We start from the raw sequence: 56,643 nt of genomic DNA, 5'->3' as shown, positions 1-56,643 counted from the left end.
GTCAGCGCGAGCGCTGCCCGGCCGCGTGCCGCCAGAAGAAATCCACCAGCGGCGGCAGCCTGCCGGCCAGGCCCAGCAGCGGACCGCGCAGCAGGGTCAGGTGCATTTCGTCGTTCGAGAACAGCCGGTTGATGCCGTCGAAGGCATAGGCGGCGGTCGCGTTCTCGCTGCGACGCTGGCGTGCCCAGCGTTCGAGGCGGTGGGGGGCGGCCCAGTCGACACGCTTGTTCTCGGCGGCACGGATGCCGTCGCGCAGCGCGTCGACATCGCGCAGGCCGAGATTGACGCCCTGTCCCGCCAGCGGATGCACGACATGCGCGGCATCGCCGGCGACGACGATGCGGCCGGCGACGTAGTCGTTGGCCAGTTGCCGCCTCAACGGAAAGGCGGTGCGGGGCGAAACGGCTTCCACCTGGCCGAGCTGGCCGCCCATCGCCAGCGTCAGCTCCCGGTCGAACGCGGCATCGTCCAGCGCCAGCACGCGCTGCGCCTCGCCATCGGGCAACGTCCACACGATGGAGCTGAGTCCGTCCGCGAAAGGCAGGAACGCCAGTGGGCCGGTCGGCAGGAAGCGCTGCCACGCGGTGTCTTCGTGCGGCGTGCCCGTGCGCACGAACGCCACCACGCCACGCTGCGCGTAGTCGTGCGCGGCGACGTCGAGACCGGCCAGGCGGCGCAAGGTGGAATCGGCGCCGTCGGCCGCAACCGCCAGTCGCGCATCGACGCGCGTGCCATCGTCCAGCCGCAGCGTCGCGCCGGACGCGTCCTGCTCCATCGCCTCGACGCGCGCCGGGCAGCGCACCTGCACGCCCGCATGTGGCAGCGCGGCCCAGAGCCGGTCGACCAGCAGTGCGTTCTCGACGATCCAGCCCAGTTGCGTACGACCGAGCGCATCGGCATCGAACCGCAGTTCGTCGCCCCCGCCGGCGTCCCAGACCCGCATGCGCCGATACGGATGCGCGCGCGCGCCGCGCACCGCATTCCATGCGCCTGCCTCGTCGAGCAGCGCCGCGTTGTCGGGTGCGAACGCATAGACGCGCAGGTCCGGCTGCGCCGACGACCAGCGCGGCGGTTCACGGGCTTCGACCAGCACCACCTCCAGCCCTTCGCGCGCCAGCACCAGCGCGCAGGCAGCCCCCACCACGCCACCACCGACGACGGCGACATCGATCTGTCCACGTCGCTTCATGCGGCCTCTCCGCGGCACAGTGCCGGCACGTCGCCCCGGAACCCCATCGCGCCGCCCACCAGGAACGACTGCAGCGAGGGCTGTGCGTCCACCGCCACCATGCCCAGGCTGCGGAGCGGCTTCAGCAACGGCGACGGATTGGCGGTCAACCGCGCCAGGCCGTCGGAGAACGCCAGCGTCCGGTCGCGGTCTTCCTGCCGGCGCTTGGCATACGCGGCCACGCTGTCCGCATCGCCCGGATCGTCGCGACGCGCGATCTCCTCGGCCAGCGTCAGCGCATCGCGCAGGCCGAGATTGAATCCCTGCGCGCCGATCGGATGGATCGTCTGCGCGGCATTGCCGAGCACGACCGCGCGGTCGGCGACCAGCCGCTGGGCGACCACGCGGACAACCGGATAGGCACTGCGCTCACCGCTGCCGGTCAGTCGACCGATCCGCCAGCCGATCACGTCCTGCACGCGCGCCAGCCAGGCCGCCTCGTCCAGCGCCGCGACCGCATCGGCGGCTTCACGCGCGACGCCATGCACGACACCCCAGTGCCGGTCGCCGCGCGGCAGCAGCGCGGTCGGGCCGTTGTCGCACAGGCGTTCGTAAGCCGTGCCATCCGGGGCCTGCGTGGCGCGCACCCGGGCGACGAAGAGCGTCTGGCCATAGTCGTGTTCGTCCACGCCGATGCCGAGCGCTTCGCGCACCGCGCTGCGGGTGCCGTCGGCCGCCACCACCAGCCGGGCCTCCAGCGTGCGCTCGCCTTCGGCATCGGCGATCCGCAGCGCGCGATGTCCTGCGTCGTCCTGCGCGAACCCGACGAAGCGCGCCGGCCGATAACGCGTCAACCTGGACAGACCGTCCAGCCTCGCCTCCAGCGCCTCGCCGAAATCACGCGCCACCACGACCTGCCCGAAGGCGTCGCGGCCGTAATCGGCGGCATCGAGTTTCACGCGCCCGAAATCGCCTTGGCGGCTGATGTGGATGCGCCGGATCGGCCCGGTGGGCGCACGCAGCTGCTGCATCACGCCCAGCGCGGTCAGTGCATTGACCGTCGCCGCGGCAAAGCTGAGGTTGCGCTGGTCGAATACCGCAGGCATCTGTCCCGATGGGCTGGCTTCCACCAGCCCCACGTCCATCCCCTGCCGGTCCAGGGCAATGGCCAGGCTGGCACCGACCAGTCCCCCGCCCACGATCACCACGTCATGCCGTTCTTTCATGCGGCCATGATAGCGCCCCGTCTCCCGCGGCCCCTGCGTGGGCATGCGGCGCGCGGGCTCCGGTAGAATGCGGGGCTGAGTCTCCGGAACCGTGCCGATGAACACCACTTTCCAACGCGTCCTCGTGCTGGCGCTGATCGCCGCCCTGCTGGTCCTGACCCGCCTGCACCTGCCCACCACGTTCGGCCACATCGGTCCGTTGCCCGATGCCAGCTGGGCCGCCTTCTTCATCGGTGGCTACTACCTGCGCAGCTGGTCCCGCTGGGCATTCCCGCTGTTCATGGCGGCGGCCGTGGTGGTGGACTACCTCGTGATCAGCGGCCAGGGCATCAACTTCTGGACGCACTACTGCGTGTCGCCGGCGTACTGGTTCCTGCTGCCGGCCTACGGCGCGATGTGGGCGGGCGGTGCGCTGCTGCGCCGCTACCAGACAGCGAACCACGGCCGCACGCTGGCGCTGCTGGTCGGCAGCCTGCTGGCCTCGGTCACGGTCTGCCACCTGCTGAGCCAGGGCAGCTTCTACTGGCTGAGCCCGGTGGTCAGCGAGCCCACCCTCGCCGGCTGGTGGAAGAACTTCAGCGACTGGTACGCGCCCTACCTGCGCGTGGCCGCGATCTACGTGGGCCTGGCCGTCATCGTGCACGTGATGGTCGAACAGGTCGTGCGCCTGGCCAAGCCGCACGGCCGCACCGCGGACTGACGGACCAGCACGCCGACGATGGGCAACCGCCTTTCGAAGATCTACACCCGCACCGGCGACGACGGCAGCACCGGGCTGGGCGATGGCACGCGCGTGGGCAAGGACTCCGCGCGCGTCACCGCCTACGGCACGGTGGACGAAGCCAATTCGGCGATCGGCGTGCTGCTGGCGGTGCCCAGCGTGCAGGACGACATCCGCGCTCTGCTGACGACCGTGCAGCACCAGCTGTTCGATCTGGGCGGCGAGCTGTGCATCCCCGGCCATGCGGCGATCACCGGCGATGACGTCGATGCGCTGGAACGGCAGCTGGACCATTACAACGACGACCTGCCGCCGCTGAAGGATTTCATCCTGCCGGCCGGTGGCGAGGCGGCGTCGCGCTGCCACCTGGCCCGCACCATCGTGCGTCGCGCCGAGCGCGAGACCGTCACCCTGGCCCGCCACGATGCCGTGCGGCCGGAAGCGATCCGCTACCTCAACCGCCTGTCCGACCTGCTGTTCGTGCTGGCCCGCGTGCTCGCCCGCGCCGACGGCCAGGGCGAAGTGCTGTGGAAGCACGAACGGCGCCATTCCTGAGCCGTTGGGCGCCCCAGGCGCTCCTACAGATCCCCATGGTCGCTGCAGGAGCGGGCCACGCCCGCGATGCCCTGCGCGACCGCCCGCCCCCGAAGGTCGAATGCCGACCGTACCGGGCCCGCGCATAGAATGGACCTGACACCCACCGGGAGAAGCGGTTCCCGCTCCCTTCGAAGGCCATGCCGGCACCGTGATCATCTACACCCACCCCGCCTGCCTGCTGCACGACCCCGGTCCCGAGCACCCGGAGCGCCCGGCGCGGCTGGAAGTCGTGCTCGAGGCCTTGCGCCGGCACCACGCGGATGCCGACTGGCGTGAGGCCCCCATCGTGAAGCTCGGGGACCTGCGCCGCGTCCACGACGAGGCGCTGGTCCACGACGTGCTGGAAGCCGAGGTGTCCGGCTACCGCATGCTCGACCCGGACACGGTGATGTCCCCGGCCTCGCGTGCCGCCGCGCTGCGCGCCGCCGGCGCCGGCGTGGCGGCGGTGGATGCGGTGATGAACGGCGAGGACCGGACCGTGTTCTGCGCCGTGCGCCCGCCGGGCCACCACGCGACCGGCACCACGGCGATGGGGTTCTGCCTGTTCAACAACGTCGCCGTGGCGGCGGCCTATGCCTGCGAAAAGCACGGGCTGGAGCGCGTGGCGGTGATCGATTTCGACGTCCACCACGGCAACGGCACGCAAGCCATCTTCTACAACGATCCGCGCGTGGCCTACTTCAGCACCCACGAATCCGGCATCTACCCGCACAGCGGTGCGCCTTACGAGCGTGGCGTGGGCAACGTGTTCAACGCCCTGCTGCCCCCCGGCAGCGGTGGCTTCCGCTTCCAGAACACCTGGGCCGACGAACTGCTGCCGGCGCTGGAGGACTTCAAACCGCAGCTGTTGCTGGTATCGGCGGGGTTCGACGCGCACATGCGCGACCCGCTCGCCGATCTGATGCTGGAGACCGAGGACTTCGGCTGGCTGACCCGCCAGCTGCGCCGGGTGGCCGACCGGCATGCCGGCGGGCGGCTGGTCTCGATGCTCGAGGGCGGGTACGACCTGGAGGCCCTGCGCGACTGCGCCAAGGTCCACGTGGACGCGCTTCGCTGACGCCGACGGACCGACGGCCCGCCGCTGCTGAACCCCGCCCGACATCGGCCGGAAGCCTTCATTGCCCGCATGCATGGGATGCGGCAAGCTAACGGCCGTTTTTCGTCCGACAGCGAGCCCAGCACCGCGTGCGCACCGCCCTTCGCCTGCTCCCGTTGCCCTTCAGCATCGCCCTGTGCCTGCCCGCGCTGGCCGACGATGAGAAGCCCGACAGCTGGGCCCTGTGCCCGATCCAGGACGTCATCCCGGCCTTCGGTGGCGCACCCGAACCCTCGGCGTCCGGCAACCCCCAGGCCACGCGTGACCAGCGCGCCGACCAGCCCACGTCGATCGAGGGCGACAGCCTCGGCGGCACGGAAACCAATCTGGAATACCAAGGCAACGTGTCGCTGAGCCGCGGCGACCAGTTCCTCGGTGCCGACAACCTGAAGTACGACCAGGAAAAGGACACCTACGTCGCCGACGGCCACATCCGTTACCAGGACACCGGCATCCGCCTGGTGGCCGATACGGCCCGCGGCGACCAGAACGCCGATACGCACCAGATCGACAACGTGCGGTACCAGCTGGTATCGCGCCGGGGCAACGGCGGCGCAGACCGCATCGACATGAAGGGCCCCGAAGGCAGCCTGCTGCACTCGACCTACTCCACCTGCGATCCCCAGGACCGCCGCTGGGAACTGCGTTCCCGCCGCATCGACATCAACACCGACGATGGCTGGGGCGTGGCGCGCGGCGCGACGATCCGCCTGGGCAAGGTGCCGGTGCTGTACGTGCCCTACCTGAAGTTCCCGATCGACGACCAGCGCCACACCGGCTTGCTGTATCCCGCGATCGGCCTGTCGGGCCGCAACGGCTTCGACTGGAAGCAGCCGATCTACCTCAATCTGGCGCCGAATTACGACGCCACCCTCGAACCGCGTTACATGAGCGAGCGCGGCTTCCAGATGGGCGCCGAGTTCCGCTACCTGTACGAAAAGGGCCGCGGCGAGATCCAGGGCACCTGGATGACCAAGGACGACCTGGTCCGCGACCGCATGAACGAGGCGGACTACGATCCGCTCAATCCGAACAATCCCGACCCGGACGACGGGCGCGGTTTCCTCTCGTTCGAGGGCTCGCATCAGTTCAGCCGCAACTGGCAGGCGCGCGCCAACCTCATCTGGCTGAGCGATGCGCGCTACCAGGAAGACTTCGGCAATTCGTTGTATGGTCAGGCCTACTCTTCGGTCACCAGCACTGCGGGCGTGTACGGCGCCGGCGAGTACTGGAGCGCCGGCGCGATGGCCGACCACTGGCAGCTGTCGGACTACCTGAGCCGCGAGGAAACGCTTCCCTACAACCGCCTGCCGCGCACCTACCTCAACTGGAACCAGCCACTGAGCCGCTGGATCAACGTGGGTGGCCACGCCGAGGCGGTGCGTTTCCAGCATGACGAGAAGCCGGGCGGCAGCCGCCTCGACATCAAGCCGACGATCTCCTTCCCCATCCAGGGGGCGGCCTGGTACATCACGCCGACGCTGGCTTACCGGCATACCGAATACCGGCTCGAAGGGGATCTCGCGCAGCAGATCGCCACCGATCGCGCAGTGACCGAGTTTGGCGTTCCCGCCGATCAGCTGACACCGGCGATGATCGCGCAGTTCTACGACCGCTCGCCCAGCCGCAGCCTGCCGATCGGCTCGCTGGACGCCGGCGTGTACTTCGACCGGGAGACCGAGATCAAGGGCGACCGCTTCCTGCAGACGCTGGAACCGCGGCTGTTCTACCTCAACGCGCCGTACCGCGAACAGGATGGCCTGCCGATCTTCGACACCCGTCCGTTCAACTTCAGCTACGGGCAGCTGTTCCGCGACAACCGCTATACCGGCGCCGACCGCCAGGCCGATGCCAACCAGCTGACGCTGGCGCTGACCACGCGGCTGCTGCGGCAGAAAGACGGCTTCGAACGGCTGTCGGCCAGCATCGGCCAGATCCGTTATTTCGACGACAGCCTGGTCACGTACTCATCGGCGGAAGTGCCGCTGGAACGCGGCAAGTCCGCCTGGGTGGTCGATGCGAACTACGCGCCTACCGATCGCTGGACGATAGGTGCGTCGTACCAGTGGGATCCCAAGTTCCGCCGCGAAGACCTGGCCAGCGTACGGGCGCGGTACCTGCTGCCCGACGATGGCGTGGTCAACATCACCTACCGTCGCCGTCGCGACCTGCTGGAGCAGGCCGACTTCTCGTTCCTGTATCCGGTGACCCCGGCGTGGAGCGTGGTCGGCCGCTACTACCACTCCTTCTACCGCGACGCGGCCACCAACCAGGAGCCCGGCCTGCTGGAAGGCGTCGCCGGCGTGCAGTGGGACAGCTGCTGCCTCGCGGTCCGCGCGCTGGTGCGCCGTTACGTGCGCAACCGCGAGGGTGAAATGAACACGGGCTTCCAGCTCGAGTTCGTCCTGAAGGGCCTGGGCTCGGCCGGCCAGGACACGGACCGCACCCTTCGCCGTGCTATTCTCGGTTACTACCGAGACGACCTCTATCTCGTCCCGCCGAGCAATATCGCGCAGCGACCGGACGATACCTCTTACGCTCCGGATCCGATGCCATGACCAAGCCGTTTTCCCGCCTCCTGATCGCCAGCCTGCTGGCCCTGTCGACCGCCGGCGCGCCCGTGCTCGCGCAGACGTTGCAGCCGCTGGACCGCATCGCCGCCGTCGTCAACGAGGACGTCGTGCTGCAGAGCGAGCTGGATCGCGCCGTGCAGAACGTGCTCGCCCAGTACGCCAACCAGCCCGGCCAGCTGCCGCCGCGCGCGGTGCTCGAGCGCCAGGTCCTTGAGCGCCTGGTGCTGGTCAAGCTGCAGGTCGCGCGCGCCGCCGAGACCGGCGTGCGCGTCAACGACGCCGATCTCAACAACGCGGTCAACGCGGTGGCCCAGCAGAACGGCACCACCCCGGACGGCCTGCGCCAGCGGCTGGAAGCCGATGGCATGTCGTTCGCCGAGTTCCGCAACTCGCTGCGCGACGAAATCACCATCCAGCGCCTGAAGCAGGGGTTCGCGCAGAGCCGCATCAACGTCAGCGAGGGCGAAGTCGATGCCGCGCTCGCCGCGCAGGCCGCCAGCGGCACGCAGTACCGCTTGGCGCACATCCTGGTCGCGCTGCCCGATGGCGCCAGCGCCGAGCAGATCAGCACCGGCCAGAGCAAGATCGATGGCGTCAAGGCGCTGGTCGACAAGGGCGAGCTGGATTTCTCCGCTGCGGCCGTACGCTATTCCGACAGCCCCAATGCACTGGAAGGCGGCGATCTGGGCTGGCGCAGCGTCGATGAGATCCCGACCGCCTTCGTCGAGATGCTCAAGGGCATGTCGCCCGGCCAGGTGGTCGGTCCCCTGCGTGGACCCAGCGGCTTCCAACTGCTGAAACTGGTGGAGGTGCGCGACGCCGCGCAGGCCGAGAAGCGCTCCGTCGAGGAATACAACGCGCGCCACATCCTGGTGCGCATCACCGAGACCCAGGACGCGGCCGCCGCGAAGGCCAAGATCGATACGCTGCGCGCGCGCATCGCCGGCGGTGCCGACTTCGTCGCCGTGGCGAAGGAATCCACCGAAGACGCGAACAGCCGCGAGGACGGCGGCGACCTGGGCTGGTTCCCCGCCGATGCGTTCGGCCCGGCGTTCGGCAAGGAGGTCACCGGCCTGCAGGACGGCCAGGTCAGCGCGCCGTTCCGCACCGATGCCGGCTGGCATATCGTGCAGCGCGTTGGCAGCCGCCAGACCGACGTGACCGACCAGAACCGCCGCGCGCAGGCACGCGACACCATCGGCCGCCGCAAGGCGGAAGAAGAGTACAACCGCTACCTGCAGGAACTGCGTGGCGAAGCCTACGTGAGCTTCCGCACCGGCGACCGCGCCGAGACCACGCCGGGCGGCTGACGTGACGCCCCGGCTGGCGCTGGTCCCGGGCGAGCCTGGCGGCATCGGACCGGAGCTCTGCGTGCGGTTGGCGCAGCAGCTTCGCCAGGACTGCACCCTGCTCGCCTTCGGCGACGCCGCCACGCTCGCCGCCGCCGCCGAAGCGCTGGACCTTCCCCTCCGGTTGCTCGCGGAGCACGAGATCGCCAGCCGCCCCGGCGATCTCCGCCTGCGCTCCGTGCCCAACACGGTACCCACGACGTTCGGCGCGACGGATCCACGCAACGCACGCGCGGTCGTCGACGCGCTGACGCTCGCGGCCGACGCCTGCCTGCGCGGCGAACTCGATGGACTGGTGACCGGCCCGGTGCACAAGGCCGCGATCAACGCCGGCGGCATCGCTTACAGCGGCACCACCGAACTGCTGGCAGAACGGGCGCGCCGCCCCGTGGTGATGATGCTCGCCAACGACATCGTGCGGGTCGCGCTGGCGACCACGCATCTGCCCCTGCGCGAGGTCCCGGATGCGATCACCCGGGACGCGCTGACGCAGATCCTGCGCATCACGCATGCCGCGCTGCGCCGCGACTTCGGCGTCGCCGAACCGGTCATCGCCGTGCTCGGCCTCAACCCGCACGCAGGCGAAGCCGGGCACCTCGGTCGCGAGGAGATCGAAGTCATCGAACCGCTGTTGCACACGCTGCGCGCCGATGGGATGCGCCTGGAGGGTCCGCTGCCCGCCGATACCGCCTTCCTGCCGCAAAAGCTGAAGGGCTTCGATGCCGTCGTCGCCATGTACCACGATCAGGGCCTGCCAGTGCTCAAGTACAGCGGTTTCGAGCAGGCGGTGAACCTGACGCTGGGACTGCCGTACCCCCGTGTGGCGGTCGATCACGGGACCGCGCTCGATCTCGCAGGCAAGGGCGTTGCCGATCCGTCCAGCCTGTTCGCTGCGGTGGCCATGTGCGCGCGCATGGCGGTGAAGCGGGGAGCGAGCGTGGAGAAGAGGCGTTAGCAGGACATCGCAACCTCTGCCCTCCCGCCCGCGCCCAGCTTCGTACTCACCCCTCACCTCTCCACGCTCACTCCTCGCCCTATGTCCTTCAAGGCTCCCCCCAAGAAGTCCCTCGGTCAGCACTTCCTGACGGACCGCAGCTACATCGACAAGATCGTCATGGCGGTGAACCCGCAGCCCGGCGACCGGCTGGTGGAGATCGGACCCGGCCAGGGCGCGATCACTTTCCCGCTGCTGCGCAGGCATGGCGAACTGACCGCCGTCGAATTCGACCGCGACCTGATCACGCCGCTGATGGAAGCGTCCGAAGGCGTCGGCCGGCTGACGATCATCCACAAGAACGTGCTGGACGTGGACTTCGGCAAGCTCGCCGGGGACGGGAAGATCCGTCTGGTCGGCAACCTGCCCTACAACCTGTCGTCGCCGATCCTGTTCCATGCGATCGAGCACGCGGCATCGATCCACGACATGGTCTTCATGCTGCAGAAGGAAGTCGTGGACCGCATGGCCGCCGAACCCGGCAGCAAGGTCTACGGCCGGCTGAGCGTGATGCTGCAGGCGTATTGCCGCGTGGACTCGCTGTTCGTGGTGCCGCCGGGCGCGTTCCGCCCGCCGCCGAAGGTGGATTCGGCGGTCGCACGGCTGGTGCCGCGCGAGGCATCGGACATCGGCATCGCCGACCATCGGCGCTTCGAAGAGGTCGTACGTGCCGCGTTCGGCCAGCGTCGCAAGACACTGCGCAACGCACTGGGCGGCACGTGCTCGACCGGGCAGATCGAAGCCGCCGGCCTGCGCCCCGATGCACGCGCGGAACAGATCGAGGTCGAGGACTTCGTCCGTCTCGCCAACCTGCCTGCGGAAGGCTGATCCCGCGCACCGCCGGGCGTTGTTTCCGCTTTTACGCGCCTTTGCATACACTTCCCGCATGGATTCCCCCGATTACGCCATCGACGTCGATGTCGCCACGCGCTTCCTGGACGAACAGTCCACGCCGGAGGACGGGCGCTATGTGTTCGCGTACACCATCCGCATCCACAACCGTGGCCGCGTGCCGGCGCAACTGCTGCGCCGCCACTGGGTCATCACGGATGCGAACGGCAAGGTGGAAACCGTGGAAGGCGACGGCGTGGTCGGCGAACAGCCCTGGCTGAGGCCGGGCGAGGATTTCCGCTACACGTCCGGCGCCATCCTTGAGACCTCGCTGGGCACCATGCAGGGACGCTACGACATGCTCGCCGACGACGGCACCCGCTTCGACGCTCCCATCGCTCCGTTCACCCTGTCCGTCCCGCGGACGCTGCACTGAGGCCCCGGCGCGATGAGTGTCTGGGCCATCGGCGACCTCCAGGGCTGCTACGACGCCACGCAGCGGCTGCTCGAGAAGATCCGCTTCGACCCTGCGCGGGACCGCCTGTGGTTCTGCGGCGACCTGGTCAACCGTGGCGGGCAGTCGCTCGAGACGCTGCGGCTGGTGCATTCGCTGCGCGACCACAGCACGACCGTGCTCGGCAACCACGACCTGTCGCTGCTCGCCATCGGCGAGCGTTCCCCGGACGAGCAGCGCAAGGTCAATCCCGACCTGCAACGCGTGGTGCTCGCAGACGACGCGCGTGTGCTGCTCGACTGGCTGCGCATGCAGAAGCTGGTGCACGTGGACCGTGAGCTGGGCTGGATGATGGTGCATGCCGGCCTGGCGCCGAAGTGGACCACCGCGCTGGCCGAGAAGCATGCGCGCGAAGTCGAACAGCAACTGCACGGCAACGCGTATCGCAAGCTGTTCCGCAACATGTACGGCGACAAGCCGAACTGGGCACCGCACCTGTCGGGTTACGACCGCGCGCGCGCCATCATCAACGTGCTCACGCGCATGCGCTACTGCACCCCGCGCGGGCGCATGGCGATCGAGGAGAAGGGTGCGCCGGGCCGGCAGGCCCAGGGCCTGTATCCATGGTACGAAGTGCCCGGCCGCGCCGAGCGCGACCTCAGGATCGTCTGCGGCCACTGGTCCACGCTGGGCCTGATGATCGGCCACGGCGTGCACGCGATCGATACCGGCGCGGTGTGGGGCGGCAAGCTGACTGCGCTTCGACTGGACACCGATGGCATCGAACTGGTGCAGGTGCCCGGCCGCGATGTCCCTCCGCCGCCGAAGGGCGAGCTGCCGAAGGATTGAGCATGCAGCGTGCGCAGCGGTCGATGCTGTGCCTGTTGCTCGCCCTGTTGGCCGCGTGTCGCGAGGATGCTCCTCCCGCAGCTGTGCAGGACGCGTCGTCGTCGCATGCGGATGTTGCGTCCGTGCCGGCCTCGCCTCCGCTGGTCGCTGCCGCACGCGCCCAGATAGGCGTGGTGCGCGCCTACGATCCGACCTACTTCAGCCTGTCGTATCCCGACGGCGACGTACCCGCCGACCGCGGTGTCTGCACGGACGTGGTGATCCGCGCATTGCGCACGCAGGGACTGGACTTGCAGCGGGCGATCCACGAGGACATGCGCGCGAACTTCGGCATGTATCCGAACGTATGGGGACTGTCCCGCCCTGACCGCAACATCGATCACCGGCGCGTACCCAACCAGATGCGCTGGTTCGAACGCGAGGGTTGGCAGCGGACCATCGGCGCCTCGGCGGACGATTTCGCTCCCGGCGACATCGTGGCGTGGAAGCTCACCGGCAGCGGTCTTCTGCATATCGGCATCGTGTCGGACCGGCGCAGCCACGACGGTACGCCACTGATCCTGCACAACATCAGCGCCGGCACGCAGGAAGACGACCTGCTGTTCCGTCACGCGATCATCGGCCACTACCGCCCGCCGGCGGCGCTTTCCCGCGGCTAGCGCGCGCGGTGGTATTCCACGAAATCGAACGCCAGTGCGTGCTTCGCATCGACGCCATGGGGTTCACGAGCGACCTCGCGCCAGTCCGCGGGATCGAACACGGGGAAGAACGCGTGGGCACCGTCGACGATCGTGTCGACCTCAGTCACATGCAACACATCGGCGCGGTCCAGCGTCAGCGCATAGACCTCGCCGCCGCCGATCACGCATAGCTCTTCTGCATGCTGCGCTTCGGCGATCGCGACCGCTTCGTCGACGGATGCAACGGCCTGCATGCCCTCGAACGGCACACGACCGCTTCGGGTCAGCGCCAGATTGAGTCGGCCCGGCAATGCACGCCCCAGGGATTCGGCCGTCTTGCGCCCCATCAGCACCGGCTTGCCCAGCGTCAGCGCCTTGAATCGCTTCAGGTCGTCAGGTAATCGCCATGGCAGGTCGTTGTCGCGCCCGATGGCGCGGTGACGGTCCAGCGCGACGACCAGCGAGATCCGCATCTCGACTCAGACCGCCACCGGCGCCTTGATCGCCGGATGCGGGTCGTAAACGTGGATCTCGATGTCGTCGAAGGTGAAGCCGAACAGGTCGGTGACCTCGGGATTGAGGTGCAGCGTCGGCAGCGCGCGCGGCGTGCGCGACAACTGCTCGCGCGCCTGCTCGTAATGGTTCGAATAGAGATGGGCGTCGCCCAGCGTGTGCACGAAATCGCCCACGCCCAGTCCCGTCGCCTGCGCCACCATGTGCGTCAGCAGCGCGTAGCTGGCGATGTTGAATGGCACGCCCAGGAAGATGTCGCCGCTGCGCTGGTAGAGCTGGCAGCTGAGCTTGCCGTCCACCACGTAGAACTGGAACAGCGAGTGGCACGGCATCAGCGCCATCTTCGGCAGCTCGGCCACGTTCCACGCGCTGATCACCAGGCGCCGCGAATCCGGATTGCGCTTGATCTCGTCCACCAGCCACTGCATCTGGTCGATGGTCTTGCCGTCCGCGCCTTCCCAGCTGCGCCACTGCTTGCCGTACACCGGCCCCAGTTCGCCGTGCTCGTCGGCCCATTCGTCCCAGATGCTGACCTTGTTGTCCTTGAGGTAGGCGATGTTGGTTTCGCCCTTCAGGAACCAGAGCAACTCGTGGATGATCGAGCGCAGGTGCAGTTTCTTGGTGGTGACCAGCGGGAAGCCTTCGTTGAGGTCGAAGCGCATCTGCCAGCCGAACACGCTGCGCGTGCCGGTGCCGGTGCGGTCGGACTTCTCGGCGCCGTGCTCGAGTACATGCTGCAGCAGGTCGAGGTATGGCTTCATGCGCGCTTCTCCTTGCCGGCATCGGATGCAGGCACGACGGGTTGCAGCGTCGGCGCACGACGCGACAGCCACAGCAGGTAAAGGCCCAGCAGCACCAGCGGCACGCTGAGGATCTGGCCCTTGGTCAGCCAGCCGAAGGCGACGTACACGCCCTCGTCCGGCACGCGCACGAACTCCACCAGGAAGCGGAACACGCCGTACATCAGCGCGAACAGGCCGGAGACCAGGTAACGCGGCCGCGGCGTGCGCGACACCAGCCACAGCACGGTGAACATCACCAGCCCTTCGAGGAAGGCCTGGTAGAGCTGCGACGGGTGGCGTGCGAACTGATCCAGCGCGCCGGCGGCGTACTGCGCCTGCAGCTGCACGGCATCGAGGCCACGCAATGCCGGATCGGTCGGGAAGATCACGCCCCAGTCGCTGTGCGTCGGCTTCCCCCACAGCTCGGCGCCGATGAAGTTGCCGAGCCGGCCGAAACCGAGGCCGGGCGCCGCCAGCGGCGCCACGAAATCCATCGTGTCGAAGAAATGCAGGCGATGCTTGCGCGACCACCACAGCGCCGCAGCCATCACGCCGAGCAGGCCGCCATGGAAGCTCATGCCGCCTTCCCACACCTTGAAGATCGACAGCGGATTGTCGAGGAAGGTGCCGAAACCGTAGAACAGTACATAGCCGATACGCCCTCCCAGCACCACGCCGAGCATGGCGTAGAACATCAGGTCGGAGAACGCGTCCGCGTTGACGCCCGGCAATCGACCCTGCGAGGCGCGCAGGCGGCCCAGCCACCAGGCGACGACGAACGCCAGCAGGTACATCAGGCCGTACCAGTGCAGCTTGACCGGACCCAGCGAAAAGATGATCGGATCGATCTGGTGGAGGTAGATCATGCGCCTCGGCGTGGCCGGTGGGGATGGGCTATTTTGCCCCAGCCGGTCGGTGCGTGGATGACTGGCGCGCCGCAGAGCCGAGCCTGCTCGGCCGGGCAGGCATCCGGAGCCAAGCGCAGCGGAGCAAGCTCCGCTCTACGGCGTCGGTTTCAGTCCAGCAGGTACGGCCGGTTGGGCAGCTCGTCCTCATCCGGCTGCGCACCGGACTGCGGCCAGTGCGTCGCCAGCAGGTCCGACACGGCCCCGATCCCGTCGATGACGGCCTGTTCCGGATGTCCGGCGCGCATCTCCTGTTCTATCAACCGGCAGACCGCAGCCCATTCCGCATCGCTCACGCGCCCCGTCAGCCCACGGTCGGCCACGATCTCGATGCGGTGGTCGGCGAGCAGCAGGTAGACCAGCACGCCGTTGTTGGCCTCGGTGTCCCACGTGCGCAGGCGGACAAAGACCTCGTGCGCGCGCTCCCGCGCCTGCGTGCCCGCCAGCAAGGCGCCCACCGGCAGGTTGGACTCCACCGCGAACATCACCTCGCCGCGATGCAGCCGCTCACCGGTCGCGATGGCATCGGTGATGCGCTGCAGGCTGTCCTCGGGAAACAGCCGCCGCGATGAACGGGCGAACAGATGGCGCAGCAGCCGCATCACCAGCTCCCCGAGGCGCCACCGCCTCCCGACATGCCACCGCCACCGCCCCAGCCGCCTCCGCCGAAGCCCCCTCCACCGCCTCCAAACCCGCCACCGCCCCAACCGCCACCGCCGCCTCCCCAACCACCCCAATCGCGATGGCGCGCGTAGCCACCACGCGTGGAGACCGAAGCGAGCCCGTAGAGCAACCCGAACACGCCGGCGATCCCCGCCGGGATCAGCGACGACAGCAACAGCGCGACCCCCGCCGCCGCTCCGCCGGTAAACAGGCCGCGCAGCCCGGCGGGTGCGCGACCGAACACGCCGCGCACGACCGTCGCCACGATGAAGGCGGCGAACAGCGCGAAGAGCCAGTCGCCGCCGCGACCACCACCGGGCTCGCGATGCGTACTCACCGGTTCGGGCAGCGCTTCGCCATCGATCAGCTTCACCAGCGTCGCGGTGGCGTCGACGATGCCGCCGCCGAAATCCCCGGCGCGGAACTTCGGCGCGAGGTATTCCTGGATCACACGGTTGGCGATCGCATCGGGGATGGCGCCCTCCAGTCCGTATCCGGGCTGGATGCGCACGCGGCGATCGTCCTTGGCCACCAGCAGCAGCACGCCGTCGTCCACACCCTGCCGACCGAGCTTCCACTGGTCGAAGACGCGCTGCGTGTACTGCTCGATGGTTTCCGGTTGCGTGCTGGACACCATCAGCACCTGCAACTGGCTGCCCTTGCGCTGCTGCAATGCCAGCGACTGCGCCTCGAGCTGCTGCTTCTGCGTGGCATCCAGCGTGCCGGTGGTATCGACCACCGGCGAATCGAGCGCGGGAATGGCCGCCAGCGACTGCGCCCAGGCGGGCGCAGCGATCAACAGCAGGCAGAACGCCAGCGCGCGAAGCATGGGAGGGGCGCGTCGCCGCTCAGTTGTCCGGCGACGGCGCAGGCGGCGGTGTCGGCGCCTGCGGGGTGGCCGGTGCCGGCGGAGGCGTGCCGAAATCCACCGCTGGCGCTTCCGAGATCGTGGCTTCGTTCTCGACGGTGAAGTTGGGCTTCTCCTTCGCGCCGGTGATCTTGGCGGTAATCACCTGCGGGAACTGGCGGATGTAGGTGTTGTAGTCCTGCACGGTCTGGATGTACCGGCCGCGCGCGACGGTGATGCGGTTCTCCGTGCCTTCCAGCTGCGCCTGCAGGTCCCGGAAGGACTGGTCGGACTTGAGATTCGGGTAGTTCTCGGTGACCACCAGCAGCCGCGACAGCGCGCTGGACAACTCACCCTGCGCCTGCTGGAACTGCTGCAGCGAGGCGGCATCGTCGGCATTGACCTGGATCTGGCCGACGCGCGCGCGCGCATTGGTCACGTCGGTCAGCACCTGCCGCTCCTGCTGCGCGTAGCCCTGCACGGTCTTGACCAGGTTGGGAATGAGGTCGGCGCGACGCTTGTACTGGTTGAGCACCTCGGACCAGCCCGCCTTCACCGCTTCGTCCTTCTGCTGGATGGCGTTGTAGCCGCAGCCGGACAGCAACGCGACGAGCAGGACGAGCAACCACAGACGCGACACCTGGCGCATGACACGGCACTCCGTTGAAGGACGCGCCGATTGCAGCACCTCGCCCGTGACGGCGCAAGCGCAACGCGGCGCCCGGACGACGGCCCTCGCACTTGTTACCTGTCCGTGAAAAAGGAAGGGCTCCCGAGGGAGCCCTTCGCGACCGGAAGCCGGTGTGCGCTTACTCGCGCAACATGCGTTGGCTCGCGCGCTTCTTCGCCCACAGGTTGAGGCACTCGACCACCGCCGAGAAGCCCATCGCGCCGTACAGATAGCCCTTCGGGATGTGCATCTCGAAGCCGTCCAGCAACAGGTAGGCGCCGACGGCCACGATGAAGGCCAGCGCCAGCATCTTGATGGTCGGGTTGTTGTCGATGAACTGGCCCAGCGGCTTGGCCGCCAGCAGCATCACCGCCACTGCCAGCAGGATCGCCGCCACCATCACCGGGGTGTGGTTGGCCATACCGACGGCGGCGATCACCGAATCGAGCGAGAACACGATGTCGATCACCGCGATCTGCGCGATGACGCCGGCGAACGACACGGCCGGACGCGTATGCACGTCTTCCGAATCCGGCTCGCCCTTCACCAGTTCGAGGATTTCCTTGGTGCCCTTCACCAGCAGGAACAGGCCGCCGATGATCAGCACCAGGTCGCGCACCGAGATGCCCTGGCCGAACAGCGTGAACAGGTCGGTGGTCAGGCCTGCCAGCCAGGCCAGCGTCAGCAGCAGCATGATGCGGGTGATGCACGCCACCGCGATGCCGAACTTGCGCGCGACTTCGCGCTGGTGCGCCGGCAGCTTGCTGACCGCGATGGAGATGAAGACCAGGTTGTCGATGCCCAGCACGATCTCGATCGCGCTCAACGTGATCAGCGTGATCCACACCTGCGGATCGGTAAGCAGTTCCATCATGGGGGAGTACCTTGGTTCGTATCAGGATTCAGAGATAGCGGGGCGCCAGGATCAGCGCCCAGCACAGCAGGACGTTCATCATCAGCACGAAGACGGCGGCGGAACCCATGTCCTTCGCACGGCCGGCGAGTTCGTGATGTTCGGGGCCGTAGCGCTCGATCACCGCCTCGATGGCGGAGTTCAGCAGTTCGGCCGCCAGCACCAGCAGGCAGCTGCCGATCATCAGCGCGCGTTCCAGCCCGCTGTCGCCCAGCCACAGCGCGAGCGGCGCCAGCACGACCAGCAGGTAGACCTCCAGGCGGAACGAGGACTCGTGCCTCCATGCCGCCCGCAAGCCCTGCATGGACCACACGGTGGCCTTGAGGATGCGGCCGGGGCCGCGGGGAAGATGTCCGGTTTCGTCAGCCATGGCAGGTCGATGCGAAGGAGGCCCCGCATCGTCCCCGGCCGATCAGGCGGGGCCTGGGACGGCGGGAGGTCGGATCGGGTGGAACCGGCGCGGGTACCGCGCCAAGGCGGCGATTTTGCCACAAGGCGTCGCCGGGCCGGTTTGCATCGCCCGCTTGCGGCTGGTCCACTAGGTCCCGACCGCCCCCGAGGAGCCCCGCCCCCGTGACGTTTCCGAACCGCCTCCGCCTGCCCCTGTCCGCCCTTGCCCTGGCCGCCCTGCTGGGTGCCTGTGCGGGCGGCCCGCCTGCGACCGCCGATGCGCCCACGGCCGTGGCCACGGCAGCGAAAGCCGCGCCCCGCATTCCGGAGCAGGTCTCCAACGCGGAGTGGGAAACCGACATGCAGCGCTTCGCGGCCGAGGACGCCCGGTCGCCGCCACCGCGCGGGGGCGTGGTGTTCACCGGCAGCTCGTCGATCCGCCTATGGGAAACGCTGGCGCAGGATTTCCCCGACGTGCCGGTGATCAACCGCGGTTTCGGCGGCTCCGAACTGCGCGACAGCACCTGGTACGCGGATCGCACCATCGTTCCCTATGCGCCGCGCCAGATCGTGATCTATGCCGGCGACAACGACCTCCACTCGGGACGCACGCCGCAGCAGCTGCGCGCGGACTTCATCGCCTTCGTCGAGCGCGTGCGCCGCGACCTGCCGAAGGCGAAGATCGCCTACATCAGCACCAAGCCCAGCCCCTCGCGCGCGCAGCTGCTGCCCGTGCAGCGCGAGGCCAATGCGCTGGTGCAGGCGGAAGCCAGGCGCCTGGGCGTGGACTACATCGATATCTTCACGCCCATGCTCGACGCCGCCGGCCAGCCCGACGAGGCCCTGTTCGTCGAGGACCGGCTGCACATGAATGCCGCCGGCTACGCCATCTGGCAGCGCGTGATCAGCCCTTACGTGAAGTGACCGAGCCGCCACGCTGGGCCCTCAGCGCCGGCGCGTCGCCCCTTCGTTCTGGTGCAGGCTCAGCACGTTGCCGTCCGGATCGAGGAAATCCAGCGACAGCCCGCCGTCGGGCGATTCGCTGACCGGCACGACGATCTCCACGCCCTTGGCGGCCAGCGCTTCGGCATGGTCGTCGATGCCGCCATCGAGGCTGAAGACGACCACCGGCGATTCGCCCGCGCGCGCCGGGCGTGGAATGAACACCAGCGCGAGTTCGCCGACTTCACCCATCGCGAACGGGCCGTCGTGGCCGTCCATGGCGTCGATGGGCAGGCCCAGGGTGTCGCGGTAGAACGCCACCGACCGGGCCAGGTCGGAGACGAAGAACACGATGGCGCCTACCTTGCAGTGCGTGAGCATAGGATGTCCTCCTGTGTGATTCCCTTCTTTCCGTTGCCGCGCGAAGGCGATGTGTGAGCACCGGCATCGATCAGGATCAGATGCCCGTCCGGATCGTGCGTGCCCAGCCCCTCGCCCGCCAGCATGGCGGCCTTCAGGGCGCGGCGGGCGAGGCCGAAGGCGAGGTCGACGCTGCGTGCGGGGTCCCGCAGGTGCGCCAGTGCGATGCTTTCCGCGCGCGCCGTCGGGGATTGCGCGGCGAGCGCCTGGCGGATGCGGGTCAGGCGCTGGCGGAACGCGGTCGGTTCGATGCGCAGGATCCAGCGGATCTCGTCCGCGGACAGGCCATGCAGCGCGAGCACCGCCAGCCTTCGTGCCGAGGGCGGGAGCGTCGCCAGCCAGGGAAGGCGGGTCGCGGCAGGTGCGGATTCCTGCGGCGGTGCCATCGCGACGGTATCGTCCGCATGGAGTCCGGCCTGCGCTTCGCGCCGGCGCCGTCGGACCGCCGCGCGCGCGGCCATCGCCGCCTGGCGGCGCAGGACGCCGGACAGCCAGGGCAGGTCATGGCGGCCGGCGACCAACCCGGCGAGCAACGTCTCCTGCACCAGATCGTCTGCTTCGTCCGCGCGCCGGCACAGCCGCAGGGCCTGGGCACGGAGCGTGCGATGGACGGCCAGCGTCAGCGCGTCTCCGCCGCTCCCCGACGATGCCGTCACTCAGGCGTCCTGGTAGATGGCGGTGCCGCGCGTGCCGTCCGGCCGCACCCAGCCGCGGTACATGCCGCGTGTATTGAGGATCAGCGCCAGGTTGCCATCGCGGTCCACGGCGATCGCGCCACCGTCGCCACCATGCTGCGGCACTTCGCCGAGGATGACGTCCTCCACCGCATCGCGCAGGCGGTCGCCGCGGTACGCGACACGCGCGGCGATGTCGTGGGCCGCCGCATTGCGGATGTAGAACTCGCCCCAGCCGCTGCACGACACCGCACAGCGCGCATCGGCCCAGGTGCCGGCACCGATCACCGGCGAGTCGCCGACACGCCCCCACCGCTTGTTGGTCATGCCGCCGGTGGACGTCGCCGCCGCCAGGTGCCCGCGGCCGTCCAGCGCCACCGCACCGACCGTGCCGAAATACTTGCCGCGCAGATCGTCGCTGCCGTGCCAGGCCTGCTGCTCGCGTTGCTGCGCGTCGCGCAGCTGCACGCGCCGCGCCTCGGTCGAGAACCAGCCGTTCGGCACGCGCTCGATGGCCGGCTGCGTGTCGGCGAACTGCTCCGCGCCGTCGCCGATCAGGAACACGTGCGGCGAATCCTCCAGCACGCGCCGCGCCAGTCGCACGGGGTGGCGCACCGTCATCAGGCCGGCGACCGAACCGGCACGGCGATGGCGTCCGTCCATGATCGACGCATCCAGCTCATGTCGCCCTTCGGCGGTGAACACCGACCCGCGCCCGGCATTGAAATGCGGTGCATCCTCGAGCACCGTCACGGCGGCTTCCACCGCATCCAGTGCGGTGCCGCCGGTGGCGAGGATGGCGTGGCCGACATCGAGAGCACGGGCGAGTTCGGCGTGGATCGCCGCTTCCATGTCGGCACCCAGGCTGCCCGGCTCGATCACACCGGCACCTCCATGGATGGCCAAGGCGAGCGGCCGACGTGAGGAATGCGGGCTCATGCGCGGGACCGGTGGGCGCGACGGGCGTTCAGCATACTCCCGCCGCCGCGCCATGCCAGTCCCGATGCGCTACTGCGAGCGCAGCGCCTCGATGGGATCGAGCTGCGAGGCCTTGCGTGCCGGGTAATATCCGAAGAACAGGCCGGTGGCGATCGAGAAGCCCGCTGCCAGGCCGATGACCTGTCCGTTCAACGCGACCGGCAGCTCGCTGAACTGGCCGACAAGCAGGGCGCCGGCCACGCCGATGACGATGCCCAGCACGCCGCCGCCGAGCGACAGCAGCATGGCCTCGGCGAGGAACTGCCGACGCACGTCGCCCGGCCCCGCGCCCACCGCCATGCGCAGGCCGATTTCGCGGATTCGCTCGGTCACCGACACCAGCATGATGTTCATGATGCCGATGCCGCCGACGATCAGCGAAATGGTCGCGACCGCGCCCAGCAGCAGCGACATCAGCTTGGTGGTGGCCGTGCGCGTGGCGACGATCTCGGAGATGTTGCGGACGTTGAAGTCGTCGTCCTCGCCCGGATTGATCCTGTGCCGCTGGCGCAGCAGCGCTTCGACTTCGCCCTGCACGTAGCTGAGGTCCTTCGCATCGGCCACGGTCAGCGCTACCTGCATCACCGCGCCCGGCGGCAGTCCCATCGAACCCAGCAGGCGACGTCGCGCGGTTTCCAGCGGCACCATCATCACGTCGTCCTGATCCTGGCCGAAGCCGCCCTGCCCTTTGGGCGCCAGCGTCCCGACCACGGTGAACGGTACGCGTCCCAGGCGCACCGTCTGGCCGACGCCGCTGTCCTCGCCGAACAGCGTGCGCCGCACGGTCTCGCCCAGGATCACCACCTTGGCGGCGCTGGAGTAGTCCTGCGCATCGAAGCCCTCGCCATTGGCGATGACCCAGCTGTTGATGTCGAAGAAGTCGGCCTGCACGCCCTGCCAGCTGGTCGATGCGTTGTTCTCGGCGAACACGATCTGCGTGTTGCCGCGCAACGCACCGGCCACGTACTGCACTTCCGGTATCTCGTTGCGGATCGCCTCGACATCGCTTTCCTTCAGGGTGAAGAAGCTGCTGGAACTCATCCTCACGCCACCGCCGCCACGGCCCGCACCCGGGCTGATGTCCAGCCGCTGCGAACCCAGGCCGGACACCAGCTTGTCGATTTCGGCCTGCGTGCCCTGGCCCACCGACACCATGACGATGACGGCGGCGATGCCGATGATCACGCCCAGCGAGGTCAGTGCGCTGCGCATCCAGTTGCCGCGCAGCGCGTGCAGCGCGGTGCGCAGGATGTCGGAGAACTTCATGGCCGGCCTCCCGCGTGGTCCAGGTCTTCGTGCAGTTCGCCGTCGCGCATCACCAGGATGCGGTCGGCGTGCGCGGCGACTTCCGCGTCGTGGGTAATCAGGATGACGGTATGGCCGTCGTCGCGCAGGCGCTTGAACAGCGCCAGGATTTCTTCGCCGGTCTTGCTGTCGAGCGCGCCGGTGGGTTCGTCGGCCAGCAGGATCGGCGGCTGGTTGATCAGCGCGCGCGCGATCGCCACGCGCTGTTGCTGGCCGCCCGAGAGTTCATTGGGACGATGGCCCGCGCGCTCGGCCAGGCCGACCGCCGCCAACGCCTGCCGTGCACGCTCGGCGCGCTCGCCGGGGGGCACCTGCGCGTAGCCCAGCGGCATCGCGACGTTCTCCAGCGCGGTCATGCGCGGCAGCAGGTGGAACCCCTGGAAAACGAAGCCGATCTTCTCGCGGCGCAGGATCGCCAGCTGTTCGGCGTCCAGCGTGGCCACATCGATGCCGTCGCACAGGTAACGGCCGTCGCTGGGCGTATCCAGGCAGCCGATAAGATTCATCAGCGTGGACTTGCCCGAGCCGGACGGCCCCATGATCGCGACGAAATCGCCACGGTCCACCCGCATGTCCACACCGCGCAGGGCGACCACTTCCGCCTCGGTACCCGCCGAGTAGACCTTGCCCAGCGCGTGCGTCTGGATGACCGGGACGCGATCGCCGATGTTCGCGGACGGCGTGCTCATTCCTTCGCGCGCTCGCCCACGACCACCATGTCGCCTTCCTTCACCGCGCCGGACACCTCGGTGCTGGTGCCGTCGCTGGCGCCCACGCGCACTTGCACCATCTCCGGCTTGCCGTTGACCAGCTTGTAGACGGGCGCGCGCTTGGCGCCGAGCAGCGTGCGCAGTTCGCCGTCCCAGCGCTGCTTCTGCCGATCGTCGAGGGTGGCGCGGAACGGCGCGAAGTCCTGCTGCATGCGTTCGGCCATGCGCTGGCGCATCTGCGCCTGCATCGCGCCCCCGCCACCGCCGCTGTTGCCGCCCGGACGCGGGCCGCCGCCAGGGCCACCGAACATGCTGGCGCCGCCGCGCTGCTGCGCCTGTGCCATGCGTGCGGCCTGGCGTTCGCGCAGCGCGGCGAGCGCGGCATCGAAGGCGGCCTGCTGTTCCGGTTTCAGTTGCAGGCTGCCGGCCACGCGCACGAGATCGTCGCTGACCCCGCCGCCGCGGTTCTGGCCTCCCTGCGGGGCCTGCGCGGCAGTGGCGTTGGCATCCTCGCCGGTCGGCTTGTAGCGCAGCGCCGCGTTGGAGATCTTCAGGATGTCGTCGCGCTTGCTGACCTCGATCTCGGCGTTGACGGTCAGGCCAGGCAGCAGCGTGCCATCGCTGTTGTCCACGCTGACCACCACCGGATAGGTGACCACGTTGCTGGTGGTGGTGGCCGACAGGCGGACCTGCTGCACCTCGCCGCGGAACTGGCGGTCGGCGAAGGCATCGACGGTGAACGAGACCGCCTGCCCGACCTTGACCTGGCCGATGTCGGCTTCGTCGACGGCCAGCTCGATCTTCATCTTCGACAGGTCTTCGGCGATGGTGAACAGCTCCGGCGCCTGCAGGCTCGCGGCCACGGTCTGGCCGGGCTCGATGGTGCGGGTCAGTACCACGCCGTCCACCGGCGAACGGATCACGGTGCGATCCAGGTTGACGCGGGTGGTCTGAGTGGACGCGGTCTGCTGGCGGATCGATGCCTGCGCCGCGTTGACCTGCGCCCGCGCCTGGTCGCGCGCGGCACGGGCCAGGTCGACGTCGCTCTGCGCGACCAGCTTCTGGGTGCCGAGGTCGGCCTTGCGGGTGTAATCCAGCTCGGCATTGGCCAGCGTCGCCTGTGCCTGCTTCAGGCTGGCCTGCGCGTTGGCGATCTGCGCATTGCCCTGTTCGATCTGGGCTTCGTAGGTACTCGGGTCGATGCGCGCCAGCACCTCGCCCTTCTTCACTTCGCTGTTGAAGTCGACCAGCACATCGGTGACCTGGCCGGAGATCTGGCTGCCGACCGTCACCGTGGAGATCGCGCTGAGCGTGCCGGTGGCCGAGATGGCGACGCGGATGTCGCCGCGCTCCACGGCTGCGGTGCGATAGGCGCTTTCGGCGCCGTCGGCCTTGCGTGAGGTCCAGTACCACGCGCCTGCGCCGAGGATGGCGACGACGGCGACCCCGAGCAGGATCCTGGGCAGGGGAGATGTCTTGCGGGGGACGATGCGTGCTGGCTGGCTCATGCAGTGAGTCGGCTCGGAGAGTGGGGGGTCGGGAACGGGAACGCGCCGGAGGCTGCGGCGTTGACAGCCCGCAGCACCGGTCAGTTCCCATTATGGATTACGGAACGAAGCGGATCGTCGCGGTGGTCCCGCGTCCGAGCTCGCTGTCGAGCTCGATCTTCCAGCCGAAGCGGTCGCAGAGGCGGCTGACGATCGACAGGCCCAGGCCACTGCCGTGCGGACGCGTCGGATCGGCGCGGTAGAACGGCTCGAACACGCGCTGCATCGATTCGGCCGACATGCCGATGCCGCTGTCGCGCACGACCACGCGGTCCGGCTCCAGCAGCACGTCGATGCGGCCCCGGTCGGTATAGGCGCAGGCATTGCGCAGCAGGTTGCTGACGACCACCTGGAACACCCGCGGCGGCGCATGCAGGCGGGGGCGCGCATGCAGCGTGACCTCCAGGTCGACCGGCTTGTTGAGCAGCAGCGTGCGCGCGTTCTCGGCTTCGTCCATCACGATGTCGGCGACGTCGAAGTCCTCGCTCTGCGGCTCCACCTCGGCCTCGCGGGCCAGGATCAGGAAGGCATCGATCACCGCCTCCATGTCGCGACCGGCGCGCTGGATGCGCTGCAGCGCGCGCGCCACGCGCGGCGGCGAGTCTTCCGCCATGCCCATGTCGGTGGCCACGCGGATGACGGTCAGCGGCGTGCGCAGTTCATGGCTGGCGTCGCGGGTGAAGTCGCGCTCGCGCGCCACGTGCGCGCTGACACGCTGGGCCAGGCCGTGCAGCGCGGCGGCCAGCTGACGGGCTTCGCCCTGCACGTCGTTCGGCAGGCGGTCGGCGGCCAGCGCGCTCACGTCGGGGCGGCGCGGATCCCATTCCGACACCTGCCGCGCCAGCCAGCTGACCGGCGACACCAGGCGCTTGGACGCGCGATAGGTCAGCCACGACACCAGATAGATCGCGACCAGGGTCATGATGATCGGCACGGTGCCGAAGTAGAACGCCAGGCGCTCGGCCTGCGAGCGCAGGAAGACCAGGTACAGGCGCCCCTGCGGCTGTTCGTCGACCAGTACCAGCAGGTCGTCGCTCGTCAACTCGTGGAAGCCCGGCGCGAGGTCGCGCAGGTTCTCGGGGAGCACCAGGTTGGAATGCCCCTTCAACACCAGATACCCGCGCAGGTTGAAGGTGTTCGGCGGCGGCTGCGCGGTGCTGGCGCTGTAGAGCTCCCAGAAATGCGCGGCTTCTTCCTGCAGCGCGGTGTTCATCAGGCTGTGCTTGATGACCGCGGAGATCAGGTACACGCCCAGCACGATGGCCAGGCTGACCATCACGGCCTGCAGGATGAAGGCGATCCTGAGTTTGCGGGGCAGGCCTTGGCGCATGGGCGATCGTCGGGCGAAGGCGGGAGTATGCCGCGCGCCGACGGGCGGGTCAGCCGATGTCGGCGATGCGGTAGCCCGCGCTCTGCACGGTGTGCAGCAGCGGCTTGTCGAACGGCTTGTCGATCACCTTGCGCAGGTTGTACAGGTGGCTGCGCAGCGTGTCCGAATCCGGCAACCCGTTGCCCCAGATCTCGCGCTCGATCTCCTGCCGGGTGACCACGCGCGGCGATTCCCGCATCAGGATGGTCAGCAGGCGCAGGCCGATGGGCGACAGCATCAGCTCGGTACCGCCGCGGGTGGCGCGCATGCTGACCGGGTCGAGCACCAGGTCGGCGACCTTCAGCACCTCGGCCCCGACCTGGCGGCGTTCGCGTCGGATCAGCGCGCGCAGGCGGGCCTCCAGTTCCTGGATCGCGAAGGGCTTGGTCAGGTAATCGTCGGCGCCCGAGCTCAGGCCGGTCAGCTTGTCGTCCAGGGTGTCGCGTGCGGTGAGCATCAACACCGGCGTGGACTTGCGGGCTTCGGTGCGCAGTCGCTTGCAGACTTCCATGCCGTCCAGGCGCGGCAGCATCAGGTCGAGCACCAGCACGTCGTAGCTGTTCTCCACCGCCAGGCGGTAACCGTCCAGGCCGTCGGTGGCGTAGTCGACCTCGAACCCGCGTCCTTCGAGATATTCCCCGATCATCTCCGAAATATTGCGGTTGTCTTCCACTACCAGCACCAGACCCGCAGTTTCCTGACTGTGTCGCATGACGGCTCCATTGAGAGGCTTCAGGTTTGTGAAGCTACCGGTCGACCGGTAGACACCGCGTGAAGACGACCTTTCCATTCAGCCGGCAGTTGGCATTACGCTTCGCCGTCCCCTTCCCGACGGCCCTGCCATGATCGACCGCGTCCTGCCCCTCTTCCTGCTCCTGGCGTCCAACATCTTCATGACGTTCGCCTGGTACGGGCACCTGAAGTACAAGTCCGCCCCCCTGTTCGTCGCCATCCTGGCCAGCTGGGGCATCGCCTTCTTCGAATACACCCTGATGGTGCCGGCCAACCGCATAGGCAGCGCGGTGTACTCGGTCGTGCAACTGAAGACGATCCAGGAAATCCTCACCCTGGTGGTCTTCGCCGGCTTCAGTACCTGGTACCTGGGCCAGCCGCTGAAATGGAACCACTACGCGGCCTTCGCGCTGATCGTGGGCGCGGCATTCCTGATGTTCTACGAATGAAGCAGAGCGAGAGGAGTGAGCAGAGCGGACCTGCTGTTCCTCACTTCTCACTCCTCTCCACTCGCTCCTAGAACCGGATCTTCCCCGTCAGGATGTCCTTGAACATCACCCAGTCGCCGGCGAAGGAATAGAACGGGTGCTTGAAGGTCGCCGGGCGGTTCTTCTCGAAGAAGAAGTGGCCCACCCAGGCGAAACCGTAGCCACAGAACAGCGCGGCGAGCAGCCACCAGGCATTGCGTTCGACGATCGCCAGCACCAGCAGCGCGAGTACGCCGCAACTGCCGATGAAATGCAGGCGCCGCGAGGTGCGATGGCTGTGTTCGGCAAGATAGAACGGATAGAACTCTCGGAAACTGGCGAAGCGGCTCATGTCCCCTCCCGCAGGGTCAGGCGGCGCGTGGCGCGAACATGATCACCGCCATGCCGGCCAGGCACAAGCCGGCGCCCAGCAGGTCCCAGCGTGTCGGCTTCACCGCATCCACCGCCCACAACCATGCGATCGCCATGGTGACGTAAACGCCGCCATACGCGGCGTACACGCGCCCGGACGCGGTGGGATGCAGCGTCAGCAACCAGGCGAACAGGGCGAGGCTGCCGGCCGCAGGCACCAGCAGCCAGACGCTGCCTTCCTTGCGCAACCAGAGATACGGCAGGTAACAACCGACGATCTCGGCCAACGCGGTAGCGAGGAACAGCAGCAGGGTCTTCATGCCGACAGTAGAGCGGAGCCTGCTCCGCAGGACAACCCGCGCCCCCGCAGGCCGTAGAGCGGAGCTTGCTCCGCTGCTTTTCCGGTTGAGCGGGCACTGAACTTTCCATGGAGCCGAGCAAGCTCGGCTCTACGGGACTTCGCCCTGCTTCACGCGCGCCCACAACGCTTCCTGCTGCTCCAGCGTCAGCGCGGACATCGTGGTGCCGTCTTCGGCGGCCAGCGCCTCCATCGCACGGAAGCGCCGCTCGAACTTCAGGTTGGCCCGGCGCAGCGCGCTACCGACGTCCACCTTCGCATGGCGCGCAAGGTTGGCGGCGACGAACAGCAGATCACCGATTTCGTCCTCGAGCCGTGTATCGCGTTCGGGCGACGGCGCGGCGGCGAGTTCGACGCGGACCTCGTCGATCTCCTCGTGCAGCTTGTCGATCACCGGCGCGGTACCTGGCCAGTCGAAACCGACCCGTGCCGCGCGCGACTGCAGCTTCACCGCCCGCTGCCATTCGGGCAGCCCGCGCGAGATGCCGGCCAGCGCGGACGTATCCTCTTCGCCGGCGGCCTTGCGCTCGGCCGCCTTGATCGCTTCCCAGTTGACGGTCTGCGCGTCCGCGTCCGCGAACGAGGCGTCGCCGAACACATGCGGATGCCGCCGCACCATCTTGTCGCAGATCGCCTCGACGACATCGCCGAACGCGAAGGCGCCCTGCTCCTGCGCCATCTGCGCATGGAAGACGACCTGCAGCAGCAGGTCGCCCAGTTCGTCCTTCAACGCCGGCAGGTCGTGGCGGTCGATCGCGTCGGCGACCTCGTAGGCCTCCTCCACCGTATATGGCGCGATGGTCGAGAAGTCCTGCTCCAGGTCCCACGGACAGCCGCCGTCGGGATCGCGAAGCCGGGCCATGATGGCCAGCAGCCGCGCGATGTCGCCCTCACGCGATGCGGGCATGTCCATTCGCGTCGTCCTGCGCGTGCGACAGCCAGGTCCGCCACGGCAGCGTCATGTCGCCCAGCGCCACGAAATCGCCGTTGAGCAGCGTCTCGCGGCGGTTGTAGCGGAACGCGCGGCCGTCCGGCGCCAGCAGCGCACCGCCGGCGGCCTCCAGCACGCACTGGGCGGCGGCGGTATCCCACTCGCTGGTGGGACCGAAGCGCGGGTAGACGTCCAGCGATCCCTCGGCGATGCGGCAGAACTTCAGCGACGAGCCGAGCGAAACCTCTTCGATCCCGCCCATGCCGTCGAGAAACGCCTGCGTCCGTGCATCGCGGTGCGAGCGGCTGGCCGCGACCTTCAACGTGCCCGTGGCCGGTGCGCGCGTGCGGATCTGCGCATCCACGTCGCCGACGCGGCGATACGCATTGCGGCCCTGGCGCGCATGCCAGGTCTCGCCGGTCACCGGCGCGTGGACCACGCCGAAGATGGGTTCGTTCTGTTCGATCAGCGCGATGTTGACGGTGAATTCGCCATTGCGCTTGATGAACTCGCGCGTGCCGTCGAGCGGATCCACCAGCCAGTAGGTCGGCCACTGGCTGCGCTCGGACCACGGGATGTCGGCGGCTTCCTCGGACAGCACCGGCCACTGCGGGGTCAACCGGCGCAGGCCGTCGGTGATCACCTGGTGGGCGGCCATGTCGGCGGCGGTCAGCGGACTGTCGTCGCTCTTGTGCTGCACGTCGAAGGCGTTCTCGTACACCGCCATGATGGCGAGGCCCGCTTCGCGGGCGATGACGATGACGGCTTCGTGCAGGTCTGCGGTCATTCGGCTCATGTCCGCGCGTTCAACCATTCGCGGGCGATGAACAGCGCCGCCAGCGAACGACCTTCCGAAAAATCCTCGCGCAGCATCAGCCGGTCGAGGTCTTGCAACTTCCAGGGCACTACTTCCAACTCCTCGGGTTCATCCCCCGGCAGACGCTCGGGGTACAGGTCTCTTGCCACCACCAGCCAGGACTGGTGGCTCATGTAGGTGGGCGCCAGGGTCAGGGCGCGCAGCACGTCGAGGCGGCGCGCGCCGAAGCCGGCTTCTTCCTTCAGTTCGCGGTCGGCCGCCTGTTCCGGCGTCTCGCCGGCATCGATGCGGCCCTTCACCAGGCCCAGTTCGTAGCGGTGCATGCCGGCGGCGTACTCGCGTACCAGCAGCACGGTCTCGTCGTCCCGCATCGGCACCACGACCACGGCACCATGGCCCTGCGAGCGCAGGCGGTGGTAGCGGCGGCGCTCGCCGTTGCTGAATTCCAGGTCCAGTTCCTCGACATGGCGATCCGGCCCGTCGGTGCGCTGGGTGATCCCGTGGATGGTCGGCAGGCGGCTCATGCGACGGCGCGGCGTCCGCGCGCACCACGCAGGGCGTGGCGACGGCAAGGGGCAGTGCCCGATATCATGAGGGGATGCGACAACAGGATCATCAGACGGGAATGCTAGCAGAGGCGGACACGTGGCGTGCCCGTGATCTGTCCGTGCTGTGGCATCCCTGCACGCAGATGCGTGAGCACCCGCACACCTTGCCGCTGGTGCCGATCGCCCATGGCGAGGGCGCGTGGCTGGTGGGCCACGACGGCACGCGCTACCTGGATGCGGTGAGCAGCTGGTGGACCAACCTGTTCGGCCACGCGGAGCCGCGCATCGGCGCCGCCATCGCCGCACAGGCGCAGTCGCTGGAGCAGGTGATGCTGGCCGGCTTCACCCACGCACCGGCGGTGGAACTGGCCGAGCGGCTGCTGGCGGTGGCGCCGCGGCAGGCGGGTCGCGCGCCGCTGGCGAAGGTGTTCTATGCCGACAACGGGTCGGCCGGGGTGGAAGTGGCGCTGAAGATGGCGTTCCACTGGTTCCACAACCGTGGCGAGCACCGGCGCACGAAGTTCATCGCGCTGGAGAACGGTTACCACGGCGAGACGCTCGGCGCGTTGGCCGTCGGCGACATTCCGCTGTACCGGCGCGTCTACGCGCCCCTGTTGACCGAGGCGCTGTTCGCGCCCTCCCCCGATGCCTACCTGGCGCAGCCCGGCGAATCGCCGGCCGACTGCGCACGACGCGCCGCCGATGCGTTGGCGGCGCTGCTGGACGACCATGCGGGCGAAGTCTGCGCGGTCATCGTCGAGCCGCGCGTGCAGTGCGCGGGCGGCATGCGCATGCATCATCCGGACTATCTGTCCCGCGTGCGCGAACTCTGCGACGCCAGCGGCGCGTTCCTGATCGCCGACGAGATCGCGGTGGGCTTCGGCCGCACCGGCACCCTGTTCGCCAGCGAGCAGAGTGGCGTGACGCCCGACCTGCTGTGCCTGTCGAAGGGCCTGACCGGCGGCTTCCTGCCCCTGGCTGCGGTGCTGGCCACGCAGGCGATCTACGACGGCTTCCTCGACGACTCGCGCGAGCGCGCCTTCCTGCATTCGCACAGCTACACGGGCAATCCGCTGGCATGCGCGGCCGCGCTGGCGTCGCTGGACATCTTCCGTGCCGACGACGTCCTCGCGCGCAACCGCGCCACCGCGCGCGCGATGGCGACGCTCGCCGAACCGTTGGCCGCGCACCGCCACGTGGCCGACGTGCGCCAGGCCGGCATGATGCTGGCGTTCGAACTGACGCGGGACGGCGACAGGACGACGCCGTTCCCCGCCACCGCGCGTATCGGCCTGAAAGCGTACCGCGCGGCGCTCGCGCGCGGGGTGGTCCTGCGCCCGCTCGGCGACGTGCTGTACTGGATGCCCCCCTACTGCGTGGACGACGAGGCGCTGCAGCTGCTCGCCGACGTCACCCGCCACGCCATCGACGAGGCCACGTCATGCGCCTGACCCGCTGCCATGTCGACGCCGACCTGAGCGTCGGCACGTCCCTCGCCCTGCCCGACGCCGCCGCCAATCACCTTTCCCGCGTGCTTCGGCTGCGCGAAGGCGACGGCTGCGTGCTGTTCAACGGCGACGGCCACGACTACGACGCCCGCCTTGCGGCGATCGGCAAGCGTGGCGTGCTGGCCGACATCGTCGGCGCGCGCGCCATCGACAACGAGTCGCCGCTGCGCATCACCCTGCTGCAGGGCATCGCCCGCGGCGAAAAGATGGACCTGATCCTGCAGAAGGCGACCGAGCTCGGCGTCGCCGCGATCGTGCCGGTGACGGCGGAACGCACCGAAGTGAAGCTGGATGCGGAGCGCACGGAGAAGCGCATGGCGCACTGGCGCAGCGTGATCGCCTCGGCCTGCGAGCAGAGCGGTCGCGCGCGCCTGCCGACGCTGGCCGCACCCGCCGGTCTGGCCGATGCGGCACGTACCGTCGATGCGGACGCGACGAAGCTGACGCTCGATCCGGTCGGCGAGGTGTCGTTGGCCACGGTGCAGGTCGCCGCGGGTGCCGTGGTGGTGGCGATCGGCCCCGAAGGCGGCTGGTCGCCGCGCGACCGCGATGCGTTGTCTGCCGCCGGGTTCATCGGTCTTCGGCTGGGACCGCGCATCCTGCGCACCGAAACCGCCGGCCTCGCCGCCATCGCCGCCCTGCAGTCGAGATTCGGGGACCTGTAGGGCGGCGGGCTCGAGCACGCCCGGCGCCACTTTCGTACACGGGCTTTCCCTCTCTCCGTGCCACGGGGGGACGTGCCGAAGGCGGATGAGGGGCGCGTTTCCGCCCGCACGCGGAGGCCGATTCAAGCCAACCATCCCACGGCGTCAGCCGTGCCGGCTGCGCGTCGGGAACTCCGGTCGCGGATGGCGAAAAGGCGGGCAAGGCCCACCCTACGAAACGTCAGGCCGCGTTGGCCAGGGCGTCGTCGATCATCGTTTCGACGAGTTCCAGGTCGGGCAGCACGGCGGCTTCGTCGCCGAGCAGTACGCGCACCTTCACGCCGACCGGGAGGTCTTCTTCGGTCGCATCGGCGAGCAGGCCGTCGCGCGGCACCGACACCAGCCGCGGGAACGACGGCGTCAGCAGGGCGAAGTAAGGACGGTCCTTGTCGCCGCTCAGCGCCTTCAACACCACGATCTTGCTGTTCAGCGCGACCGGCTCGCTGGCGTTGCCGGTCAGCCGGCCGAACGCGACCAGCGGTACCGGCCAGCCGTGCCAGTCGATGCGGCCCGGCAACCAGTCGGGCATGTCCGCGACCGGTTCGACCGGCGCGCGCGTCAGCACTTCGGCCACGGTGGCGTTGGGCAGCAACAGGCGGTACTGGCCCGCCTGGATCAGTACGCCGCGGATTTCGTCGTTGGAATGGGCCATCGTGTGTTCCTCAGAACCAGCGGTCGGTCAGGCGCTGCGCGATCTGCGCAGGCGAGCCCAGGTCGGCGCCACGTGCCGCCAGCGCCTTCGGCGCGGCGGGGTCGTAGCAGCCTTCCTGCGACTGGCCCATCACCAGCGCACCCGCAGTGCCCAGCGCGGCGGTGGCGTCGACCAGGGCCGTGTCGCTGCCGCTCAGCAGCAGCACGCTGCTGTCGGCCGGAGGCAACTGCGGGATGACCGCATGGATGACATCGCCGGAGCGGAAGCTGACGACGCCCTCGTCGACGAACGGCACCACGTCGGCGGGCAGCACGTAGACGTGCCCCGTCTCGGCCGCTTTGCCGGCTTCGGCCAGCAGCACCGGCATGTGCGACACGCGCTCCATCTGCCGGACCAGATTGTCGTAGCGTCCGCCATCGAGCCGCAGGTGCACCATCACCGGCTTCGGGAAACCGCTCGGCAGGTCGGCCAGCAACTTGCGCACCGCATCGGGGCCGCCGATGCCGGCGAACACCAGCACCGCACCCTGGACGCGCGCGGACGCGGACGCGCTTCCGCTGTCCAGCGGTTCCAGTTCCAGCGAGGAGAGGTCGAAGCTCGCCTTCGGCGGGGATGCAGGCAGTGGCGGCGGTTCGGCGGCCGAGGGTGCCGCAGGAAGCGGCGGCGGCGACGCGGGCTCCGACGCCGAGCGCAGCCATGCATCGGCATCGATGACCTGCTCGTCCGCGACGCGCGCCTGGCTGCCGCCCGTGTAGGCGAAGTCGTCGCTGGGCAGTTCCAGCGCCATGCCGGCGACCGACGCCAGGTAGTCGGACACCTTTTCGCCTTCGTGCAGCTGCGCGGGCGTGACGGGCAGTCCGGGTTCCAGCTGCAGGCCCACGTCTTCCTCGCGGCCCGGCGGCAGCACGTCGCGATGACCATGCAACTTGGCGGCCAGGTGCCGCGCCCAACGTTGGGCATCCCAGCCCTGTCGACGCGCGGCGAGATCCGCTTCGTCGAAGATCACCGCCACGGCAGGGTCGTGCAGCACGCTGTCGAAGCGTTCCAGGCTGTCTTCGATGGCCGGCTCCAGCGCCACCAGCACGACCTGCGGCCCACTGTTGCCGAGCGCTTCCGGATCGAGCGTATTGGGGTCGTCTTCCAGGACGATGTCTGCGCCGGCTTCGTGCAACGCCACGCGCAGGCGCTCGCGCGCCTCGCCCGGGCGCGCCAGCAGGGCGACGCGTTTGGTTTCACTCACGGACACGGGCGATTCCCAGCAGGTCGTACACGTTGCGCATCAGGTCGAGCTCCTGGTACGGCTTGCCCAGGTAGCGCTGCACGCCGATGTCGAAGGCGCGCTGGCGATGCTTGTCGCCGGTACGCGAGGTGATCATCACGATCGGCACGTCCTTGAAGCGCGGATCGGCCTTCATCGCGGTGGCCAGCTCGTAACCGTCCATGCGCGGCATTTCGATGTCGAGCAGCATCAGGTCCGGTACGCGCTCTTCCAGCTTCTCCAGCGCTTCGACGCCGTCGCGCGCGGCGTTCACCTCGAAGTTGTGGCGCTCCAGCACGCGGCTGGTCACCTTGCGCATGGTCAGCGAGTCGTCGACCACCATCACCAGCGGCACGCGGCGCTGTTCCACCGTGGGCGCCTGCGCGGCAGGCTCCTGCGGCTGCGCCAGGTGGCGGCGCACCAGCGGTGCGGCGTCCAGGATGACCACGACGCTGCCGTCGCCGGTGATCGTGGCGCCGTAGATGCCGGGGATCGAGGCGATCTGCGGACCGACCGGCTTGACCACGATTTCGCGGTTGCCCAGCACCTGGTCCACCGCCACGGCGGCACGCAGGTCGCCCGAACGGACGAGCAGCAGCGGCACCTGCGGCTGGCCTTCGGCCTTGGCCGCGCCCTGGCCGACCAGGTGGCCGAGGTTGTACAGCGGATAGTCTTCGCCGGCGTAGTGATAGCTGCCGGCGCCGGCGCTGAAGCGGGCGTGGCTGATGCGGCCGATGCCGCTGACCGCCGCCACCGGCACCGCGAACTGCGTTTCGCCGATCTGGACGAACACCGCCTGGCTGACCGCCAGCGTCTGCGGCAGGCGGAGGGTGAACGTCGCACCCTTGCCCGGCACCGAGCTGATTTCCAGCGAACCGCCGAGCTGGCGCACTTCGTTGTAGACCACGTCCATGCCGACGCCGCGGCCGGCCAGCTGGCTGACCTTGTCGGCGGTACTGAAGCCCGGTTCCAGGATCAGGCGGTCCAGTGCGCTGTCGGGCAGTACCGCGCCCGGCTGCAGCAGGCCGCGCTGCTCGGCACGCTTGCGGATGGCATCGCGGTTCAGGCCGGCGCCGTCGTCGGTCACCTCCAGCACCATTTCCGAACCTTCACGGCGCAGCGCGACGTGCACGGTGCCCTCTTCCGGCTTGCCGGCCTTGCGGCGCTCCTTCGGCGTTTCCAGGCCATGCGCGACGGAATTGCGCAGCAGGTGTTCCAGCGGCGCGGTCATGCGGTCCAGCACGTTGCGGTCCATTTCGCCATGCGTGCCGGAGAACTGCAGGCTGACCTGCTTGTGCGTCTCGGTCGCGGCCTGGCGCAGCACGCGGCGCAGGCGCGGCACGATGCCTTCGAACGGCAGCATGCGCGCACGCATCAGACCGTCCTGCAGCTCCGAGCTGACGCGCGACTGCTGCTGCAGCAGGCTGTCGTACTGGCGCGCCAGATCGTCCAGCACGCCCTGCAGGCCACTGATGTCGGCGGCCGATTCGGCCAGCGCGCGGCTCAGCTGTTGCAGCGTGGAGAAGCGGTCCAGTTCCAGCGGATCGAACGTCGGATCCTGCTTGTCGTGCTCGCGCTGGTAACGGGCGACGATCTGGGCCTCCGTTTCCAGGTCGAGGCGGCGCAGCTGGTCGTGCATACGGATGTTGGTGCGGTCCAGTTCCGCCATCGCACCGCGGAACGCACCCAGCTGCTGCTCCAGGCGGGCGCGGTAGATCGCGACTTCGCCGGCATTGTTGACCAGACGGTCGAGCAGATCGGCGCGGACGCGCACCTGCTCCTGCTGACCGACGGGGAAGAACTCCTCCTCGGCCGGTGCGGTCGCCGCGTCGGTATCGATGGGCGCCGACAGTGGTGCGAGTTCGACCGGCGCAGCCGGCGCATCGACGGCGGCCGGCGCGTCGGGCAGCTCGATGCCGCGGGCGCGGGCGTTGAACTCCGCGATCATGCCGTCCGGAATGGTCACGGCGCGGCGCGCGGTGACGCGGGCCAACTGGCCGTGCAGCGTATCGAAGCCGCGTTCCAGCAACTGGATGGCGCGGCGGTCCAGTTCGGTGCGCTGGCCGGCGATCGATTCCAGCATCGATTCGATCGCGTGGCCGAGGTCGCCGACGGCGTGGATGCCGGCCATGCGCGCGCCACCCTTCAGCGTGTGCAGGTCGCGCTGCAGGCTGGTGATCAGTGCACGGTCTTCCGGCGTCTCGCGCAGTTTGGCGATCAGGTCGTCGGAGTGGTCGAGCAGGTCGTTGCCTTCCTCGATGAAGATCTCGACCAGGTCCAGATCAAGCCCGGTCAGATCGAGGGCCTCTTCCGGTTCCGGCATGTCGGCGGGTGCGGTCACGGCAGGCTCCTCGGCTTCGACGGAGGCAACGGCTTCGACGTCCTGCGGCACGGGGTCTTCCGCCCCGGAGGCATCCACGACCTCAGCGGTGTCCGGGGTTTCGACGATATCGCCGACGACGGACGGCACCTCGGCAGCGTCTTCGACGGTCGCGCTGTCGGCGGACGGCGCGAGTCCGGCGTCATCGCTGGATGCTGCTTCGATCGCGTCGGCCTCATCCCCGGCGACGACCGCCGGCTCTTCCGCAGCGGCCTCTTCTTCCGTGGTCGCCGACGGCACGTCGAGACGGTCCGCAGTGTCGTTTTCGGGCGCATCGCCCTGGACCGCGCCCTCGTCAACCGCTTCGATCTCCTCGACGCTGTCGGCGACTTCCGTGGCGGCGTCCGCCACCTCGGTCGGAGCGGCTTCATCCTGTGCGGCGATCTCTTCGCTCGCCACAAACAGATGCTCGTCGACCGCGACTTCGGCATTACCCGCCTCGGTCGGCGATGCGTCGTCCATCTCAGCGAGGAATGCAGGCAGGTCACCGTCGACCACCAAGGCATCTTCCCCGTCGTTGGCGACTGCGTCGTCGGATGCCTGCCCGCTGGCTTCCGCGCCGGCGTCGGCTACGACGGGCTCGTCGCGCGGCGTCGCCGCGTCGTCAGCCGCCTGTACGACATCGTCCAGGCCGGTGTCGGCCTCGGTGATGGCGACTTCTTCGACATTGGCAGACGCCCCGTCGCGGACCTCGTCGCCCGACGGCGCGGTGGCGTCGGCTTCCGGCGCGGTCGCGCGCGGCAGGATGCGGTAATCGATGTCGTAGAAGGTGACGCTCTGGTCCGCCGATGCCGGGGTTTCCTGCGCGGCAGGCGCATCGATCGACGGCCCCGTCGTCCCGCTGCCGTCGCTGGCGATGCGATCGACCGGTACGGACGTGTCGAACGCGCCCGCACCGCTGGCCGCTTCGGCATCGAGATACGCCGACAGGTCCATGGCCAGCAGTTCGACGTCCGAAGGACCGACCGGCGGTGCGATCGGCGTCTGGCCGACATACGTGCCCTGCTGCGTGTCGTCGACGATCTGCGCGCCGTGGCGCAGGTCGGGCAGGCCGTCGGCGAGACCGCGCAACTGGCCCGCCAGTGCGGCGAACACCGGGATGCGCGGCGACGGCGCCTGCAGGGCGGCGACGCTGCGACGGATCGCCTGCGCGGTGTCTGCGAAGGCGGACACGCCTTCCTGCGTCGGTGTTTCGCCGGCGGCCAGCAGGCGCTTGGCGTACTGCTCGGCGGCGGAGGTGACCTGGGTGATTTCCGGTACGTCGGCCATCGCCAGCGCGCCGTTCATCGTGTGGAATGCGCGCAGCAGTTCCTCGCTGACCGGGGTCGCCTCCACCTGCGCCTTCTGCAGCCAGTGGTCGACCGTATCGAGATGGTTGTCGACCTCGGCTTCGAGGATCTCGCGCAGCACGGCGTCGACCGACGCGGGCGTGCCTTCGGCTTCCGGCTCGAACACGGCCGGGGCGTCTCCCATGGAAGACGCGGGCGCGGCGGACACCGGCTCGACGAAATCGGCGGCCTCGTCCTGCGCCACCGGTTCCGCGCTGTAGTACGCGTCTTCACCGGCCGCCAGGCGATCGGCGACGTCCTGCAACCCGGCCAGGTCCGCAGTGACGCTGCCCTGGCCGCGCAGTGCGGCGTTGAGCTGCGGCAGCGTGTCGCAGGCCTGCTCCAGCAGGACCTCGACGGCATGGCTGGGCGCGCGCGTGCGGTCGAGCACGCGGTTGAGCATGTTCTCGACCTTCCAGCTGAACTCGCCGAGCGTCTTCGCGCCGACGAGACGACCGCTGCCCTTCAGCGTATGGAACACGCGGCGGATCGGCCGCAGGCGCTCCAGGTCCTCGGTGTTGCTGCGCCACGCCGGCAGCAGCTGCCGCAGGTTGACGATCTCCTCGTCGAACTCCTCGAGGAAGACTTCGCGGATATCGTCGTCGATGTCGGTGCTGTCGTTGTCGAAACCGCCCACGAGGGCGGATGGCGCGGCCGCCGCCGCGGCAGCGATCTCGTGGCGCAGGTCGGGCAACGCGTCGGCGTCGGCCACTGGCGCCCCGGCGTCGACCGGTACGTCGATCACGGCGCCGTCGTAAGCGGGCGCGTCGGTCGTCGCGGTGTCATCCGCATCGGCCGGCAAGTCGAATGCGGGTGTCTCGACGTCGATCGCCGCGGATGCACCGACGCCGTCGGCTTCTTCGAAGCCCACCGGATCGAACGGGTTCGCGCCCGCGGTCGACGGCGGCGCCGATGCGGCATCGAGCGGCTCCAGCGACAGCGAACCGAACGACACCGGCGACTCGGCCACGGGCTCGGCTTCCGATGCGGACGGCGCGTCGGCGACAGGCGCCGGCACGATGGCCGGCGACTCGGCGGCCGACGCTTCGGCGGGGGCGTGGGGTTCCGCCGGCAGCGGCCAGTAGCGCAGGGCTTCCAGGCTGCCACGGGTGATTTCGAGGATGTCTTCGCGATTCGGACGACGCTCGCGCAGCGCTTCCAGGTAGTACTCCAGGCTGGCCATCGCGTCGGCCAGCGTGTCGAGCTGCTGGCCGCCGGGCACGCGCTTCTTGCCGATCAGCTCGCCGCTGACGTAGCGCTTCACGCCGACCACGTAATCGCCCGCCTGGCCGAGTTCGAGCATGCGCAGTGCGCCCGCGACCTCATCCAGCAGGCGCGGCACGTCCGCCAGTTCGGCGTGGTCCCAGTTGGTCTCGATGAAGGCGACGAAGCGCTCGCGCGCTCCGGCGAAATTGATGATGGCTTCCTGCGCGAGGACCTCGACCGTGCGCTGCGACTCGGCCGCGCTGGGATCCGGCGCGGCATCGCCGCTGCCAAGACGGGCGACCTGGTCGTCCAGCGACGCGTCGACGTACAGCAGCGCACCGGCGACGTCGAGCAGCGTGCCCTCGTCGGCCGGACGCGAACCGGATGCCACGTCGCGCAGCGTGTCGCGTTGCTGCAGCACCACGTCGCGCGCCACGCCCAGCCCCATCATGCCGAGCGTATCGGCGACGTTGCCCAGCTCGGTGACCTGCGATTCGAGTTCCTGCGCGTCGCTGCCGGTCCGCAGGTGCAGGTCCAGCGCGTCCTTCACCCGCAGCAGTTCTTCCTTCACCGCGTTGCCGACGGTGTCGAGCAGTTCGCGGTTGCGGCCGCTGAGGCTGCTGCGCGCGTGGTCGATCTCGGCTTCGCTCGGGGCCGCTTCGTCGCGGCCGCCCGACGGGAACAGCATGCTTTCGTTGAGCCCCGGGGCGCCGCGCGAGGCGCGGATCTCGTTGAGCAGCGGCAGCAGCACGATCGGGATGTCGCGATGGCCTTCCTGCAGGCGCTCCAGGTAATCCGGCAGCAGCACCGCACCGCGCATCAGCGTGGCGCAGGCTTCGTCGCGGTCGCCCACGCCGCCGTCCTGCAGCGCCTTCGCCAGCAGTTCCAGTTCTTCGGCCACCATCGCCGGGGCATACAGTTCCACCATGCGCAGCGTGCCCTGCACCTGGTGCAGGTAGCCGGCGCAGAAGCGCATGCGGCTGGTATCGGCGGGCGTTTCGACGAACGCCTCGATCTCCTGGCGGACCAGGCGCAGCGTTTCGTCCAGTTCGGGCTTCACCCAGCCGAGCACGGCGTGGCTCATGGCTTCGCGCAGCGCGCTCATGGGCGTGCCCTCGCGGCGACGACGGAGCCGTCAGCCTCGCGCTGCTGGCAGGCGGGATGGCGTAGGAAATTCATGCAGTGCGTCCCGTCCTCAGCCCGGCAGCTTGAAGTCGGCGACCGAGCGGCGCAGGTCCGCGGCCAACTGCGCCAGGTGTCCGATGGACTCGGCGGTCTGGCCGGCGCCCAGCGAGGTCTGCGAGGTGATCTGGCGGATCACGCCCATCGTCTGGGTGATGTCGAGCGCGGCCGAGGACTGCTGCTGCGCGGCGCTGGAGATGCCCTTGATGAGGTTGTTCAGGTCGTTCGACACGCGCTCGATCTCGCCCAGCGCAGTACCCGCGTCCTCGGCCAGTCGCGCACCGGACACCACTTCGGCGGTGGTCTGCTCCATCGAGCTGACCGCTTCGTTGGTATCGGCCTGGATGGTCTGCACCAGCGATTCGATGCGGCGCGTCGCGCCCGAGGTGCGTTCGGCGAGGCGCTGCACTTCGTCGGCCACGACCGCGAAACCGCGGCCCGCTTCACCGGCCGAAGCGGCCTGCACGGCCGCGTTGAGCGCGAGGATGTTGGTCTGCTCGGAAATGTCGTTGATCAGTTCCACGACCGAGCCGATTTCCTGCGAGGACTCGCCCAGCCGCTTGATGCGCTTGGAGGTTTCCTGGATCTGGTCGCGGATCTGGTCCATGCCACGGATCGTCTCGCGCACCACGCCGGCGCCCTCGGTCGCGATCTGCACCGAGCGCTGCGCCACTTCGGCCGATTCGGTGGAGTTCTTCGACACCTGGTCGATGCTGGTCGCGATCTCGCTGATGCGGTCGGAAGCGGTGGTGATCTGGTCGGCCTGGTGGCCGGCGGCTTCCGCCAGCTGCAGCGCGGTGGCCTGGGTTTCCTGGGTCGACGCCGCCACCTGCACCGAGGTGTCGTTGATCGTGGTCACCAGGTTACGCAGCTCGTCCACGGCGTAGTTGATGGCGTCCGCGATCGCGCCGGTCATGTCCTCGGTCACCGAGGCCTTCACCGTCAGGTCGCCTTCACCCAACGAACTGATTTCGTCCAGCAGCCGCATGATCGCCTGCTGGTTGCGGCTGTTGTATTCCACCTGCGTCTGGTAACGCATTTCCTGTTCGCGCTGGCGGGTGCGGTACAGCGACCACAGCAGACCGACGATGGAGATCAGCGCCGCGATACCCGATGCGATGCCGAGCCAGAAATTGGGGAACAGGCGCGTGTCGCGCACCGAACCGAAGGCCGAGAACGCCTGAAACAGGTTGGTGCTGTCCTGGAGCATCTGGCCGGAGCCGTTGGTCAGCGCGGCGGCGGCCGACTGCGCGGCGAACAGGTTGCGCGAGCTGGCCAGGATCGCGTCCAGGTCCTTCTTCATCGCGGTCCACAGGGTCTGCGAATTCTGCAGCGCCGACAGGGCGGCGGCGTTGCGGACCGGCGCGATGCCCAGGTCCGGGTTGCCGTCGCGCAGGCCGTCCAGCACCTGGCCGAACAGGACGGCGTCGCGGCCCAGCGCATCGCCGGCGGTCGCGGCGCCCGCGCCACCGGCGCGGATTTCGGTCACGCGGCGGGCCATGGTGCCGGCCAGCACGACCTGCTGCAGCGCGCTGTAGATCTGCGAGGACGGCGCACCGCCTGCGGACATGGCGCGCACGACTTCGTTGAGCTGCGCCTGCAGGCTAGGCACCTGGGTGGCGAAGCGGTCGGCGTTGCCGGCCAGCGCCAGCACGGCGGCTTCGGAGGCGACGATCTGGTCGGCATTCTTGCCCAGCGGGGACCAGGTGGCGCTCAGCTTGTCCAGCGGGCCGGAGATGGCGCCTTCGTTGCCGAAACTCCGCTGCAGGTCCGCGATGGTGGACTCCACCGATTGCTTGGTCTCCTTGAAGGCCTTGAACGCCTCGGCGTTGCCGGCGACGGCCTCGCGACCCTGGTTGGCGAGCTGCTGCGACAGCACGCGCATGTCGGATGCGCCGGTGCCGGCGCCGGACAGGCGGCTGCCCTGGTACGTGGCCACACCGGTGTTGGCACCGAAGACCACCACCGACAGCGCCAGCAGCAACAGCCAGAAATTGTTGCCGAAACTGCCGACCTTGCCGGCGCTAGGAGAATCCGTCGCAGTGCTCATCGTTCAACCCCTGATTGTTCTTGTCGTCCGCGCTCAGAGCGCGGTCTGGCGGAATTCGGGCGTGCGCGCCAACAACCCCAGCGCAAAAACGCCCCACCGCTGATCGTCGCTGGCGAAAGCGCGATCGATGAAATGCCCGTAGCGGCCGTCCGCCAGATCCCCCGGCTCGACCTGCTGCGATTCGTGGAAACTGCGCTGCCCGTACAGCTCGTCGATGGTCAGCGCGACGTCGCCGCCGGCCTGGCGCATGACCAGCACGCGCTGGCCCTCGTGCAGGACGGTGCGTTCGCCTTCGAGGAACTGCTTCAGGTCCACGACCGGAAACAGGTTGCCGCGCAGGTTGCCGATCCCCAGCAGCCACGGGTGCGCGCCCGGCACCGGCGTGACCGGCGGCATCTGCACGATTTCCACCACTTCCCCGAAGTTGGAAATCAGCCGGCGCTTGCCGACGCGGTAGCCGACGCCACGGTACTGGTCCTGCGCGATCTCGCGCGCCGGCTGCAGCACGGCGTGCGCCAGGCTGCGGCGCTCGTACTCGGCCAGCGTATCGAACGGTGTGCGGATCATCGCCCGCCCCCTGTGCACTCAGTGCGAATGGTCGCCATGGCGCCAGCCCCTCAGGTGCTGACGTGGGCGCGGATGGCGTCGAGGAGTTCCTCGCGCGTGAACGGCTTGGTCAGGTATTGCTCCGAGCCGACGATGCGCCCGCGCGCCTTGTCGAACAGGCTGTCCTTGGACGACAGCATGATGACCGGCGTGGACTTGAACACCTGGTTGTTCTTGATCAGCGCGCAGGTCTGGTACCCGTCCAGGCGCGGCATCATGATGTCCACGAAGATGATCTGCGGCTGCTGGTCGGCGATCTTGGCCAAGGCCTCGAACCCGTCCGTCGCGGTCACGACTTCGCAACCCTCGCGCTTGAGCAGGGTTTCCGCGGTGCGGCGGATGGTTTTCGAGTCATCGATCACCATGACCCGTAGGCCGTGGAGTCCACCGGCCTGGCCTTCGTTCTGCGTCATTACCTGATTTCCCCATGCGCGCGTGGCTTCATTGACGAACCGGCCACGCTGCGTTGCTGCCTATATCCCCTATCCCGGCGCGCACTGTCAAGCCACAGCACCGGCCGCCGTTCCGATGAACGGGATCATGCGAACTGTGTCGCAGTTTGCGCCCGCAACGGCGACAGGGCGTTCCATCCTTGCCGGGACGGTGGCCGCGCGGGCCCTGATACCATCCCCGCCTCTCCCGCAGAACCACCGCCATGCCGCTGGACGTCGTCGTCGTCATGGATCCGATCGGGTCCATCAAGATCGCCAAGGACACCACTTTCGCCATGCTGCTGGAAGCCCAGCGGCGCGGCCACCGCCTGCACTACGTCACCCCCGGCCGGCTGTCGCTGCGCGACGGCGTGGCGCACGCCCAGGTGGCGCCGCTGACCGTCCGGGACGACAAGGCCGGCTGGTTCACGCTCGGCGAGGCCCGCGACCTGCCCTTCGGTCCCGGCCAGGTCGTGCTGATGCGCAAGGATCCGCCGGTGGACGACCAGTACCTGTACGACACCCATGTGCTGAGCGTCGCCCAGCAGGCGGGCGCGATGATCGTCAACGACCCGCAGGGCCTGCGCGACTTCAACGAAAAACTGGCGGCCCTGCTGTTCCCGCAGTGCTGCCCGCCGACCCTGGTGAGCCGCGACCCGGCCGCACTGAAGGCCTTCGTCGCCGAACACGGCGAAGCGGTGCTGAAGCCGCTGGACGGCATGGGCGGCCGTTCGATCTTCCGGGTGAAAGCGGGCGACCCCAACACCAACGTCATTCTGGAAACGCTGATCGGCGATGGCAGCCTGACCCTGGCGCAGCGCTTCATCCCCGGCATCAAGGACGGCGACAAGCGTGTGCTGCTGGTCGACGGCGAACCGGTGGACTACGCGCTGGCGCGCATCCCGCAGGGCGACGAGTTCCGCGGCAACCTGGCCGCCGGTGGCCGCGGCGAAGGCCGCCCGCTCAGCGAGCGCGACCGCTGGATCGCCGCCCAGGTCGGTCCGGAAATGAAGCGCCGCGGCATGCTGTTCGTCGGCCTGGACGTGATCGGCGACTACCTGACCGAGGTCAATGTCACCAGCCCGACCTGCGTGCGCGAGCTGGATGCTCAGTTCGGCCTGAACATCGCCGGCCAGCTGTTCGACGTCATCGAGAAGAAGCTGGCGGCCTGACGATGTCGGCGGTTCCGGTCCAGCCGCCGAAGATCGGCGCGAACGAACGACTGGGCGCCACCCTGGCGCTGTCGCTGATCGTGCACGGCCTGCTGGTGCTGGGGGTGGGCTTCGCGCTCGACGATGCTGCGCCGGTGATGCCGACCCTCGATGTGATCCTCAGCCAGACCAGCACGCCGCTGACGCCGAAGGAAGCCGACTTCCTGGCGGCGGCCAACCAGGAGGGCGGTGGCGAGAGCGAACAGGCGAAGCGCCCGCGCGACAGCCAGGCCGGCTGGATCCCGCAACCCGACACCGGCCTGGCACCGCAGCCGCTGCGTGCGCAGACCACGGCGCCGGTGCCACCGACGGAAAGCCGCGTGGTGACGACACGCGACGCCGACACGCGCACGCCGACACCGGAAGCACACCCGCAGCCGGACCAGCCCGACCTGCCGCAGGGCGAACAGAAGGTGCAGCGCGACGCCGAGATGGCGCGGCTGGCGGCGGAGTACCATCTGCGCTCGGAGCTGTACGCCAAGCGGCCGAAGCGCAAGTTCGTCTCGGCGAGCACCAAGGAATACGTGTACGCCAACTACCTGCGCGCCTGGGTGGACCGCGCCGAGCGCGTCGGTAACCTCAACTATCCCGACGAAGCGCGCCGCCGACGCCTGGCCGGCACGCTGGTGATCAGCGTGGCGGTGCGCCGCGACGGCAGCGTGGAGCAGACGCGCATCATCCAGTCCAGCGGCATCCCGCTGCTGGACTCCACCGCGCAGCGCATCGTGCAATTGTCCTCGCCCTTCCCACCGCTGCCGGAAACGGCCGAGAACGTCGACATCCTGCACGTCACCCGCACCTGGCGCTTCCTGCCCGGCGGCGAAGTGCGCGACGAGTGAGCGGTCAGGGCGCGAATGCGCCGGGTACGCGCAGGTTCCTGCGCAGGTAACCGCGCAATTCGGGATCGGGCGGCGCGGGCGCGGCACCGCCGAGCTCCCGATGCAGCAATGCTTCCATCAGGTAAATGCGCGCTTCGCGCGCGATCGGCGCGCCACCGTCGTGGCCGGCCTGCTCGTCGACCAGCAGGACGACGTCCTTGTTCGCCAGCGTCAGCCGCGCGGCGTACTCGATGACCCCGGCCAGGCCGACGCGCCGGTCCTCGCCGCCAGCGACCAGCAGCACCGGCCGTCGCAGCTGCGCCACGTTCGCCAGCGGCGACTGCTCGTGCAGTCGCGTCATCAGGGCGCTGTCTTCGGTATCGATGCCCTGCCCACGCAGCCAGGTTTCCATCGCCACCGGCCCGCCGATCTCCAGCGCTTCGGGATTGCGCTGCACCCAGCGCAGCACCCAGCCGAAGTCCGGCGGCGGCACCATCGCCACCGCGACCTTGAACAGGTCCGGCTCGAAGGTCGCGCCGAGCAGGGCCGAGTAACCGCCGAACGACGCACCGACGATACCGACGCGCCCGGGATCGCCGACGCCCTGCGCCAGCAGCCAGCGCGTGCCATCGGTGATGTCGCGCTGCACGCGCCCGTTACCGAAATCCGCGTTCGCCGCGAGCACGTAGTCGCGTCCATGCCCGGTGGAACCGCGGAAATTCGGCTCGAACACGGCATAGCCGCGATTGGCCAGCACCTGGCTCAGCGAACGGTACTCGGACTTCCAGTGGTTCCAGGGCCCCCCGTGCGGCACCACCACCAGCGGCAGGTCCTGGGCATCGCGACCGGGCGGCAGCCACACGAAGCCGTGCAGTGCGCGCCCATCCGATGCGGACCACGTCACCGGCACTGGCCGCGCAAGCGCCCGCTCCGGAACCGACCACGCGGCGGTGCGGGTACGACGGTCCACCGGCGTTTCTTCGAGCAGTGGCGCCAGCATCCGCGTCGCCGGGTCGTACAGCCGCCAGCCGCGCAGCGGTGCCTGCGGCGAACTGGCTTCCACCAGCCAGCGTGCATCTGGTCCTGTACCGAGTTGCAGATCGAGATCACGACCGGGCAGCGCCGCCTGCAGCACCGCCAGATGCGCTGCGTCGTCGGCCGCCAGCGCGTACACGCTGGAGCCGGCACTCCGGTAGGCGACGAAGCGGGGCCGATGATCGACGGGGTCCTGGACGATGCTGTCGACATCGGCCACACCGCGAGGATCGACATGCACATCGATCAGGCGCCCGTCCGGTGCCAACCGTGCGACACGCGCGAGACCCCCTTGCAGGTCCGTGCGCAGCCAAGGCATGCCATCGGCGGCCAGGCCACGCAGCGCGCAGCGCCGGCTCGGGTCGACGCCCAGCACGGGGGTCGCCCTCGCCTTGTCGATGCGCAGCAGGACCAGGCGATCGCCTTCCACGCGCTGCAGCCATGCCAGCCTGCCGTTCGCGTCCAGCAAGGCATCGGCGATGCGATGCCGGTCCCGCCACACCAGCGTGCGGCGGCCCTGCATGTCGACGCGCAGCAGGCGCCAGTGGTCGGGAGCGGCGACCGGACCCTCCCGCTCGAGCAGCAACACCGCGGCAGGCTGGCTCGGATCGACGTTCAGCACAGTCGTGTCGGCGTTGCCGCCGAGCATGACGATGCGACCCGATCCTCCCTGCCCGGCGACCGCCACCGCCTGCAGGTCGCGCGGCGAACGCAGCAACAGCCATCGGCCGTCTCGACTCCAGTCGAGCCCGCGCGCCGGCGTATCCGCCAGCAGCCGACGCGGCGCGGCGTCCTCCACCGTGCGCAACCAGAGCTCGTGCTGTTCGCCCTGCTCACGCAGCCAGGCCACGCGGCGTCCATCCGGCGACAGCCCGATGTCGGTGATCGATCTCCGCTGCAGCAGAACGCCGCGCGGCAGGGGCGGCGCAACCGCACGCGCGCGCTCGGCCTCGGCATAGGCCCGGAGTGCCGCGCCGCTGCCGGCAAGCGCGGGCGACGCGAACGCCACGATCAGGCACAGCGACGCGAACAGACGCCGCCCGGCGTCCGGCGATGACAAGCTCATGGTGTTCTCCTTCGAGGGGCGGTGCGGAACCTTCAGGCAATCGCCGGTGCAGGCAACGGAAGCTCGGCAACGACCTCGCGTCGTGGTACCAGCAACCACAGGCTGCCGAGGGCGGGCAGTCCGATCAGCGCGCAAGCCGCGATCCAAGCCCAGCGCGCAGGCGGCGACAAGGCGGTGCGTGCGGTGCGCCACACGGCGCCGATCACGGCCAGCAGCGACAGCAGGCCGGCCAGCCACAGCATCGAGGTTGGTCGCGGTGCCGGTGCGGTGACATCCAGCGGCAACGGCGGTGCGAACAGGTTGCGGGCCGCCTCGGCGATCGTCGCCAGTACCGGCGATGGCCACCAGTGGCGATAACGGTAAAGCGGTGGATAGTCGAACGTGAGCGCGCGACGATGCACGGTCTCGATGCGACCGTCGTCGTGCGTGCGCAGCGTGATCTGCATCGGCACGGCGCCGTCGCTGTGCGCCTCGGCCGAGAACGCCAGCGCGATCAGGTGGCCGTCGACCAGTTCGATCATGTCCAGGTTGCGCAGGTCGCCCATCGTGCCCGGCAGCGGCACGCGCAGCCGCGGCGTCACGACGCCCTGTCCCTCCACCAGCGGACGCCCATCGAAGAAGTACAGCGCCCGGTCGCTGAGCATGCCGACGCCCTGTCCCAGCGGACCGCCGCCCATCAGCGTTTCGCCGGCCGCGACGCGCAGCCGTGGCAGTACCTGATGCGGCGCGCTGCGGTACTGGTACAGCGTGTCGCCGCCGACCAGCAAGGCGTCGCCGGGCTCCATGCCCGGCAGGCTGTCGCCCGGCAACACCACCGCCGGGAACGGCGCGCGCGCCGCACCGACGCCCAGTGCACCGACCGCGCGTTGGTCCGCCAGGTGATAGCCGTGCAGGCGCATGTCGTCGTGGCTGAACACCCAGCGCACGCGACGTTCGCCATCGTCGAATTCCATCGGACGGAAGTTGGCCAGTTCCTGGTACTGCGGCAGCTTCGGTACCTGTACGCCCAGGCCTTCGGGATCGGACAGGCGGATCTGCTCGCGCAGCAGCGGCGCGTCGGGATGGGAACTTCCGCGCAGGCCCGCGATCATGCGGTCGCGCGCATCCATCTTCTCCACTTCGTTGTGCCCGCCGACCGGTGGCGTCGGCGTGTTGTTCGGATGGCTGCCCTGCACGATCCACAGCATCTCGATGCAGAACAGCAGCACCAGCAACGCGAGGTACAACGCGACCTGCAGCGGCAGCGCCACCGCGGCCGTCGCCAGCGCAGTGCGCGGCGGCGAATCGAGGTCGGCGACGAAGGCGATGCGCAGCATCAGCGCCAGCCAGGCCAGCACGATAAGTTCGATCGCGATCATCGCCGGTCCATAGGCATGGCTGACCAGCGGCCAGACCGGCAGCACCAGCGCCGCGCCCGCCCAGCGCCAGCCGCGTAGACTGCAGCACGCACCGGCGAGATAGGCGACGGTGGCGATCAGCCAGCCCGACAGCGGCAGCAACCAGTGGCGCAGATCGACCACGCGTGGCGTGAGGGTTCCCTGCCACGTCGCGACGGCCAGCAAGGGCAGCGCCACCGCCACCGCCAGCAGCACTGCGGCGGCGGCCGCCAACGCGAACGCGATGCGGCCCGGCGCCATCGGCCGGTGCAGCAGGCTGACCCACTGGCTCGGCTTGCGATAGCTGCCCATCTGGTACAGCCCCAGCAACAGGCCGGCGAGCGCGTACAACCCACCTATCACCCGATGCACGACCAGCGGCTGCTGGCCCAGGTCGACCACGCGCGCCATGAAGGCCAGCGCCAGCTGGTGCACCAGCGCGGCGAGCAGCGCCCAGCCACGGAAACGGAGGAGTTCGCTCCTGAAGAAGTCGTACATGCGTGTGTCCTCAAGCCGCTGCCGGCGTGGCGTGGTGCTTGGCCAGGAAGCCGTTGACCGCACGGTCCAGGCTAACCGGCATGCACTGGATGGAACGCGCACCCTGTTCGCGCAGGAACACCGCGAAGCCTTCGTCCTGGTCCATCACCAGGTAGTGGTGCAGGCCATCCAGCCGCTGCATTTCCAGCAGTCCGGGCACGCTGCTCGGGTCTGGCCCCTTGAACGGCACGTCCGCTACCCACAGCGCCACGCGCGCGGTGAAATCCTCCGGCGCCGACATGTGCTTGAGCTGCCCGCGTTCGAGGATGATCAGGTTGTCGGCGACTCGCTCGATCTCTTCCATCTGGTGCGAGCAGTACACGACGGTACAGTGCTCGGCCGCGGTGCTGTACATCAGCGATTCCAGGAAGGCACGCTTGGCCACCACGTCCAGCCCCAGCGTCGGTTCGTCCAGCACCAGCAGTTCCGGCGATTGCGCGAGTGCGAGTGCCAGGTTGAAGCCAGCGCGCTCGCCGCGCGAAAGCTGCGAGACCTTTTGCTGCGGCAGCACGTGGTAGTGACCGATCACATCATCGTAGGCGCGCGTGTTCCAGCGCCGGTACTGGTGCTGCTGCATGGCGCGTACCTGCTCCACACGCATCCAACCCGGCAGCGTGTGTTCCTCGTTGACGAAGCCGATGCGGCTGCGATCCTGTGGCTGCAGCTGCTGGCTGTCGCGACCGAGGATGCGCGCCGATCCCGAGGACGGCGGCAGGAAGCCGAGCAGCACGCGGAACAGCGTCGACTTGCCTGCGCCGTTGGCGCCGACGATGGCGTGGATGCGACCGCGCGGCACGGCGAGATCCAGATGGTCCAGCGCCAGCTTCGCGCCGTAGCGGCGGGTCAGTGCCCGGGTTTCGATGACGTAGTCGTCGGACATGGCGATGTCGTTCCCCGGCTCAGGCGATACGGCGCGGCGCCAGCCGCTGCAGGGCGTGCGCCACCCGCGACTGCACCTCGTCGGCGGCGAAATCCAGCGGAATCACGTCGTTGACGAAGCGCCCCACGGCGTCGTCCAGCCGGCGCTCGCGCTCGCTGTCGGACAGGCGCTGTCGCGGCGCGGCAACGTACAGGCCCATGCCCTGCCGCGCTTCCAGCCAGCCCTCGGTGGTCAGTTCCGCATAAGCCTTGGCGACGGTGTTGGGATTGATCGTCAGCTGCTGCGCCAGTCCGCGCACGCTGGGCAGCTGGTCGCCGGACGTCAGTTCGCCGGTGGCGATCTTCATGCGCACGCCGTCGACGATCTGGCGGACGATGGGCCGTGCGTCGCCGGTGGCGATCTGCAGCATCAAGGGCGTGGTACGGGCCATATGGGCGTCCGGTCAACTGTACTAACACACATAGTACAGATGGGGCGCAGATCGTCAACCATGACCGATGGCATCCCGGCGGACGCTTCCCGGATCAGCCGCGCGAGGCGCGCAGCGCTTTCTGCTCTTCCAGGGTAAGCGCGACGTTGTTGCGCAGATAGGCCGGCTCGACGAACTCCGGCGCGACCACGTCGCCGCGTTCGAAAGCCGCTGCCGCGATCCGGGCGAGATCCGCCGCATGCGGCAACGCCTGCGCATCGATGCGGGCGAAGCGCGGCTGCAGGCGGGCGGCGAGCACGCCCTCGCCGGCCGCGAAACCGGTGCCCACGCCGATCCAGTCGGCATCGTCGCCGGCCAGTGCGTAGCCGGCGGGTGCGATCACCGCTTCTGCCGACGTGGCCTCGAGTCGGTCGCCGCGGTGCGCGAAGGTGCCGGTGTAGATCTCGCCCATGCGCGCGTCGATGGCGGCCAGGATGGGATGCGGCACGCCGACATCGCAGCCGCCCTCGCCCGCGGTCACGGGGGGTGGCGGCACCTGCGCGGCCAGCACGGCGAGCGTGGACACGGGCACCAGCGGCCGATCCAGCGCCAGCGCGATGCCCTGCGCCAGCGCGATCGCCAAGCGCACGCCGGTGAAGGCGCCGGGTCCCCGGCTCAGCGCGATCGCATCGAGCTGGCCGCGCGCGAGGCCCGCGTCGGCGAGCAGCTGCTCGGCCCACGGCAACGCCAGTTCCGCGTGTCGCCGCGGCGCGACCTCGAAGCGCTCGCGCACCTCGCCATCGACGTAGACGGCGATGGAACAGGCTTCGGTGGCGGTCTCGAAGGCGAGCAGCTTCATGGGGCGGGCAGGCGAAAGAAGGGGGCTAGCTTAAACGCTGCCGCGGTTCGGCGATCAGAAGCGCGCATCCGCGAACCAGTCGTCCGCGTCGCCGGTGCGTACGGTCGGCGGCGGTGCTTCCTCGACCTCGGCACCGAAGAAACGCTGCACGTCCTGCACGCGCTGCGTGCGACGGAACGGCGGCAGCGAATCCAGGAACACACGGCCGTAAGGCTTGCCGGTCAGGCGCGGATCGCACAACACCAGCACGCCGCGGTCGGTCTCGCTGCGGATCAGCCGGCCGACCGCCTGCTTCAGCGCGATCACCGCCTGCGGCAGCTGTTCGTCACGGAACGGATTGCCGCCGGCGCGGCGCACCGCTTCCAGGCGCGCCTCGAACACCGGGTCGTCCGGCGCGGCGAACGGCAGCTTGTCCACCACCACCACGCTCAGCGCGTCGCCGACCACATCGACGCCCTCGCGGAAACTCGCCGCCCCCAGCAGCACGCCGTTGCCGGATTCGCGGAACCGCTGCAGCAGCGTGCCGCGCGGTGCCTCGCCCTGCACGAACAGCGGCCACGGACCGCCGCGCAACGCCTCCGCGGCTTCGCGCAGTGCGCGGTGCGAGGCGAACAGCAGGAACGCGCGTCCCTGCGACGCCTCCAGTACCGGCCGCAGCGTCGCGATCAATCCCGCGCCGTAGCCCGGCGCATTCGGATCGGGCAGCCCGGTGGGCAGGTAGCACAGCGCCTGCTGCGGCCAGTCGAACGGACTGGGCTGCAGCAGCGTCGGCGGATCGTCCAGGCCCAGCCGCACGGCGAGATGATCGAAGCGTCCGCCGACCGCGAGCGTGGCCGAGGTGAACACCCACGCCGCGCGCGATTGCTCGCGATGCTGGCGCAGTGGACCGGACACATCGAGTGGCGTGCGCTGGCAACGGAACGCACGCGGCGTCAGCTCGTACCAGAGCACGTCGCTGGCATCGTCGGCGGACGCCGCCGCGGCATCGTCGTCGAACGCCCCGGCCACCGGCGCCGCATACCAGCGCGACAAGCGCGTACCGAACTCCTTCGCCCGCGCCGCGCACGCCTCCAGCCCCAGCGACGCTTCCACCAACGGTGCAAGCGCCGCGGTGAGTTCGTCCAGCGCAGCGGCGAGCACGTCGAAGCCGGCGCTGACGCCCGGTTTCGCCAGCAGCCGTTCGCGCGTGCCGCGTGCCGGCAGGCCCTCCATCGCCGCGCGCAGCTCGCGCAGCGCCTGCTCCAGCGCACGCACCGGCGGCTGCAGCGCCGACAGCGCGCCGGCCGCATCCTTCGATTCGGTCAGGCAATCGCGCGCCAGTTCCTGCAGCGGACGCATGCCGAAGCCTTCGCCGAAGAAGTTGGCGGCCAGTTCGGGCAACTGGTGCGCTTCGTCGATGACGAACGCCTGCGCGCCCGGCAGGATCTCGCCGAAGCCTTCCTGCTTCAGCGCCAGATCGGCGAGCAGCAGATGATGGTTGACCACCACGATGTCCGCCGACTGCGCGCGCTGGCGCGCCTGCACCACGAAGCAGTCGTCCCAGAACGGGCACTCGCTGCCCAGGCAGTTGTCGATCGTCGAGGTGACCAGCGGCAGCAGCGGCGAATCGTCCGGCAGCGCCGCCAGCTCGGCCATGTCGCCGAACTGCGTGCGCCCGCCCCACGCGACGATGCGCTGGAACTGGTCGACCTGCTCGCGGCTGGTGAAGGTGGTGCGCAGCGTCTGCGGATCGCCCTTGGCCTGGTTGAGGCGGTAGCGGCACAGGTAGTTGCTGCGCCCCTTCAGCAGCGCCGACTTCAGACCGGCCACGCCGAGCGCATCGCGCACGCGCGGCAGGTCGCGGTGATAGAGCTGGTCCTGCAGCGCGCGCGTGCCGGTGGAGACGATGGTCTTCAGCCCGGACAGCAGCGCGGGCACGAGATAGGCGAAGGTCTTGCCGGTGCCCGTGCCGGCTTCGGCGAGCAGCACGTCGCGCGCATCGAAGGCGTCGGCGATCGCCGCCGTCAGGCGTTGCTGGGCGTCGCGGGGCGCGAAGGCGTCGAGTCGTTCCGCCAGCGCGCCGCCCTCGCTGAGGGCGTCGCGGCTGGCCTGGGCTAGCTGGGACATCGGGACAACGGAAGGCGGCGTGCAGCGACAAGGGTACCGCGTCGCGCAGGACGCGGGGCGCCTCACATGCGCTGGATCACCGGGACGGTGCAGGCATCGCGCCTGGCTTCGGTGTCGGCGATGGCGGCCTGCAGGGCAGCGGCACGCGCATCGCGCTGTGCCGCGTCTTCCGGCGAGTGGCGGGTCGGCAACGGCGGCAGTACCGCGAGTTCATGCTGGCGCACCTGGCGCACGGTCTCCCAGTGCTGGCGGCACAGCGGGCCTACCTGCGAGCCCAGCTGGAAGGCACGTTGCGCCAGCGTGTCGGCACGCGCGTAGTCGCCTTGCAGCAATGCGACTTCGGCACGCTCCTGCAGCACCGCGGGATCGTCCGGCACCAGCAGCAATGCCTGGTTCAACGCGTCCGCGGCGGCCGCGACGTTGCGCGTCGCACGCGCCTGCTGCGCGGCCTCGCGCAGGTCCTCGACCTGCGGGTCGCGCAGCGGCTGCACGGCGAGCTCGCGGTCGTCGGCACCGGCAGCGGCATGGATTGCAGCGACGCGCTGCTCCGGCGTCACCGGATCGCGCGCGGCCGGCGTTTCGGGCACCGGCGCGGACACGCAGCCGGCAAGCAGGATCAGGAAAACGGGAGAGGCATGCTTCATGGTCATCGCTGTTGCGGAGCGGGTTCGGGCGGCGGGGCGGATTCTTCCTTGCGGTCCAGGCCGAACCAGCTGCGCCAGCCCCCGCCTTCCTGTTCTTCGCCTTCGACCGGCGGCGGCTCGACCACGCATGCCGCATAGGGAGGGGCGAAGCCGCTGACGAACGGCAACTGGCGCGCTTCGGGGCAACTGGCGTCGGTGGTGTTGGCGCCGACCACCCACTGCCAGTCCAGGCCCTTGCCCGACACCTTCAGCGGCGCGCTCGGCAGGCGCGCGAACAGGCCCGACCACACGCGCATCGCACCGGTGCCCCCGTACAGGCCGGTCTGTTCGTTCTGGTCGTTGCCCATCCACACCACCGCCAGGTGGTCGCCGGTGTAGCCCGCGTACCAGCTGTCGCGGCTGTCGTTGCTCGTGCCGGTCTTGCCCGCGGACTGCAGCCGGCCCAGGCCGTCGCCGATCAGCTGGCGTCCGGTGCCGTTGGAGACCACCTGCTGCAGGGCCACCGTGATCAGGTTGGCGGCGATGGAATCGCCTTCCTGCGCCGGTGCCGGCGTCTTGTCGTAGCGCTTGAGCAGCTTGCCCTCGGGATCGAGCACGCCGCGCACCGCGTGCAGCGGCTGGATCTCGCCACCGGATGCGAGGAACTGGTACAGCTGCGCCATCGCGTATGGACTCTGGTCGGTGGATCCCAGGATCAAGGCCGGGTTCGGCTCGGCCTGGATGCCGGCGAGCACGCGGATGAGTTGCGCCAGGCGGTCCGGCTCGACCTTCATGCCCACGCGCACGGTGGCCTGGTTGTACGACCGCGCCAGCGCGTCGACCAGGCGCACGGTGCCATGGCTGCGGCGGTCCGCGTTCGCCGGCGTCCAGCGGCGGTTCTTGCCGAGCTGCACGGTCACCGGCGAATCATCCACCCAGGTCGCCAGCGAATACTGATCGGGCTGTGCCAGCGCGAGCAGGTAGACGAACGGCTTCAACAACGAGCCGACCGGCCGCTGCGCCTCGACAGCGCGGTTGAAGCCGACTTCGGAGACATTGCGGCTGCCGACCACGGCCAGCACGTCGCCGTCGTGCACGTCGGTGACCACCATGCCGGCCTGCAGCGTGGGCCGGCGCTTGTTCTCCAGCGCCTTGATCGTGCGCGTCACCGACGCTTCCGCGTAGGCCTGCGCCGACGGCGACATGCCGGTCAGCACGCTCAGACCCGCGCCCTGCAGCGCGCTCTCGGGGTAGTCGCGCGCCAGCTGGCGCCGGACCAGATCCACATAGGCGGGGAAGCGGTTGGCGGCGGCCATGCCCGGCGTCTGCGTGACCCCCAGCGGCGCCGCGAGCGCGCGCTGGTATTCGGCATCCTTGAGCAGGCCGGTCTCGTGCAGCTTAAGCAGCGCGTAATCGCGACGCTCCTTCGCACGTTCCGGATTGCGTCGCGGGTCGTAGTACGACGGCCCCTTCACCATCCCGATCAGCAGCGCGATCTGCTCGGTGGTCAGGCTGTCGAGATCGCGCCCGAACCAGAATTCGGAACCGGCGGCGACGCCGTGGATCGCCTGGCTGCCGCGCTGGCCCAGGTACACCTGGTTGAAATAGGCCTCCAGGATGGTGCGCTTGTCGTAGCGCGCCTCCAGGATCAGCGCATACAGGATCTCGTTGAACTTGCGCGTCGGCGTCTGTTCCTTGCCGATGCCGAGCAGGCCGCTGCGCGCAAGCTGCTGGGTCAACGTGCTGGCGCCCTGGCGGGTGTCGCCGCCCGAACGCACCAGCAGCCACGCCGCGCGCACCATGCCCGACAGGTCGATGCCGTGGTGGTCCTTGAAATCGCGGTCCTCGACCGCCTGCAGGCCGGTCACCAGCAGCTCCGGCACTTCCTCCAGTCGCACCAGCCGGCGTTCTTCCTGCTTCTGTCCGTACAGCGTGGCGATGCGCGCCGGATCCAGCCGCGCCGCCTTGAGGTTCTGCTTGCGACCGAGGTCGCGCACCGCAGCGATCCGCCCATCGGACAGGCTGAC

At 69.2% G+C, this 56,643-nt stretch carries 50 protein-coding genes and 4 pseudogenes (1 of these 54 running past the window's edge); 16 read left to right on the top strand and 38 right to left on the bottom strand.

Annotated elements, in window-relative coordinates:
* Position 1: 1 nt before the first annotated feature.
* Positions 2-1,189 carry a UbiH/UbiF family hydroxylase gene (locus tag AC1Q5B_RS07900; protein WP_492631176.1) on the bottom strand — a complete coding sequence of 396 codons (1,188 nt, stop codon included), beginning with the start codon at positions 1,187-1,189 and terminating at the stop codon, positions 2-4.
* The gene (gene ubiH, locus AC1Q5B_RS07895; RefSeq protein ID WP_492631175.1) at positions 1,186-2,394 is read right to left on the bottom strand and encodes a 2-octaprenyl-6-methoxyphenyl hydroxylase; all 1,209 of its coding nucleotides are present in this window, start codon (positions 2,392-2,394) and stop codon (positions 1,186-1,188) included. Before ubiH ends, AC1Q5B_RS07900 begins: the two co-directional genes overlap by 4 nt.
* A 97-nt stretch (positions 2,395-2,491) precedes the next feature.
* On the opposite strand from ubiH, the gene AC1Q5B_RS07890 reads away from it, so the two are divergent.
* The 10 genes and pseudogenes from AC1Q5B_RS07890 (at position 2,492) to AC1Q5B_RS07845 (ending at position 12,517) form a co-directional block, all read left to right on the top strand.
* Positions 2,492-3,094: a hypothetical protein gene (locus AC1Q5B_RS07890; RefSeq protein WP_492631174.1), complete on the top strand. Its 603-nt coding sequence runs from the start codon at positions 2,492-2,494 to the stop codon at positions 3,092-3,094.
* An 18-nt stretch (positions 3,095-3,112) separates the two neighbouring features.
* Complete coding sequence (locus AC1Q5B_RS07885) at positions 3,113-3,670, top strand: cob(I)yrinic acid a,c-diamide adenosyltransferase (RefSeq protein ID WP_492631173.1); 558 nt, start codon at positions 3,113-3,115, stop codon at positions 3,668-3,670.
* Positions 3,671-3,860: 190 nt separating this feature from the next.
* Positions 3,861-4,769 (top strand): histone deacetylase family protein, encoded by a 909-nt coding sequence (locus tag AC1Q5B_RS07880; RefSeq protein ID WP_492631172.1) that lies wholly within the window; start codon positions 3,861-3,863, stop codon positions 4,767-4,769.
* A 128-nt stretch (positions 4,770-4,897) separates the two neighbouring features.
* A complete protein-coding gene (gene lptD, locus AC1Q5B_RS07875; RefSeq protein WP_492631171.1) occupies positions 4,898-7,366 on the top strand; it encodes an LPS assembly protein LptD in 2,469 nt (822 codons plus the stop codon).
* Positions 7,363-8,673: pseudogene (locus AC1Q5B_RS07870) on the top strand (peptidylprolyl isomerase); the annotation flags it as partial. The gene lptD and the pseudogene AC1Q5B_RS07870, both read left to right, overlap by 4 nt.
* A gap of 19 nt (positions 8,674-8,692) precedes the next feature.
* Positions 8,693-9,685 (top strand): 4-hydroxythreonine-4-phosphate dehydrogenase PdxA, encoded by a 993-nt coding sequence (gene pdxA, locus AC1Q5B_RS07865; protein WP_492631170.1) that lies wholly within the window; start codon positions 8,693-8,695, stop codon positions 9,683-9,685.
* 81 nt (positions 9,686-9,766) lie between these two features.
* A complete protein-coding gene (gene rsmA / locus AC1Q5B_RS07860; protein ID WP_492631169.1) occupies positions 9,767-10,552 on the top strand; it encodes a 16S rRNA (adenine(1518)-N(6)/adenine(1519)-N(6))-dimethyltransferase RsmA in 786 nt (261 codons plus the stop codon).
* A 58-nt stretch (positions 10,553-10,610) separates the two neighbouring features.
* Positions 10,611-10,991 carry a Co2+/Mg2+ efflux protein ApaG gene (gene apaG, locus AC1Q5B_RS07855; protein WP_492631168.1) on the top strand — a complete coding sequence of 127 codons (381 nt, stop codon included), beginning with the start codon at positions 10,611-10,613 and terminating at the stop codon, positions 10,989-10,991.
* 12 nt (positions 10,992-11,003) lie between these two features.
* Positions 11,004-11,849: pseudogene (locus AC1Q5B_RS07850) on the top strand (symmetrical bis(5'-nucleosyl)-tetraphosphatase); the annotation flags it as partial.
* Positions 11,850-11,860: 11 nt separating this feature from the next.
* Complete coding sequence (locus tag AC1Q5B_RS07845; RefSeq protein ID WP_492631167.1) at positions 11,861-12,517, top strand: DUF1287 domain-containing protein; 657 nt, start codon at positions 11,861-11,863, stop codon at positions 12,515-12,517.
* Here AC1Q5B_RS07845 and AC1Q5B_RS07840 read toward each other — a convergent pair.
* From AC1Q5B_RS07840 to AC1Q5B_RS07805, 8 genes are all read right to left on the bottom strand, one after another.
* The gene (locus tag AC1Q5B_RS07840; RefSeq protein ID WP_492631166.1) at positions 12,514-13,011 is read right to left on the bottom strand and encodes a dihydrofolate reductase; all 498 of its coding nucleotides are present in this window, start codon (positions 13,009-13,011) and stop codon (positions 12,514-12,516) included. The genes AC1Q5B_RS07845 and AC1Q5B_RS07840 overlap by 4 nt on opposite strands.
* A gap of 6 nt (positions 13,012-13,017) precedes the next feature.
* Entirely contained in the window at positions 13,018-13,812 is a 795-nt protein-coding gene (locus tag AC1Q5B_RS07835) for a thymidylate synthase (RefSeq protein ID WP_492631165.1), read from the bottom strand.
* Positions 13,809-14,699 carry a prolipoprotein diacylglyceryl transferase gene (gene lgt / locus AC1Q5B_RS07830; protein WP_492631164.1) on the bottom strand — a complete coding sequence of 297 codons (891 nt, stop codon included), beginning with the start codon at positions 14,697-14,699 and terminating at the stop codon, positions 13,809-13,811. The genes AC1Q5B_RS07835 and lgt overlap by 4 nt, the downstream gene beginning before the upstream one ends.
* Positions 14,700-14,848: 149 nt before the next feature.
* Complete coding sequence (locus tag AC1Q5B_RS07825; protein ID WP_492631163.1) at positions 14,849-15,340, bottom strand: TPM domain-containing protein; 492 nt, start codon at positions 15,338-15,340, stop codon at positions 14,849-14,851.
* A complete protein-coding gene (locus AC1Q5B_RS07820) occupies positions 15,340-16,230 on the bottom strand; it encodes a TPM domain-containing protein (RefSeq protein ID WP_492631162.1) in 891 nt (296 codons plus the stop codon). Before AC1Q5B_RS07820 ends, AC1Q5B_RS07825 begins: the two co-directional genes overlap by 1 nt.
* Positions 16,231-16,249: 19 nt before the next feature.
* Entirely contained in the window at positions 16,250-16,897 is a 648-nt protein-coding gene (locus tag AC1Q5B_RS07815) for a LemA family protein (protein ID WP_492631161.1), read from the bottom strand.
* Between the two features lie 160 nt (positions 16,898-17,057).
* Positions 17,058-17,792: a TerC family protein gene (locus AC1Q5B_RS07810; protein WP_492631160.1), complete on the bottom strand. Its 735-nt coding sequence runs from the start codon at positions 17,790-17,792 to the stop codon at positions 17,058-17,060.
* Positions 17,793-17,820: 28 nt separating this feature from the next.
* Positions 17,821-18,201 (bottom strand): diacylglycerol kinase, encoded by a 381-nt coding sequence (locus AC1Q5B_RS07805; protein ID WP_492631159.1) that lies wholly within the window; start codon positions 18,199-18,201, stop codon positions 17,821-17,823.
* A 260-nt stretch (positions 18,202-18,461) separates the two neighbouring features.
* Between AC1Q5B_RS07805 and AC1Q5B_RS07800 the strand changes: the two genes are divergently transcribed.
* Positions 18,462-19,145: an SGNH/GDSL hydrolase family protein gene (locus AC1Q5B_RS07800; RefSeq protein WP_492632061.1), complete on the top strand. Its 684-nt coding sequence runs from the start codon at positions 18,462-18,464 to the stop codon at positions 19,143-19,145.
* Positions 19,146-19,166: 21 nt separating this feature from the next.
* On the opposite strand, the gene AC1Q5B_RS07795 is transcribed toward AC1Q5B_RS07800, so the two are convergent.
* The 8 genes from AC1Q5B_RS07795 to AC1Q5B_RS07760 all read right to left on the bottom strand — a co-directional run bounded on the left by AC1Q5B_RS07795 (position 19,167) and on the right by AC1Q5B_RS07760 (position 26,878).
* Entirely contained in the window at positions 19,167-19,544 is a 378-nt protein-coding gene (locus AC1Q5B_RS07795) for a VOC family protein (protein ID WP_492631158.1), read from the bottom strand.
* Positions 19,523-20,239: an RNA polymerase sigma factor gene (locus tag AC1Q5B_RS07790; protein WP_492631157.1), complete on the bottom strand. Its 717-nt coding sequence runs from the start codon at positions 20,237-20,239 to the stop codon at positions 19,523-19,525. The genes AC1Q5B_RS07795 and AC1Q5B_RS07790 overlap by 22 nt, the downstream gene beginning before the upstream one ends.
* On the bottom strand, positions 20,240-21,196 hold the full coding sequence (locus tag AC1Q5B_RS07785; RefSeq protein ID WP_492631156.1) for an isoaspartyl peptidase/L-asparaginase family protein: 957 nt from the start codon (positions 21,194-21,196) through the stop codon (positions 20,240-20,242).
* Between the two features lie 69 nt (positions 21,197-21,265).
* The gene (locus AC1Q5B_RS07780; protein WP_492631155.1) at positions 21,266-22,501 is read right to left on the bottom strand and encodes an ABC transporter permease; all 1,236 of its coding nucleotides are present in this window, start codon (positions 22,499-22,501) and stop codon (positions 21,266-21,268) included.
* Complete coding sequence (locus AC1Q5B_RS07775) at positions 22,498-23,229, bottom strand: ABC transporter ATP-binding protein (RefSeq protein WP_492631154.1); 732 nt, start codon at positions 23,227-23,229, stop codon at positions 22,498-22,500. The genes AC1Q5B_RS07780 and AC1Q5B_RS07775 overlap by 4 nt, the downstream gene beginning before the upstream one ends.
* Positions 23,226-24,758, bottom strand: a complete 1,533-nt coding sequence (locus AC1Q5B_RS07770; RefSeq protein WP_492631153.1) for an efflux RND transporter periplasmic adaptor subunit — start codon at positions 24,756-24,758, stop codon at positions 23,226-23,228. Before AC1Q5B_RS07770 ends, AC1Q5B_RS07775 begins: the two co-directional genes overlap by 4 nt.
* A gap of 97 nt (positions 24,759-24,855) precedes the next feature.
* On the bottom strand, positions 24,856-26,127 hold the full coding sequence (locus AC1Q5B_RS07765) for a sensor histidine kinase (RefSeq protein ID WP_492631152.1): 1,272 nt from the start codon (positions 26,125-26,127) through the stop codon (positions 24,856-24,858).
* Positions 26,128-26,176: 49 nt separating this feature from the next.
* Complete coding sequence (locus tag AC1Q5B_RS07760) at positions 26,177-26,878, bottom strand: response regulator transcription factor (protein ID WP_055940490.1); 702 nt, start codon at positions 26,876-26,878, stop codon at positions 26,177-26,179.
* 130 nt (positions 26,879-27,008) lie between these two features.
* On the opposite strand from AC1Q5B_RS07760, the gene AC1Q5B_RS07755 reads away from it, so the two are divergent.
* Positions 27,009-27,347 (top strand): DMT family protein, encoded by a 339-nt coding sequence (locus AC1Q5B_RS07755; RefSeq protein WP_492631151.1) that lies wholly within the window; start codon positions 27,009-27,011, stop codon positions 27,345-27,347.
* A gap of 67 nt (positions 27,348-27,414) precedes the next feature.
* On the opposite strand, the gene AC1Q5B_RS07750 is transcribed toward AC1Q5B_RS07755, so the two are convergent.
* From AC1Q5B_RS07750 to nudE, 5 genes are all read right to left on the bottom strand, one after another.
* Positions 27,415-27,717: an Mpo1-like protein gene (locus tag AC1Q5B_RS07750; protein WP_492631150.1), complete on the bottom strand. Its 303-nt coding sequence runs from the start codon at positions 27,715-27,717 to the stop codon at positions 27,415-27,417.
* Positions 27,718-27,733: 16 nt separating this feature from the next.
* A complete protein-coding gene (locus AC1Q5B_RS07745; protein ID WP_492631149.1) occupies positions 27,734-28,057 on the bottom strand; it encodes a YnfA family protein in 324 nt (107 codons plus the stop codon).
* Between the two features lie 129 nt (positions 28,058-28,186).
* Entirely contained in the window at positions 28,187-29,002 is an 816-nt protein-coding gene (gene mazG / locus AC1Q5B_RS07740; RefSeq protein WP_492631148.1) for a nucleoside triphosphate pyrophosphohydrolase, read from the bottom strand.
* Positions 28,986-29,822 carry a 3'(2'),5'-bisphosphate nucleotidase CysQ gene (cysQ, locus tag AC1Q5B_RS07735; RefSeq protein ID WP_492631147.1) on the bottom strand — a complete coding sequence of 279 codons (837 nt, stop codon included), beginning with the start codon at positions 29,820-29,822 and terminating at the stop codon, positions 28,986-28,988. Before cysQ ends, mazG begins: the two co-directional genes overlap by 17 nt.
* Positions 29,819-30,367, bottom strand: a complete 549-nt coding sequence (gene nudE, locus AC1Q5B_RS07730) for an ADP compounds hydrolase NudE (RefSeq protein ID WP_492631146.1) — start codon at positions 30,365-30,367, stop codon at positions 29,819-29,821. The genes cysQ and nudE overlap by 4 nt, the downstream gene beginning before the upstream one ends.
* A 101-nt stretch (positions 30,368-30,468) precedes the next feature.
* Between nudE and bioA the strand changes: the two genes are divergently transcribed.
* On the top strand, positions 30,469-31,842 hold the full coding sequence (gene bioA, locus AC1Q5B_RS07725; protein WP_492631145.1) for an adenosylmethionine--8-amino-7-oxononanoate transaminase: 1,374 nt from the start codon (positions 30,469-30,471) through the stop codon (positions 31,840-31,842).
* Positions 31,833-32,564 carry a 16S rRNA (uracil(1498)-N(3))-methyltransferase gene (locus tag AC1Q5B_RS07720; protein ID WP_492631144.1) on the top strand — a complete coding sequence of 244 codons (732 nt, stop codon included), beginning with the start codon at positions 31,833-31,835 and terminating at the stop codon, positions 32,562-32,564. The genes bioA and AC1Q5B_RS07720 overlap by 10 nt, the downstream gene beginning before the upstream one ends.
* Before the next feature lie 220 nt (positions 32,565-32,784).
* Here the strand turns inward: AC1Q5B_RS07720 and AC1Q5B_RS07715 are convergent, their stop codons facing one another.
* From AC1Q5B_RS07715 to AC1Q5B_RS07685, 7 genes and pseudogenes are all read right to left on the bottom strand, one after another.
* Positions 32,785-33,255 carry a chemotaxis protein CheW gene (locus AC1Q5B_RS07715; protein ID WP_492631143.1) on the bottom strand — a complete coding sequence of 157 codons (471 nt, stop codon included), beginning with the start codon at positions 33,253-33,255 and terminating at the stop codon, positions 32,785-32,787.
* 10 nt (positions 33,256-33,265) lie between these two features.
* Positions 33,266-34,495 carry a chemotaxis protein CheB gene (locus tag AC1Q5B_RS07710; protein ID WP_492631142.1) on the bottom strand — a complete coding sequence of 410 codons (1,230 nt, stop codon included), beginning with the start codon at positions 34,493-34,495 and terminating at the stop codon, positions 33,266-33,268.
* Positions 34,488-37,286, bottom strand: a pseudogene (locus AC1Q5B_RS07705) (response regulator); the annotation flags it as partial. The pseudogene AC1Q5B_RS07705 and the gene AC1Q5B_RS07710, both read right to left, overlap by 8 nt.
* Positions 37,287-37,904: 618 nt before the next feature.
* Positions 37,905-40,532: pseudogene (locus AC1Q5B_RS07700) on the bottom strand (Hpt domain-containing protein); the annotation flags it as partial.
* A gap of 90 nt (positions 40,533-40,622) precedes the next feature.
* Positions 40,623-42,659: a methyl-accepting chemotaxis protein gene (locus AC1Q5B_RS07695; RefSeq protein WP_492631141.1), complete on the bottom strand. Its 2,037-nt coding sequence runs from the start codon at positions 42,657-42,659 to the stop codon at positions 40,623-40,625.
* Between the two features lie 33 nt (positions 42,660-42,692).
* The gene (locus AC1Q5B_RS07690) at positions 42,693-43,223 is read right to left on the bottom strand and encodes a chemotaxis protein CheW (RefSeq protein ID WP_296282780.1); all 531 of its coding nucleotides are present in this window, start codon (positions 43,221-43,223) and stop codon (positions 42,693-42,695) included.
* A gap of 53 nt (positions 43,224-43,276) precedes the next feature.
* Complete coding sequence (locus AC1Q5B_RS07685) at positions 43,277-43,678, bottom strand: response regulator (protein ID WP_055940451.1); 402 nt, start codon at positions 43,676-43,678, stop codon at positions 43,277-43,279.
* A 242-nt stretch (positions 43,679-43,920) separates the two neighbouring features.
* Here AC1Q5B_RS07685 and gshB point away from each other — a divergent pair, with 242 nt between their 5' ends.
* On the top strand, positions 43,921-44,868 hold the full coding sequence (gene gshB, locus AC1Q5B_RS07680; RefSeq protein WP_492631140.1) for a glutathione synthase: 948 nt from the start codon (positions 43,921-43,923) through the stop codon (positions 44,866-44,868).
* A gap of 2 nt (positions 44,869-44,870) precedes the next feature.
* Positions 44,871-45,746, top strand: a complete 876-nt coding sequence (locus AC1Q5B_RS07675; RefSeq protein ID WP_492631139.1) for an energy transducer TonB — start codon at positions 44,871-44,873, stop codon at positions 45,744-45,746.
* 4 nt (positions 45,747-45,750) lie between these two features.
* Here the strand turns inward: AC1Q5B_RS07675 and AC1Q5B_RS07670 are convergent, their stop codons facing one another.
* The 8 genes from AC1Q5B_RS07670 to mrcB form a co-directional block, all read right to left on the bottom strand.
* Positions 45,751-47,826, bottom strand: coding sequence for a S9 family peptidase (locus AC1Q5B_RS07670; RefSeq protein ID WP_492631138.1), 2,076 nt, complete (start codon positions 47,824-47,826; stop codon positions 45,751-45,753).
* A 32-nt stretch (positions 47,827-47,858) separates the two neighbouring features.
* Positions 47,859-49,700 (bottom strand): hypothetical protein, encoded by a 1,842-nt coding sequence (locus tag AC1Q5B_RS07665; RefSeq protein WP_492631137.1) that lies wholly within the window; start codon positions 49,698-49,700, stop codon positions 47,859-47,861.
* Positions 49,701-49,710: 10 nt separating this feature from the next.
* Positions 49,711-50,619 (bottom strand): ABC transporter ATP-binding protein, encoded by a 909-nt coding sequence (locus AC1Q5B_RS07660; protein ID WP_492631136.1) that lies wholly within the window; start codon positions 50,617-50,619, stop codon positions 49,711-49,713.
* Between the two features lie 19 nt (positions 50,620-50,638).
* Positions 50,639-51,049 carry a GntR family transcriptional regulator gene (locus AC1Q5B_RS07655; RefSeq protein ID WP_492631135.1) on the bottom strand — a complete coding sequence of 137 codons (411 nt, stop codon included), beginning with the start codon at positions 51,047-51,049 and terminating at the stop codon, positions 50,639-50,641.
* Between the two features lie 94 nt (positions 51,050-51,143).
* A complete protein-coding gene (gene tsaB / locus AC1Q5B_RS07650; protein ID WP_492631134.1) occupies positions 51,144-51,887 on the bottom strand; it encodes a tRNA (adenosine(37)-N6)-threonylcarbamoyltransferase complex dimerization subunit type 1 TsaB in 744 nt (247 codons plus the stop codon).
* A gap of 54 nt (positions 51,888-51,941) precedes the next feature.
* Entirely contained in the window at positions 51,942-53,993 is a 2,052-nt protein-coding gene (gene yoaA / locus AC1Q5B_RS07645) for a DNA repair helicase YoaA (RefSeq protein WP_492631133.1), read from the bottom strand.
* Between the two features lie 62 nt (positions 53,994-54,055).
* Positions 54,056-54,643, bottom strand: a complete 588-nt coding sequence (locus AC1Q5B_RS07640) for a hypothetical protein (RefSeq protein WP_492631132.1) — start codon at positions 54,641-54,643, stop codon at positions 54,056-54,058.
* Positions 54,640-56,643, bottom strand: the 3' portion of a protein-coding gene (mrcB, locus tag AC1Q5B_RS07635) for a penicillin-binding protein 1B (RefSeq protein ID WP_492632060.1). 375 nt of this gene lie beyond the right edge of the window; only the last 2,004 of its 2,379 coding nucleotides appear in the window; its start codon lies beyond the right edge, outside the window — the gene reads right to left on this strand; its stop codon occupies positions 54,640-54,642. The genes AC1Q5B_RS07640 and mrcB overlap by 4 nt, the downstream gene beginning before the upstream one ends.

The organism is Pseudoxanthomonas sp. GW835-FHT14C01 (genome assembly GCF_058793715.1).
Note: the sequence above shows the minus strand (reverse complement) of the source record. Positions and strands in the feature narration are given on the sequence as shown.

Coding starts and splice junctions, on each gene's coding strand:
- AC1Q5B_RS07900 (WP_492631176.1), bottom strand. CDS start 1,189: ATGAAGCGACGTGGACAGATCGATGTCGCCGTCGTCGGTGGTGGCGTG.
- ubiH (WP_492631175.1), bottom strand. CDS start 2,394: ATGAAAGAACGGCATGACGTGGTGATCGTGGGCGGGGGACTGGTCGGT.
- AC1Q5B_RS07890 (WP_492631174.1), top strand. CDS start 2,492: ATGAACACCACTTTCCAACGCGTCCTCGTGCTGGCGCTGATCGCCGCC.
- AC1Q5B_RS07885 (WP_492631173.1), top strand. CDS start 3,113: ATGGGCAACCGCCTTTCGAAGATCTACACCCGCACCGGCGACGACGGC.
- rsmA (WP_492631169.1), top strand. CDS start 9,767: ATGTCCTTCAAGGCTCCCCCCAAGAAGTCCCTCGGTCAGCACTTCCTG.
- apaG (WP_492631168.1), top strand. CDS start 10,611: ATGGATTCCCCCGATTACGCCATCGACGTCGATGTCGCCACGCGCTTC.
- AC1Q5B_RS07845 (WP_492631167.1), top strand. CDS start 11,861: ATGCAGCGTGCGCAGCGGTCGATGCTGTGCCTGTTGCTCGCCCTGTTG.
- AC1Q5B_RS07840 (WP_492631166.1), bottom strand. CDS start 13,011: ATGCGGATCTCGCTGGTCGTCGCGCTGGACCGTCACCGCGCCATCGGG.
- AC1Q5B_RS07835 (WP_492631165.1), bottom strand. CDS start 13,812: ATGAAGCCATACCTCGACCTGCTGCAGCATGTACTCGAGCACGGCGCC.
- lgt (WP_492631164.1), bottom strand. CDS start 14,699: ATGATCTACCTCCACCAGATCGATCCGATCATCTTTTCGCTGGGTCCG.
- AC1Q5B_RS07825 (WP_492631163.1), bottom strand. CDS start 15,340: ATGCGGCTGCTGCGCCATCTGTTCGCCCGTTCATCGCGGCGGCTGTTT.
- AC1Q5B_RS07820 (WP_492631162.1), bottom strand. CDS start 16,230: ATGCTTCGCGCGCTGGCGTTCTGCCTGCTGTTGATCGCTGCGCCCGCC.
- AC1Q5B_RS07815 (WP_492631161.1), bottom strand. CDS start 16,897: ATGCGCCAGGTGTCGCGTCTGTGGTTGCTCGTCCTGCTCGTCGCGTTG.
- AC1Q5B_RS07810 (WP_492631160.1), bottom strand. CDS start 17,792: ATGATGGAACTGCTTACCGATCCGCAGGTGTGGATCACGCTGATCACG.
- AC1Q5B_RS07805 (WP_492631159.1), bottom strand. CDS start 18,201: ATGGCTGACGAAACCGGACATCTTCCCCGCGGCCCCGGCCGCATCCTC.
- AC1Q5B_RS07795 (WP_492631158.1), bottom strand. CDS start 19,544: ATGCTCACGCACTGCAAGGTAGGCGCCATCGTGTTCTTCGTCTCCGAC.
- AC1Q5B_RS07785 (WP_492631156.1), bottom strand. CDS start 21,196: ATGAGCCCGCATTCCTCACGTCGGCCGCTCGCCTTGGCCATCCATGGA.
- AC1Q5B_RS07780 (WP_492631155.1), bottom strand. CDS start 22,501: ATGAAGTTCTCCGACATCCTGCGCACCGCGCTGCACGCGCTGCGCGGC.
- AC1Q5B_RS07775 (WP_492631154.1), bottom strand. CDS start 23,229: ATGAGCACGCCGTCCGCGAACATCGGCGATCGCGTCCCGGTCATCCAG.
- AC1Q5B_RS07770 (WP_492631153.1), bottom strand. CDS start 24,758: ATGAGCCAGCCAGCACGCATCGTCCCCCGCAAGACATCTCCCCTGCCC.
- AC1Q5B_RS07765 (WP_492631152.1), bottom strand. CDS start 26,127: ATGCGCCAAGGCCTGCCCCGCAAACTCAGGATCGCCTTCATCCTGCAG.
- AC1Q5B_RS07760 (WP_055940490.1), bottom strand. CDS start 26,878: ATGCGACACAGTCAGGAAACTGCGGGTCTGGTGCTGGTAGTGGAAGAC.
- AC1Q5B_RS07755 (WP_492631151.1), top strand. CDS start 27,009: ATGATCGACCGCGTCCTGCCCCTCTTCCTGCTCCTGGCGTCCAACATC.
- AC1Q5B_RS07750 (WP_492631150.1), bottom strand. CDS start 27,717: ATGAGCCGCTTCGCCAGTTTCCGAGAGTTCTATCCGTTCTATCTTGCC.
- AC1Q5B_RS07745 (WP_492631149.1), bottom strand. CDS start 28,057: ATGAAGACCCTGCTGCTGTTCCTCGCTACCGCGTTGGCCGAGATCGTC.
- mazG (WP_492631148.1), bottom strand. CDS start 29,002: ATGCCCGCATCGCGTGAGGGCGACATCGCGCGGCTGCTGGCCATCATG.
- cysQ (WP_492631147.1), bottom strand. CDS start 29,822: ATGAGCCGAATGACCGCAGACCTGCACGAAGCCGTCATCGTCATCGCC.
- nudE (WP_492631146.1), bottom strand. CDS start 30,367: ATGAGCCGCCTGCCGACCATCCACGGGATCACCCAGCGCACCGACGGG.
- bioA (WP_492631145.1), top strand. CDS start 30,469: ATGCTAGCAGAGGCGGACACGTGGCGTGCCCGTGATCTGTCCGTGCTG.
- AC1Q5B_RS07720 (WP_492631144.1), top strand. CDS start 31,833: ATGCGCCTGACCCGCTGCCATGTCGACGCCGACCTGAGCGTCGGCACG.
- AC1Q5B_RS07715 (WP_492631143.1), bottom strand. CDS start 33,255: ATGGCCCATTCCAACGACGAAATCCGCGGCGTACTGATCCAGGCGGGC.
- AC1Q5B_RS07695 (WP_492631141.1), bottom strand. CDS start 42,659: ATGAGCACTGCGACGGATTCTCCTAGCGCCGGCAAGGTCGGCAGTTTC.
- AC1Q5B_RS07685 (WP_055940451.1), bottom strand. CDS start 43,678: ATGACGCAGAACGAAGGCCAGGCCGGTGGACTCCACGGCCTACGGGTC.
- gshB (WP_492631140.1), top strand. CDS start 43,921: ATGCCGCTGGACGTCGTCGTCGTCATGGATCCGATCGGGTCCATCAAG.
- AC1Q5B_RS07675 (WP_492631139.1), top strand. CDS start 44,871: ATGTCGGCGGTTCCGGTCCAGCCGCCGAAGATCGGCGCGAACGAACGA.
- AC1Q5B_RS07670 (WP_492631138.1), bottom strand. CDS start 47,826: ATGAGCTTGTCATCGCCGGACGCCGGGCGGCGTCTGTTCGCGTCGCTG.
- AC1Q5B_RS07665 (WP_492631137.1), bottom strand. CDS start 49,700: ATGTACGACTTCTTCAGGAGCGAACTCCTCCGTTTCCGTGGCTGGGCG.
- AC1Q5B_RS07660 (WP_492631136.1), bottom strand. CDS start 50,619: ATGTCCGACGACTACGTCATCGAAACCCGGGCACTGACCCGCCGCTAC.
- AC1Q5B_RS07655 (WP_492631135.1), bottom strand. CDS start 51,049: ATGGCCCGTACCACGCCCTTGATGCTGCAGATCGCCACCGGCGACGCA.
- tsaB (WP_492631134.1), bottom strand. CDS start 51,887: ATGAAGCTGCTCGCCTTCGAGACCGCCACCGAAGCCTGTTCCATCGCC.
- yoaA (WP_492631133.1), bottom strand. CDS start 53,993: ATGTCCCAGCTAGCCCAGGCCAGCCGCGACGCCCTCAGCGAGGGCGGC.
- AC1Q5B_RS07640 (WP_492631132.1), bottom strand. CDS start 54,643: ATGACCATGAAGCATGCCTCTCCCGTTTTCCTGATCCTGCTTGCCGGC.